This is a genomic window from Clostridium sp. AF32-12BH (assembly GCF_003477935.1).
Lineage (GTDB): Bacteria > Bacillota > Clostridia > Lachnospirales > Lachnospiraceae > Brotaphodocola.
Map to the genome: position 1 here is coordinate 1 of NZ_QUEH01000017.1, position 57,671 is coordinate 57,671.

The window sequence follows — 57,671 nt, forward strand, 5'->3', positions numbered from 1 at the left end:
AAAAGAATTGACAGGGGATAATCATTCATGCGTTTGTCGTGGGATACAGCCGATTGGATATTTCGACGGGTCCACGTTATAATAGCATCATCAAGATTGTTAAAGAAATCGCAACATAAAACAAAAATACAACAATCAAAATGATCAACGCAAATAAGGAGGATATCACATGAGCAAGTTAACAAAGGAAGAGTTCTCCAGAGGACCGGGTGGAATGAGAATGCATCTGCACTATGCAATGGACTTAAACTGGAGAATCCTGGATGATTACGGCAGTCTGGAACTGAAGGCAGAGTATATGTCAAAATTCCAGAATAAGGAAGCATTTACCTGCTTCGCACTGACAGAGGCAACCGGCGGTACCGGAGCTGATTTACATACCATGGCAGTGAAGGATGGCGACAGCTATGTATTAAACGGTGAGAAGACCCTGATCTCCCACACGGACTGCTGCGAATTCGCATATGTCATTGCTGTAACCAATCCGGATTCTGATAAGGACGACAGACTTTCCGCCTTCTTCGTACCAATGGATGCACCGGGATTTGAAGTCATCAACATGCCGCATATGATGGGCTGCCGTGGTGCAGGTCATGGAGAACTGAAATTCACCAACTGTCGCATCGACAAGAAATATCTGTTAGGACGTGAGGGACAGGGACTTGAGATTGCAGTCAGCCTGCGTACCGGTCTGACTGCTATAAAAACTGGTTTCTGAATCAGGCGTCAGGCAGTGCTGGCTGGAGATTCCGGAGGCAGATTTAAGCAGCGCGCAACCATGAAGTTTGCAAAAGCCTCCACGGCTGCAGTGATGAAATTTTTCTTGCTGTACACCATGTAAAGCAGGCGGGTGTCTTTGGGAACATCCGTTAAGTGGATCTTTTTCAGATTGTCAAACTGTTTTAAAAACGGAGTATCTGCCACAATGGCAGCTTTGGAAGAGCGGTTGATCTGCCCGGCAATGGAGATCTCGTCGTCATAACAGTAGGAGGCTTCCATGTCTTTCCTGTTCAGAATTTTCCGGATGGTTTTTCCGATGGGAATGGTGTCACGGTAAGTGAAAAGTGTGTACTTTTTTAAAGCGGTCAGTTCGATCGAATCAAAGGAAGCCAGGGGGGCATTTCGGACGATCATAATCAGTTCCTGATAGGTGATGGGAACAAAAACAAGGTCGTCCCGGTTCTCTACCATAGAGCAGAAGCCAACATCGATGGTTCCGGTTACAGAATCGGATTTTTCTTTTATGATGGCAATGCCGTGTTCCAGGATTCCCAGTGCCTGGTTCACGTACTGATAAAATTCCTGCCCGTATTTGGTAAGCTGGATTCCGCGCCCTTTTTTCTGGAACAAAGAAACAGAAAACTCGTGTTCCAGGGAAGCAATGGAATCACTGAGGCTTGGCTGTGTGATATAAAGTGCTTTGGCTGCTTCTGTGTAATGCTGGACTTCAGCCAGTTTTCGAAAGTAATATAGCTGTTGTAAATTCATAACCGTTCTCCTTTGTAATCATAGTTTTATTATAAAGAATGAGAGAAAAAAAGCCAGAAAAATACGCTTGAAATGTTAAAAAAATATCAGAAAGAGGGCGGTGAGGATTTGACAATTTTAACGAAATTCTCTACAATAATAGATAAGCGTCAGGACACAGGAGGGATATCATGAGAGAAATTAAAAAGAACATTTTTCTCGAAACCATTCCATACGAGGATCACCACAGAAGTCCGCGGAATCTTTACATCATCCGTGGGGAGGAACGCAGTCTGATGGTCGATACCTCCAACAATACTGAGCGGGACTGGACGATTTTAAAAGGCATGGTCGATGCGCTCGGAATTGATTATAAAAAGCTGGACATCTTCATCACCCATGAGCATCCGGATCATACGGGGCTTGTCCCGAAGCTGCAGGAGCTTGGTGCCAGGGCATTTATGAATCCGGACGAGACAAGAAAACGGGTCGACCTTTTACACAGCTACCTGGCAGATGAACAGGCCCGGATCGAAAATCTCCGGATCGTAGGAGTCACGAAAGAAGAAACTCCCGAAGTATATGATACTTTTATGGAATATACAACAAAAGCGTATGCATCAGTCAAAGCACCGCTGGAACTTTCGTTTCTCCCGATTCACCCGGGAGAGACGCTTTCTTATGGAGGCTACTGCTTTGAAGTCGTGCTGTTAAAAGGACATACCTTTGGGCAGTGCGGACTTTATGAACCTGAGAAAAAGCTGATGTTCGTAGGGGACCAGATCATGACGACCATTGTTCCGATCGTGGGGACCCAGGAGACGGATCTGGGCATGTTAAAATGCTATATGGATTCTCTTGGTGAGTTGAAACACAAGTACAAAGACTGTTACTTCCTTCCCTGTCATTACGGCGAGATTAAGGATGTTGAGAAGGAAGTGAACCGCATTATCTTTGGCTATTTGGACAAGTGTGAGATCATGAAGCATGTTCTGGAAGAGGCGGGGAAACCACTGACAACCCGTGATATCGGGGTGCGGACTTATGGAAGAAGCCAGGGACCGCCGGATTATGCGCACTTTGCTTCCTGTACCCAGATCTGGGCAAAGACATTCTCCTGTATGGAGTATATGATGGGAGAAGGCTTCATCGAACGGTCGGAGCGCGACGGCATCCTGTACTGGAAAGCAATCTGACTGCCTGGGACCATGATATGACTGAAAAAACGCCAGGCAAAGAAGCGGCATGATCAGGACTGGAGCTCTTTCCATACCTGATTGAAATAGCCGGAAAATTCTGGCGCGTTCCTGCGTTTTAAGGGACTGTCATACTGAGGATCAAAGGACAAAGAAATCTCTGCTTTGATTCTCCCGGGGCGTTCGGAAAGAACCAGCACACGGTCTGCAGTGCTGATGGCTTCTGCCAGATCATGGGTGATCAGAATGGCGGTTTTGTGCGTTTCTCTTATAATAGAAGCAATGTCATCGCATACGGCAAGTCTTGTCTGGTAGTCTAAGGCAGAGAACGGCTCATCTAAAAGCAGCAGGTCTGGTTTTAAGATCAGGGTGCGGATGAGGGCAGCGCGCTGACGCATGCCGCCGGAAAGTTCAGAAGGCTTTGCGTGCGCAAACGAGGCAAGCCCATAGCTTTCCAGCATTTCATCCAGTTCCCGGAGCGTTTCCTGATTTTTCTGATGGCGGATCTCAAGCCCAAGTGCGGCATTTTCCCGCACGCTCCGCCATTCAAACAGATGATCTCGCTGGAGCATATATCCGATGCCGGCACGTGCTTCTTTCAGAGGCGTATTTTCTATATAAATAGAACCTTCTTCCGGGGTAAGCAGACCGGAAAGAAGAGAAAGCAGCGTCGACTTGCCGCAGCCGGACGGGCCGACGATCGCGAGAAATTCGCCGGAACTTACGGTAAAAGAAATGTTGGACAGGGCGGGAGTGGCTCCTTTTGGGGAATGGTAGGAATAGCTGATTCCGCAGGCTTTTAAAATGGGTTCCATAGCCGGTCCTCCTTATGCTTATAGTTTATAATATGAAGAAAATAGATTACGGTTCCTGGAAGATTCGCAGGGATACAGGAATGAACTCCGGATGATTTTTGGATAATATTTTCCATAACATCGGTACAAACCCCTTGCATTTCCGAAAAACAGGTGCTATAATATCGATGATAACATGATAATCTGACAGTCTGAGAGTGGGCATACGTCCACTCTCAATTTTTTGCCAGAGCGCGACGTGGAGTGGTGTTACTGTACACGTGCGCGTATACAGTAACGAAGAGAGGTGACAATCATGACAAGAAGAGAAGAATACGAATCCAAAACAGAAGCATTTCTGCTTCCGGTTCTTGCAGAGCACAACTTTGAACTCTGGGATGTGGAATATGTAAAAGAGGCCGGTACCTGGTACCTGCGCGCCTACATTGACAAAGAGGGCGGCATTGCGGTAGATGACTGTGAGGTCATCAGCCGTATTTTGAGTGACTGGCTTGACCAGACCGATTTCATCGAGGACAGCTACATTCTGGAGGTCAGCTCCCCGGGACTTGGTCGTCCGCTGAAGAAGGAGCGTGACTTTGAGCGCAGCCTTGGCGAGGAAGTAGAAATCCGTCTTTATAAGGCCCAGAATAAGCAGAAAGAATTTACCGGGATCTTAAAAGCATACGATAAAGAAACTGTGACGATCGAAACGGCAGAGGGCGAACTGGTATTTGAGCGTCCGGACATTGCGCTGATCCGGCTGGCGTTTGATTTTTAAACAGAAGGATTTTAGGAGGATAAAACCATGAATAAGGAATTAATCGAGGCATTAAACCTGCTGGAAAAGGAAAAAAATATCAGCAAGGCTACCCTGCTTGAAGCAATCGAGAACTCTCTGCTGACTGCCTGCAAGAACCATTTCGGCAAAGCAGATAACATCAAAGTAAACATTAACCCGGAGACCGGTGACTTCTCTGTATACGCAGAGAAAGAGGTTGTGGAAGAGGTAGAGGATCCGTTAACCCAGATCAGCTACGCAGAAGCAAGACTGAAAAACCCGAAGTTCTTCTTGGGCGATATCATCAACTGCCCGATCGAGTCTAAGTCTTTCGGCCGTATCGCTACCCAGAACGCAAAGAACGTAATCCTGCAGAAGATCCGCGAGGAAGAGCGCAGCATGCAGTTCAACGAGTGGTACCAGAAAGAAAAAGATGTGGTAACCGGTATCGTGCAGCGTTACCTTGGTAAGAACGTCAGCATCAACTTAGGTAAGGTTGACGCAATCTTAAATGAGGCTGAGCAGGTAAAGGGCGAGGTATTTAAGCCGACCGAGCGTATTAAAGTGTATGTCCTGGAAGTTAAGGACACCCCGAAGGGACCACGTATCTCCGTATCCCGTACTCATCCGGACCTGGTAAAGCGTTTGTTCGAGGAAGAGGTTACCGAGGTAAAAGACGGCACCGTTGAGATCAAGGCCATCGCCCGTGAGGCAGGTTCCAGAACCAAGATCGCGGTATGCTCCAATGACCCGAACGTAGATCCGGTTGGCGCATGTGTCGGCATGAATGGTGCCCGTGTCAACTCCATCGTAAACGAGCTGCGCGGTGAGAAAATCGATATCATCACCTGGGATGAGAACCCGGCATTCATGATCGAGAATGCACTTAGCCCGGCAAAGGTCATCTGCGTCGTTGCAGACGAAGAGAGCAAAGAGGCACAGGTTATTGTTCCGGATTACCAGCTTTCCCTGGCAATCGGTAAAGAGGGACAGAACGCAAGACTGGCAGCACGTCTGACCGGTTACAAGATCGATATCAAGAGCGAGACTCAGGCAAGAGAGCTGGGCCTGTTCGAGGAAATGGGAATCGACTATCAGGAAGAGGGTGTCTATGACAACCTGGATGCTGATTTCGAAGTATCCGCTACCGATGATTATTCAGAGAACAAAGAAGAGTTCTAAACGCAAAAACAGACTGGGCGTGTAACGGAAAGTTACCGGACAGTTACCTGTAAGACTGGAACAAGATTGGAATAGGAAGTGAGCAATTGGTGAATGCGAAGAAATTTCCGCAGAGACAGTGTATCGGCTGCGGCGAAATGAAAAACAAAAAAGAAATGATCCGTATACTGAAGACACCGGAAGGGGAATTCGTAGTCGATGCGACCGGACGAAAAAACGGGCGCGGCGCTTACATCTGCCCGTCTATGGACTGCTTCAAAAAAGCAGTAAAGGGAAAAGGGCTGGAGCGTTCTTTCAAGATGGCAATTCCAAAAGAGGTGTACGAGACACTGGAAAAGGAGATGGAACAGCTTGGATAACAGACAGAAAATCCTGAACCTGATCGGACTGGCAACCAAGGCCGGAAAGACTGCAAGCGGAGAATTCTCTACGGAGAAAGCCGTAAAGAGCGGAAAAGCCCACCTGGTCATTGTATCAGAGGAGGCTTCCGACAACACGAAAAAAATGTTTACCAATATGTGTACTTACTATAAAGTTCCCATCTTATTTTTAGGCGGAAAAGAGGAACTTGGGCATTCCATGGGCAAGCAGATGCGTGCATCGCTGGCTGTTGTGGATGCAGGACTGGCAAAGGCAATCGTGAAACAAATGAATACAATCGGAGGTAGTGAGTATGAGAGTAAGTGAACTGGCAAAAGAGCTGGGAAAAACCAGCAAAGATGTATTAGATGTGTTACAGAAGAATCATCAGGATGTAACATCCCATTCATCCAATGTAAGTGATGCACAGGTTGGAATGGTAAAGAAAGCTCTGGGCGCTTCTGAGCAGAAAGCAGCAGAAGGCGCAGCACCGAAGAAAAAGCTGGCAGCGGTATATCGTCCGCAGAATTCCCAGCAGAGACCGGCGCAGCCAAAGCAGGCAGCACGCCCGCAGGCACAGAGCGCATCTGCACCGGCGCAGCAGGCATCTGCTCCGCAGACAAACAGACCAGCAGAGACAGCAGCGCAGCAGGCAAGACCGGCACAGACCGCAGAAAACCGCGATAACAACCGTCAGGGCGGCTTTAACGGAAACCGTGATAACAACCGTCAGGGCGGCTTTAATGGAAACCGCGACAACAACCGTCAGGGCGGCTTTAACGGAAACCGTGACAACAACCGTCAGGGAGGTTTTAGCGGAAACCGCGACAACAACCGTCAGGGCGGCTTTAACGGAAACCGTGATAATAACCGTCAGGGCGGCTTTAACGGAAATCGCGACAACAACCGCCAGGGTGGATTTGGCGGAAACCGTGACAACAACCGCCAGGGTGGATTCAACCGTGATAACAACCGTCAGGGAGGTTTCGGCGGCAACCGTGAAGGCGGCGCAGGCCGTGATAACAACCGCCAGGGCGGCTTTAACGGAAACCGCGAAGGTGGCTTTAACCGTGATAATAACCGTCAGGGCGGCGGCTTCGGCGGAAACAGAGATAATCGTCAGGGCGGAGGCTTTGGAGGCAACAGAGATAACCGTCAGGGCGGCGGCTTTAGTGGAAACCGCGACAACCGCCAGGGCGGCGGCTTTGGCGGAAACCGTCAGGGCGGCGCAGGCAGACCGGGTCAGAGAGACGGCGGCTCTAAGAGCTACGATACCCCGATCCAGACCAAGCCGACCAACAACCGTCAGCAGACCAACAATGCGCATAAGAAAGATAAATACGATAAGACCAGAATGATGGAAGACGGACCAAGAAGCAAGAATGGCAAGGTTTCCAAGCATCCGTTCATCATGCCGCAGAAGCCGGTTGAGGAGAAGGTAGAGGAGACCGTAAAGGTAATCACCATTCCGGAGGTTCTGACCATCAAGGAACTGGCTGACAAGATGAAACTGCAGCCGTCCGCAATCGTTAAGAAGCTGTTCTTACAGGGCAAGATCGTAACCTTAAACTCCGAGATCGATTTCGAGCAGGCTGAGGAGATCGCAGTAGAGTACGATGTTCTCTGCGAGAAAGAGGAGAAGGTAGACGTGATCGCCGAGCTCTTAAAAGAGGACGAGGAGAACGAGGAAGACATGGTTTCCAGACCGCCGGTAGTCTGCGTTATGGGACACGTTGACCATGGTAAAACTTCCCTGCTTGATGCGATCCGTCAGACCAACGTTACCTCCCGCGAGGCAGGCGGTATCACCCAGCACATCGGTGCTTACACGGTAGATGTACGTGGACAGCAGATCACCTTCCTGGATACCCCGGGACATGAAGCATTCACCGCAATGCGTATGCGTGGTGCTCAGTCTACCGATATCGCGATCCTGGTTGTAGCAGCAGACGATGGCGTTATGCCGCAGACCGTTGAGGCAATCAACCATGCAAAAGCTGCAGGCGTTGACATCATTGTTGCGATCAACAAGATCGATAAACCGTCTGCAAACGTAGACCGCGTAAAGCAGGAGCTGGCTGAGTATGAGCTGATTCCGGAGGACTGGGGCGGAAATACCGTATTCGTACCGGTATCTGCACATACCAAGGAAGGTATTCCGGAACTTCTGGAGATGATCCTTCTGACTGCAGAGGTAAAAGAGTTAAAGGCAAACCCGAACCGCCGCGCAAGAGGTCTTGTCATCGAGGCTGAGCTGGATAAGGGCAAAGGACCGGTTGCTACCATTCTGGTACAGAAAGGTACCCTGCGTGTGGGCGATAACGTAACTGCAGGTCCGTGCTATGGTAAAGTCCGTGCAATGATGGACGATAAGGGCCGCAGAGTCAAAGAAGCTGGTCCGTCCATGCCGGTTGAGATCCTCGGCTTAAATGATGTTCCGGGTGCAGGCGACGTGCTGATGGCAACCGAGAACGAGAAAGAGGCAAGAAGCTACGCAGAGACCTTCATCTCTGAGAGCAAGAATAAATTACTGGCAGACACCAAGGCTAAGATTTCCCTGGATGATCTGTTCAGCCAGATCAAGGCTGGTAATGTGAAGGAACTGCCGATCATCGTAAAAGCAGATGTACAGGGTTCCGTAGAGGCAGTAAAACAGAGTCTTGTAAAACTGTCCAACGAGGAAGTTGTGGTCAAAGTCATCCATGGCGGCGTTGGTGCGATCAACGAGTCCGATGTATCCCTGGCATCCGCTTCCAACGCGATCATCATCGGATTTAACGTACGTCCGGATGCTACCGCGAAGTCCATTGCAGACCGCGAGAAGGTAGACCTGCGTCTGTACCGCGTCATCTACCAGGCAATCGAGGATGTCGAGGCCGCTATGAAGGGTATGCTTGATCCGGTATACGAGGAGCAGGTCATCGGTCACGCAGTTGTCCGCCAGACCTTCAAGGCATCCGGCGTTGGTACCATTGCAGGTGCTTATGTCATGGATGGTAAGTTCCAGAGAGGATGCTCCTGCCGCATTACCCGTGACGGCGAGCAGATCTTCGACGGTGCGCTTGCTTCCTTAAAGCGTTTCAAGGATGATGTCAAGGAAGTTGCAACCGGTTACGAGTGCGGTCTTGTATTCGAGAAGTTCAACGATATCAAGGAAGACGATATGGTAGAAGCTTACATGATGGTAGAGGTACCGCGCTAGGATTTTAGGATTTGAAAATTTCGTGGCTGTAGTGATATGTCAGGCAGTCATGGATCCCCGAAACTTAAGGAAGGAAGCACTGGCAGTTTTGCCCGGTGCTTCCTTTAAGAGTATTTAGAGAGGAAGAAAAATAATGCGTAAAAACAGCATCAAAAATACAAGAATCAACATGGAAGTGCAGAGAGAACTCAGTGAGATCATCCGCACCGAGATCAAAGATCCGCGTGTAAATGGTGCCATGACTTCTGTTGTGGCAGTAGAGGTTACGCCGGATTTAAAATATTGCAAGGCGTACATCAGCGTACTTGGCGACGAGGAGCGCGCGAAGGATGCCCTGACTGGCTTAAAGAGTGCGGTCGGCTACATCCGCAGAGAGCTGGCACACCGTGTCAACTTAAGAAATACCCCGGAGATCACTTTTGTTCTGGACCAGTCCATCGAGTATGGCGTGAACATGTCCAGACTGATCGACGAGGTCACCAAAGATTTAAAAGACTGAAAGGGGAGACAGTAAATGCAGGAACGCAAACTGATGGAAATGGTGGAAGCCGCAGGCACGATCGCCATTGTCGGTCATGTGAGACCGGACGGAGACTGTGTGGGCTCCTGCCTTGCTGTGTGCAACTATATTACAGAGCAGTATCCGGAAAAAACGGTGGATGTTTATCTGGAGACGCCTCCGGCGAAATTCTCTTATTTAAAACAGTTCGAGCGGATCAGTTCCGATTCCAATACCGGGAAACAGTATGAGCTTTGCATCTGCTTAGACAGCGGAGACCGGGAACGTCTCGGAAACAATGTGGTGTATCTGGATACCGCAAAGACCAGCATCTGCCTGGATCACCATATCACCAACAAAGGCTATGCGGCAAAGAACTTTGTAAATGCCAATGCCAGTGCCACCTGCGAATTTTTGTATGATTTTCTGGATGAAGAAAAGATCAGCAAAGAAGTGGCAGAGTGTATCTATACCGGCATCATCCACGATACCAACGTGTTTAAAAACAGCAATACCACCGCAAAGACCATGGAAGTAGCCGGAGCGATGATGGAAAAAGGCATTAACTTCTCCCAGATCATCGACGGCAGCTTTTATAAAAAGACCTATGTGCAGAACCAGATCATGGGACGCGCTGTGCTGGAGAGTGTACTGTTTTTGGACGGCAAATGTATTTTCAGTGTTGTGCGCAAGCAGGACATGGACTTCTACGGCGTGGAAGCATCGGACCTGGATGGCATTGTGGACCAGCTTCGTGTAACGGACGGTGTGGAAGTGGCAATCTTCCTTCATGAGACGGAGAACCATGTATACAAGGTAAGCATGCGTTCCAACAATTTCGTGAACGTCAGCAAGGTGGCTTCCTTCTTTGGAGGCGGCGGACATGTCCGCGCAGCTGGCTGCACCATGAGCGGAAGCGTGCACGATGTCATCAACAATCTTTCCGCACGGATTGAGAAGCAGATAAAGGAGCATGACGCCTAGTGGACGGAATCATCAATGTATACAAGGAAAAAGGCTTTACCTCCCACGATGTGGTAGCGAAGCTTCGCGGCATCCTGCGCATGAAAAAGATTGGGCACACTGGTACTTTGGACCCGGCAGCGGAAGGGGTACTTCCGGTCTGTTTAGGCAAGGGCACCAGACTTTGCGATATGCTGACCGATAAGACCAAGACCTACCGCGCTGTGCTGCTTCTGGGACAGGAGACCGATACCCAGGACACCACAGGAACCGTTCTGGCAGAGTATCCGGTCGAGGTAACTGAAGAAGCCGTGCGGGAGGCGATCCTTAGCTTTCTCGGTGACTATATGCAGATCCCGCCGATGTACTCTGCCTTAAAGGTCAACGGAAAAAAACTTTACGAGCTGGCTCGTCAGGGCAAAGAAGTAGAGCGTCAGCCAAGACCGGTACAGATTCTGGATATCCAGATCGAGCAGGTGGATCTGCCGCGTGTGACATTTTCCGTGACCTGTTCCAAAGGAACCTACATCCGTACCCTGTGCTATGACATTGGAAGAAAACTGGGCTGTGGCGGCTGCATGGAATCTTTGCTCCGCACCCGCGTGGACCGCTTTAGGCTGGAAGATAGCCTGACCCTGTCCCAGATTGAGAAACTTCGGGATGAAGGACGCGTAGAAGAATACGTGGTTCCGGTAGAAGGTGTATTCCTGGGACTTCCGGCGCTGGTGACAAAAGCAGGAGAAGGGGACAAGCTGGTACATAATGGGAATCCGTTTACGGAGGAGGTAGCAGAAGTGGAAAATGAGGCAGGGCAGAAACAGACGGAACTGCTCTCTGCTTCCCAAAACCGGACTGCATTGCCGAAAACAGAAGCTGCTCTGCCAGAAAACGAAGTGGTGCAGAACAGTATGGCCGCAGAATTATCTGGAAGATCTGAAAACGAACGTGATTTGGCTTCATCTATTGCAGACCGCTTTGACGGCGTCCGCGTCTATGACAGCGAGCACCATTTTATCGGCATCTACCGTTACAGCGAAGAAAAACGGCGTTATCAGCCACAGAAAATATTTCTTGGGGGAAACTAGTTATGAAGGTAATTACCGGGACCAGGGAGTTTTGTATCGAGGAACCAACCGTGGTAACCATTGGAAAATTTGACGGGCGGCATCAGGGACACCAGAAGCTGTTAAAAGAGATGCTGCGCTTAAAAGCAAGCCGCGGATGGAAAACAGCAGTTTTTACCTTTGACATGGCACCGCTTGGTGTTGTGGAAGGAAAGCGGGCGACGGTTATTACCACCAACGAGGAACGCCGCAACAACATGCAGGCCATGGGTATGGACTATCTGGTGGAGTATCCCTTTAACCGGGAAGTGGCAGCCATGTCACCGGAACGCTTTGTCACGGATGTGCTGGTTGGACAGATGCACGCAAAGGCAGTGGTTGCCGGACCAGACTGCAGTTTTGGCTATAAAGGAGCCGGAAACGCGGAGCTCCTTCGCAAGATGGGACCAGAATACGGGTTTGAGACGATCATCATCGAGAAAAAGCAGGACGAGCACCGTGACATCAGCAGTACCTATGTCCGGGAAGAACTGGACCGCGGCAACATCGAAAAAGCCAATGAGCTTTTGGGCGAGCCCTATGCGATCCACGGAACCGTGGTACATGGTAACCATATCGGCGGCGATGTCCTGGGATTTCCGACCGCAAACATCCTTCCGCCGCCAGAGAAGCATCTGCCGCCGTTTGGCGTGTATGTTTCCCGCGTGCTGATCGATGGAACGTTTTATGGCGGAGTCAGCAACATCGGCAGAAAACCTACGATCCAGGGCGAAAATCCGGTCGGGGTGGAAACCTATGTCATGGGACTGGATGAAAATCTGTACGGAAAAAAGATTCAGGTCCAGCTTTTGAGTTTTGAGCGGCCGGAGCAGAAGTTTGATTCTCTGGAGGCACTCAAAGAACGGATCGGGAAAGATAAAGAGTATGCAGCTGCGTATGTGGCTGCGCATCCGGAACTGTTTGGAATAAAAGCATAATAGAGCGAAAAAGGAGGCATCCCTGTTTTGGGAATGCCTCCTTTTTCGTAAGGTAATGGTCAATCAAAAATTAATGATACAGCCGGTTGTTTTCGTAAATTGGCTCAGAAGTGAGGTTCAGACCCAGCTTCTTGAAGGTATTGGTATCAACAGAGGAAAGCATAACAGAGGTGTGAAGCTCGCATCCTCTTAATTTCGGAAGCTGCTCTAACGCAAGTTTTGCGTTCGGATCGGTTGCAGCGCACATGGAGAGGGCGATCAGCACCTCGTCGGTGTGCAGGCGCGGGTTTTTGCTTCCAAGGTATCCGGTCTTTAATCCCTGGATCGGCTCAATGAAGGTCGGGGAGATTAAGTGGATATCGTCGGAAATGCCGCCAAGCTCTTTGACTGCGTTTAACAGGACTGCTGCGGATGCTCCAAGCAGGGCAGTGGTTTTTCCGGTTACGATCTTTCCGTCCGGAAGTTCCATGGCTGCAGTCGGTGCGTTGGTCTCTTTGGCGAGGTTCACAGCAACCGGAACAACACTTCTCATGTCGGTCGTGATCTTGGCCTGCTTCATAAGAAGCTCGATCTTGTAAACCTCATCCTTGCTGCCCTTGTCTTTTGCCACACGGTTTAACGCCTGGTAGTAACGGCGGATGATCTCCTGACGGGATGCTTCCTGGCACGCTTCGTCATCGATGATGCAGTTTCCGGCCATGTTGACGCCCATGTCGGTCGGGGATTTGTACGGGCAATAGCCGTAGATGCCCTCGAACATGGCAGCCAGAACCGGGTAGATCTCGACGTCACGGTTGTAGTTCACGGTAGTCACGCCGTAAGCCTCTAAGTGGAACGGGTCGATCATGTTGACATCGTTTAAGTCAGCGGTAGCGGCCTCATATGCTAGGTTGACCGGATGCTTTAACGGGATGTTCCAGATCGGGAAGGTCTCGAATTTTGCGTAGCCAGCCTTGATGCCGCGCTTGTTCTCATGGTAGAGCTGGGAGAGGCAGGTAGCCATTTTTCCGCTTCCAGGTCCCGGTGCGGTGATGATGACAAGCGGCTTGGTGGTTTCGATATAGTCGTTCTTTCCATAGCCCTCGTCGCTTACGATGTGGGCGATGTTGTTCGGGTATCCGTCGATCGGATAATGACGGTATACTTTGATGCCAAGATGCTCAAGCTTTGTCTTAAAGACATCTGCGGAAGGCTGTCCGGTGTAGCGGGTGATAACAACACTGCCGACATACAGACCCTTGTCGCGGTATTCCTGGATCAGACGGAGAACATCTGCATCGTAGGTGATGCCAAGGTCGTGGCGAATCTTGTTTTTCTCAATATCTGCGGCATTGATCGCGATGACGATCTCGGCCTGGTCCGCTAACTGCAGAAGCATTTTCAGCTTACTGTCCGGCGCAAAGCCCGGCAGGACGCGGGAAGCATGGTAGTCGTCAAACAGCTTGCCGCCAAACTCCAGATATAACTTGTCTCCGAACTGGCTGATCCGCTCGCGGATGTGTTCGGACTGCATCTTTAAGTACTTTTGATTGTCAAATCCAATTTTCATAGTAATAATACCCCTTTCCATGCGAGCTATTGTATCACATAAAATTCAGTTTTGCACCTGGATTTGTCAAAAAAATAGAATGTGTGATATAATCGGCTTATACTGTGGGTTTACGTTACTGTACGCGATAGAAATTTCCTGAATCAGTGGGCGCGCCGCTGGCGTCGCACTCATATCCAATGAAAATGAAAATTCCGTACAGAATTAGAATGCAGGAGAGGAATTAAGCGCATGAAAGGAAAACGAAGATGGCTTCTGGCCGGTCTGTTACTGTTTGTGTTTGCAATCACGGGATGCAGTTTTCTCCACAATGCTGAGAAAATTGCCACGGCACCTGATCCGATCGTGGTGGGGAACGATGCGCAGGATCAGACGGAAGCGGATACAGCAGCAGACAGAGCAGGGCAGAATGCAGAAGCCGAAGAACAAAAATTAATATCAGAAATTGAAATTGAATCCAGACCGCACCGGGATGCTATAAAGGCAAAGGGCATTTATATTTCCGCTTATGTGGCAGGAACTCCGGCCATGGTGGATAACCTCCTTCAGGAATTTGACAAGACCGAGGCCAACGCGCTGGTCATTGACTTTAAAGATGACTTTGGCCGTGTGGTGTGTGAGACGGAGTCTCCGCTCATAAACCAGCTTGGTTCGACGAAAGTTTATATTGAAGATATGGCTGGTCTGATGCAGAAACTGAAGGAACACCATATTTATACCATTGCGCGGATCCCGGCTTTCCGTGATGCGTGGCTTTCGGAGGCACAGCCAGACTGGTGCGTAAAAAAGTCCGATGGAAGCGTGTTTAAAGACCGTGATGATCATGCCTGGGTTAATCCTTACAAACAGGAAGCCTGGGATTATCTGACGGAGATTGCCCTGGAAGCGAAAAAACTGGGATTTGATGAGATCCAGTTCGATTATGTGCGTTTCTGTACGGAAAAAGGCATGCAGGACGCAGTCTTTGATGAGGAAGATACGAAGGGGCGCAGCCGGACAGATATCATTCTGGAGTTTATGGAATACGAGTACGAGAAGCTGAGCGCTGAGGGGCTGTTTGTGTCGGCAGATGTGTTTGGCGCGATCATCAACAGTGATGTCAATGCAGACTCCGTGGGACAGATTTACGGAGAGATGGCGAAACATCTGGACTATATCAGCCCCATGATCTATCCGTCGCATTATTCGGATGGAAACTATGGAATCGATCATCCGGATATGCGTCCGTACGATACCATCTGTGCGGCACTGACAGAGTCCAGAAAGGAATTGTACTTTGCCGGACTAAATGGAGACCATGTGGCAGAGGTCCGTCCGTGGCTTCAGGATTTTACGGCGAGCTGGCTGAAAAACCATATTCCGTACGGCGGGGAACAGGTGCGTGACCAGATCCGGGCAGTCTATGACTGCGGCTACAATGAGTGGCTTTTGTGGGATGCAGCATGCACTTACAACTGGGATGGACTCTTGACACCGGAAGCGGCAGAAGAGGAGCAGAAAACAATCGAAGCCTCCAGGGCTGAGCTCCCGGAAACAACCTATGCACCGGAAGAGACCGGACACGATGCCCTGACGGTGCCGACCGGGGCTGGTGTGCAAAGTGGAGAGGAAGCACAAGGTAGAAATCCTGCTTCGGATGGAAAAACCAGTGCAGCTGGGGGTGCTTCTTCTGGCAAAAAAGGAGAAAAGCTGGCTATCGGGGATTTCCCGGCGGCCCAGGCGCTTTCGGAAGCGTTGGAAACCGCAGAGGAGCCGGGAACTCCGCCGGAGACCGGCACGACACTTCCGCCGACCGTGTAACGGAAAAATGACAAAGGTTCACAGAATGTGATTTTCCAGACTAAAAAGTAAACAGATAGAAAATTCAGAAAAGTGAATGTGGAAAATAGTTGCCGGATGTAGGAATAACAAAAACAGAAGACAAAAAACAAAAGGCAGAAAAAAGAAGACAGAAAAAACAGGCAGGAATGAACGATGACAGAGCGAATTGTAAGACCGGGCGAATTTTACCGGCATTTTAAAAATAAACTGTACCAGATCGTGGCAGTGGCAAAACACTCAGAAACCGGTGAGCGCATGGTGGTTTACCAGGCGCTTTACGGGGACTTTGGGGTGTATGTGCGTCCCTACGACATGTTTACCAGTGAAGTGGATCATGAAAAGTACCCGCAAGTAAGCCAGAAGTGGCGGTTTGAGCGGGTAGAATTTGGTGTGCCGGAGAAACAAAACGCAGAAGCGTGCGAAACAGAGCAGAGTTTTGGAACCTGCGCGGAGCAGCGGGCGGCTCAGGCTTTCGGACAGAAATCCGCCGGATGGAATGCAGTGTTGCCAGAAACGCAGAAAAATACAGTGATGTCGGAAACAGATCAGAAAATTACGCAGCACTATGCTGACCGCACCCCGGATCCGGTATTCCTCCAGTTTCTGGATACGGAAGATTTTGACCTTCGCATGGAATGCTTAAAGCAGCTGGAAAACCGCATTACTCAGCAGGAATTAGACAGCATGTATCTGGTTCTGGATATGAAACCGGAGCGGGGATCCCTGCAGGAGCAGCTTTACGCGGTACGCCGCTTCCTCACCATGCAGAAGCGCTATGACGGCAGCAGACTGCGCTAAAATTTTTCGCAGGCACTGTTGACGTTTCAGCAGTCCCATGAAAATTTTGGCAGACAGTGCACGAGGAAGGACAGATAGAAAACCATGTTATTTGATATCGAAGAAGAATTGAAAAAGCTTCCGTCCCAGCCGGGTGTTTACATCATGCACGATGCGAAGGATGAGATCATCTATGTGGGTAAGGCCATCAGCTTAAAGAACCGGGTGCGCCAGTATTTCCAGAGCAGCCGGGGAAAAACGGCGAAGATCCAGCAGATGGTATCCCGCATTGCCCGGTTTGAATACATTGTGACGGATTCAGAGTTAGAGGCTCTGGTGCTGGAATGCAACCTGATCAAGGAGCATCAGCCCCGCTACAATACGATGCTAAAGGATGATAAGGCATATCCATACATCCGTGTGACGGTGGGGGAAGATTTTCCGCGGGTGCAGTTTGCGCGGACCATGAAAAAGGACAAGAGCCGGTACTTTGGCCCTTATACCAGTGCCGGAGCGGTAAAAGATACGATCGATCTGATCCACAAGCTTTATAAGGTGCGTACCTGCAATCGTTTTTTGCCGCGTGACATCGGCAAAGACCGACCCTGCTTAAATTATCACATCAAACAGTGCGATGCACCGTGCCAGGGGTATATCAGCAAAGAGGCGTATGCAGAGCATATCCGGCAGGTTCTGGAATTCTTAAATGGACATTATGACAATCTCTTAAAGCAGCTGGAACATCAGATGATGGATGCGGCTGAAAAGATGGAATACGAAAAGGCAGCAGAATACCGGGATCTCTTAGCCAGTGTCAAAAAGGTGGCACAGAAGCAGAAGATTACCAGCAGCAGTATGGAGGACCGGGACATCATCGCGCTGGCGATGAACGACACCGACGCAGTGGTTCAGGTATTCTTTGTGCGGGAAGGCAAGCTGATTGGCCGGGAACATTTTGGCATCCGCATCGGAGCGGAAAAGGAAAGCCGGCAGATTCTGACCAGCTTTGTGAAGCAGTTTTATGCCGGAACCCCGTTTTTACCGAAAGAACTCTGGGTGCAGCAGGAACTGGAAGACACGGAGGTGATCGAGCAGTGGCTCAGCACCAGAAAAGGACAGAAGGTTCACATTGTGGTGCCGAAGAAGGGAGAGAAGGAACGGTTGGTCGAACTGGCCCGGAAAAATGCTTCCATGGTACTGCGGCAGGATTTTGAGCGGAATCAGCGGGAGGAGATGCGCACCACGGGAGCCATGAACGAGGTGGCTTCCTGGCTTGGCCTTTCCGGTGTGCGCCGGATGGAGGCATTCGATATTTCCAATATTTCCGGCTACGAATCGGTTGGTTCCATGGTTGTGTATGAGGACGGCAAGCCAAAACGAAGCGATTACCGCAAATTCCGCATTAAAACCGTCATCGGGCCAAACGATTACGCTTCCATGCGGGAGGTGCTGATGCGGCGCTTTACCCATGGACTTGAGGAATTATCCCAGTTAAAGAAACGCGGCGTGGAGAAACAGTTCGGAAGCTTTACCCGTTTCCCGGACCTTCTGATGATGGATGGCGGCCGGGGCCAGGTCAATATTGCGGAAGAAGTGCTTGCGGAACTCGGACTTTCCATTCCAGTCTGCGGCATGGTAAAGGACGACAACCACCGCACCCGCGGACTCTATTACCAGAATGTGGAGATTCCGATTGACCGTCATTCGGAAGGATTCCGGCTCATCACCCGTATCCAGGATGAGGCACACCGCTTTGCCATTGAGTATCACCGCAGTCTGCGCAGCAAGAGTCAGGTGCGTTCGATCCTGGATGATATTCCGGGAATCGGCGATACCAGGCGTAAGGCACTGATGAAGCATTTCCAGTCTATTGAGGCGGTCCAGGCTGCCAGTGAGGAAGAACTCGCCCAGGTGCCCGGCATGAACCGGGCTGCGGCAGAGAGTGTTTACCGTTTCTTCCGGAAAAAGAAGGAGGATGTGCCGGTAGAGGTTCTAGAGGAGACTGGCAATACGTGACCGGTAATGACAAGTTACGGAAAATATGGTATGATAAAGCTATTCTGAAAAAGAAGAAAAACAGTGATAGACTGTGCCTGTTCGTCTGCGTGCGGACAGAAATACTAAGATAAAGGAGCGGGGCAATATGTACGGTGTAACGATTACAGAATTAATTGAAAAAATGAAAATGAGAAACGTACTTCCGGAGATTGATACAGACAAGGTGGTTTTAAGCCATCCAGATGTGAACCGTCCGGCACTGCAGCTGACCGGCTTTTTTGATCATTTTGACCGGGAACGTGTCCAGATCATCGGGTATGTGGAGCAGGCCTATATCAATACCCTGCCAAGAGAAGTAAGGGTAGAGCGATACGATAAACTTCTTTCCAGTGAAATTCCGTGTGTCGTCTACAGCCGTGGACAGGAACCGGACGAAGACATGCAGGATCTCTGCCTGCATTATCAGGTGCCGCTTATGGTATCGGATAAGAGTACTTCCGATCTTATGGCAGAAGTAATCCGCTGGCTGAAAGTAAAGCTGGCTCCGTGCATCAGTATTCACGGTGTTCTGGTCGATGTATTCGGCGAAGGCGTCCTGATCATGGGCGAAAGCGGCATCGGCAAGAGCGAGGCAGCGCTGGAACTGATCAAGCGCGGACACCGTCTGGTATCCGACGATGTGGTTGAGATCCGGAAAGTCAGCGATGCGACTCTGGTCGGCAGTGCACCGGATATCACCAAGCATTTCATTGAACTGCGCGGTATCGGAATCATCGATGTAAAATCCCTGTATGGTGTTGAAAGTGTTAAAGATACCCAGAACATTGATATGGTCATCAAGCTGGAAGACTGGGATAAAGATAAAGAATACGACCGGCTGGGACTGGAAGACCGTTATACCGAGTTTCTGGGCAATCAGGTGGTATGCCACAATATTCCGATCCGTCCGGGCAGAAATCTGGCGATCATCGTGGAGTCTGCTGCGGTTAACTACCGTCAGAAGAAGATGGGCTACAATGCAGCTCAGGAGCTTTACAACCGGGTGCAGGCAAATCTTGGCAACAAGTAAAAATAAAGATATATCATTCTGGGCTGCCGGAGACGCTTGCGAAAACAGCAGCCCTTGCGAGCATGAAACAGCAATCAAAAAATAAAGGCAGAAGGAACAACATGAAACAGGCAGCAGAAAGATTGAAACAGGCAGTAACGGCGGGAACATGTTTAACGAATGAGCCTATGAGCCGTCATACAACCTTCCGCACCGGAGGTCCGGCAGATATTTACATCGAACCGGCCAGTGCAGAAGAATTAAAACAGGTGCTTGCCATCTGTAAGGAAGAAAAGCTATCGTATTCCATTCTCGGAAACGGCAGCAACCTGCTGGTGGGCGATCTGGGCTACCGCGGGGTGCTGGTTTCCTTTGGAAAGCCATTTGGGCAGGTCACGGTGGAAGAAAATTTTGTGCGGGCAGGTGCCGGCGCACTGCTTTCTTATGTGGCAAAGCAGGCGTTGTCAGCTTCGCTAACCGGTTTTGAGTTTGCAGCCGGGATTCCGGGAACCATTGGCGGTGCCGTAGTTATGAATGCAGGTGCCTACGGTGGGGAACTGTGCCAGGTATTGAAAGAGGTGACCGTGCTGACGCCGGAAGGAGACGTTGTAACGCTTCCGGCAGAAAAACTGGAGCTCGGGTACCGCACCAGCTGCATCCAGAAAAAGGGTTACATTGTGCTGGAGGCAGTGCTCATGCTGCAGCCGGGAGATCCCGATGAGATCCGTGCCGTCATGGATGATCTGGCAGCGAAACGCCGGGAAAAACAGCCATTGGAATATCCAAGTGCGGGAAGTACTTTTAAGCGCCCGGAAGGCTATTTTGCAGGAAAACTGATCCAGGATGCCGGCCTTCGCGGATTTACGGTGGGTGGTGCCCAGGTATCGGAAAAGCACTGCGGTTTTGTCATTAACCGGGATCATGCCACATCTGCGGATATTCTTTCTCTTTGCAGACAGGTGCAGGAGAAGGTAAAAGAGCAGTTCGGGGTGGAACTGGAGCTGGAAGTGAAATTGCTTGGAGAATTTTAAGGGAGAGTACAGATGAGACTGGTAATCGTGACGGGAATGTCGGGAGCCGGGAAAACATCGGCTTTAAAAATGCTGGAGGATCTGGGATTCTACTGTGTAGATAATCTGCCGATCCCCCTGATGGAAGCGTTCGTGGAGCTTGTCATGCAAAAACCGGCGGCTCACGAGATGGTGGCGCTTGGTATTGATATCCGCAGCGGCGAAGAACTGCCGCAGCTGGAACAGGTTCTGGAAAACTGGAAACAGCAGCAGGTCCCGTATGAGATCCTGTTTCTGGACAGCAGTGATGCAACCCTGGTGAAGCGCTATAAAGAAACCAGAAGATCCCATCCGCTTGCGGGAAAGGGACGGGTAGACAGCGGAATCCGTCTGGAACGGGAAAAACTGGATTTTATAAAGCGCCAGGCGGATGTGATTTTAGATACCAGCAGTCTTTTGACCAGGGAGCTGCGCAAGGAACTGGAAAAAATATTTGTGCAGGATCGCAGATACCAGAATCTGTTTATCACGGTCTTGTCATTTGGATTTAAATATGGAATCCCAAGTGATGCGGACCTGGTATTCGATGTGCGCTTCCTTCCAAATCCGTATTATGTGGAGGCGCTGCGCAGCCATACCGGTCAGGAGGCAGAGGTACAGGCCTACGTGCGTCAGGGCGGCACGGCAGACCGATTCCTCTCCATGCTCTATGAAATGCTGGATTTCTTAATTCCGAATTACGTGCAGGAAGGCAAAAACCAGCTGGTCATTGCCATTGGCTGTACTGGAGGAAAGCACCGGTCGGTTACGGTTGCCAATGCCCTGTACCAGCATTTGAGCGGATTTGAGGAATACGGGCTGAAGATCGAACACCGGGACATCGAAAAGTAGCAATACCGGAGTACAAAGCAAACGATAGGAGCAGAACATGTCATTTTCTTCAAAGGTGAAGGAAGAACTTTCCCGTCAGCTGTCACCGGCAAGGCATTGTCAGATTGCGGAGATCGCGGCGATCTTAAGCCTTTGCGGCCGCATTCAGATCTCAGAAAACAACCGCTACCGGGTCAAAATCCATACGGAAAATGTGGCAGTTGCAAGAAAGTACTTTACATTATTGAAAAAAACATTTAATATAAGAATTGATGTCTCCATACGGCAGAGCATCGGAAACCACAAAAACAGGACCTGTACCGTAGCGGTTACCCATCATGAGGATGCCATGCGGGTACTTCAGGCAGTGAAACTGATCGACCCATACGGGGAGATTGAGGAAAATCTGTCACTGGCCCAGAATGTGGTACTGATGCAGAACTGCTGCAAGCGCGCGTTTATCCGAGGAGCGTTTCTGGCAGCAGGTTCTATCAGCGATCCGGAAAAATTCTATCATTTTGAGATTGCCTGTGCGACCGAAGCAAAGGCAAAGCAGATCCAGGGACTCATCCTTTCTATGGGAATCGAAGCCCGGATCGTACTGCGGAAAAAATATTTCGTGGTATACATCAAAGAGGGAAGTCAGATCGTTGATCTCTTAAATATTATGGAAGCACCGGTTGCGCTTATGGAGCTGGAGAACATCCGTATTCTCAAGGAGATGCGCGGAAGTGTGAACCGGCAGGTAAACTGTGAGACAGCCAATATCAACAAAACGGTATCGGCGGCAGTCAAACAGATGGAAGATATCATCTACATCAGGGATACGGCGGGGTTTGACAGTCTGCCGGAAAACTTAAGGGAAATCGCAGAGTTAAGGCTGACCAGACCGGAGGCCACGTTAAAAGAGCTGGGAGAGGCTCTGGATCCGCCGGTCGGGAAATCAGGTGTGAACCATCGTCTCAGAAAACTGGGAAATATGGCAGAAGTTCTAAGACAGGAACGGCCAGACACAGGGGCATAACAAGCAGTTTTGATTGTGCCCGAAAACGAGGAGGATAATTATGTTAAAGAAAACGATCACCATTGGACTTTCATCCGGACTTGAGGCAAGACCAGTTGCAATGCTGGTACAGATCGCAAGCCAGTTTGACAGTCAGATCTATGTAGAGAACAATAATGCCCGTGTAAACGCAAAGAGCATTATGGGTATGATGACCCTTGGCATGGGTGCTGGTGAGGAGATTACCGTTTCTGCGGACGGAGAAGATGAAAAAGAAGCACTCGACAACATTGAAAAGTACTTAAAGGGAGAGAAATAAGATCAAAGCGGTCATTCCCCCAAAGAGATAATGGATACAACAAATGCTGAAATGGCAGGGCGGAAATGGAATCATTTCCGCCCTGTTTTTCGGTAAGAGTCTGAAGGTAAAAAGGAGAAAAACGTGGCATTTACACATTTACACGTCCATACAGAATACAGTCTTCTGGATGGATCCTGTAAGATCAAAGAACTGGCGGCGCGGGCAAAAGAACTGGGCATGGACAGCATGGCGATCACAGACCATGGTGTCATGTATGGTGTCATTGATTTTTACCGTGCGGCAAGAGAAGTTGGAATTAAGCCGATCATTGGCTGTGAGGTTTATGTGGCACCGGGATCCCGATTTGACCGGGAAAATACAAATGGGGAGGATCGTTATTACCATCTGGTCCTTCTGGCGGAGAACGATACCGGATACCATAACCTGATGAAAATTGTCTCCAAAGGATTTGTAGACGGTTTCTATTATAAACCACGTGTGGATTATGAAGTACTGGAAACGTATCACGAAGGTGTGATTGCCTTAAGCGCCTGTCTCGCAGGCGAGGTACAGCGTTATCTGGCCCGCGGCATGTACGAGGAAGCCTGCCGCTCTGCCAGACATTATGAGGAGATTTTCGGAAAGGAAAATTTCTTCCTGGAACTGCAGGATCACGGCATCCCCACACAGAAAACGGTGAATCAGGGGCTTATGCGCATGAGCCGCGAACTGTCCATGGATCTGGTAGCAACCAACGATATCCACTATATCCTGGCAGAAGATGCGGCAGCGCACGATATCCTTTTGTGTATCCAGACCGGAAAAAAGGTATCCGATGAAAACCGCATGCGCTATGAAGGCGGTCAGTATTATGTGAAATCGGAAGAGGAAATGCGGGCACTGTTTCCTTATGCACAGGAAGCCATCGACAATACCCATAAGATTGCCGAGCGCTGTAACGTGGAGATTGAATTTGGTGTGACAAAACTGCCGAAGTATGAAGTGCCGGAGGGCTATGATTCCTGGAGTTACTTGAATAAGCTGTGCCAGGATGGTATGGCAAAGCGTTATCCGGACGACGACGGAACCCTGCAGGAACGGCTTGCCTATGAGCTTGGAGTCATCCACAATATGGGTTACGTTGATTATTTCCTGATCGTCTGGGACTTCATTCATTTTGCGCGGTCGCATGATATCATGGTAGGACCCGGACGAGGGTCTGCGGCGGGCAGTATTGTTTCCTATTGTCTGGAGATCACAAACATCGATCCGGTGCGCTATGACCTGCTCTTTGAGCGTTTCCTGAATCCGGAGCGTGTGTCCATGCCGGATATCGATATTGACTTTTGTTTCGAACGGCGTCAGGAAGTCATTGACTATGTTGTGGAAAAATACGGAAAAGACCAGGTAGTGCAGATCGTTACCTTTGGTACCCTGGCGGCAAAGGGTGTCGTGCGGGATGTGGGACGTGTCCTAGATCTTCCATATGCGCGCTGTGATGCCATTGCGAAGATGATTCCGGGCGACCTTGGCATGACACTTGACAAGGCGTTAAAACAGAGCCCGGATCTGCGGGAAGCATACCAGAATGATGATGAGGTACACCATCTCATTGACATGGCAAAGCGTCTGGAGGGACTTCCGAGACATACTTCCATGCATGCGGCCGGTGTTGTGATCGGTCAGCGTGCGATGGACGAATTTGTACCGCTTTCCCGTGCGTCCGACGGAACCATCACCACGCAGTTTACGATGACGACCCTGGAAGAACTTGGGCTGTTGAAAATGGATTTCCTGGGTCTTCGTACCCTGACTGTCATTCAGAATGCGGTCCGCCAGGCGGAGGAAAACTATGGCGTCCATCTGGAGATGGAAAAGATCGATTACAACGATAAACAGGTCCTGGCTTCCATTGGCACCGGAAAGTGCGATGGCATTTTCCAGCTGGAAAGTTCCGGGATGAAGAGTTTCATGAAGGAACTGCGTCCGGAGAACCTGGAAGATATCATCGCAGGAATTTCCCTGTACCGCCCGGGTCCTATGGACTTTATTCCGCGTTATTTAAAAGGAAAGAACGACAAAGATTCCATCACGTACGATTGTCCGCAGCTGGAGCATATTCTGGGACCGACGTACGGCTGTATCGTTTACCAGGAGCAGGTTATGCAGATCGTCCGGGACCTGGCTGGCTATACCATGGGCCGAAGTGACCTGGTGCGCCGTGCCATGTCCAAAAAGAAGACTGCAGTCATGGAAAAGGAGCGTCAGAACTTTGTTTACGGCAATCCGGAGGAAAATGTAAAGGGGTGTATCGCAAACGGCATCGATGAGAAGACAGCGAACCACATTTACGATGAGATGATCGACTTCGCCAAGTACGCCTTTAACAAGTCGCACGCTGCCTGCTATGCGGTGGTGGCATACCAGACAGCCTATCTGAAATATTACTATCCGAAGGAGTTTTTTGCGGCGCTGATGACCTCGGTCATGGATAATGTCACGAAGGTTTCCGAGTACATCCTGACCTGCCGTCAGCTGGGAATCCGCATTCTGCCGCCGGACATCAATGAGGGACAGAGCGGTTTCTCTGTTTCCGGAGATGCCATCCGCTATGGTCTGTCGGCCATCAAGAGCATTGGACGCAACGTGGTGGATGAGATCATAAAAGAACGCAAAAACAACGGACTGTTCACCTCCATCGATGATTTTGTGGAGCGCATGGGCGGACGCGAGGTAAACAAGAGAACCCTGGAGAACTTTATCAAATCCGGAGCTATGGATTCGCTTCCTGGAAACCGCAGGCAGAAAACCATGATCGCACCGGAACTTCTTGACCAGAAAACCAAAGACCGTAAAAACGTGCTGGAAGGACAGCTGAGTCTCTTCGATTTTGCGGCAGAAGAAGAAAAACAGCAGTATCAGATCACCATGCCGGATGTGCCGGAGTTTCCGAAAGAAGAACTTCTTGCATCTGAGAAGGAAATCCTCGGCATTTACATCAGCGGTCATCCGATGGATGAATATCTGGAAACCTGGAAAAATAGTATTACAGCGAAGACAACCGATTTTATGGTCGATGAAGAGAGTGGAAGAGCTGTGGTGGAAGACGGAGTCCGCGTCACGATTGGCGGCATGATCACCGCAAAGACGGTGAAGCTGACCAAGAATGGTCAGCAGATGGCATTTGTGACACTCGAGGACATGGTCGGTTCTGTGGAGGTGATCGTGTTCCCGCGTGATTACGAGAGTAAGCGGAACCTTCTGAATGAAGACGCGAAGGTCTTCATCAGCGGCAGAACTTCCATTGGAGATGATCCGGTGGGACGGCTGATCTGCGAACAGGTGATTCCATTTGACCAGGTGCCAAAGGATCTGTGGCTGAAATTTACAGATAAGCCCCAGTATGACATGTTGTGGCCGACGATCAGCAAAGTTCTGCGCGGCTCAGATGGAAATGATACCGTGATCATTTATCTGGAAAAAGAGCGGGCGAAAAAAATCCTTCCAGCCAACTGGCATGTGGCTGCATCAGACGCCATTCTTTCGGAACTTGTGAAAAATCTTGGTGAAAAGAATATCAAAGTTGTGGAAAAGGGATTGAAAAGATAGGAAAAATGATTTAGAATACACGTTGTATGAAAAAAAGTGCATTTGAATTCGAGAGAAAATGGAATGGAGAGGTTCTGCTGTCGGGTAAAGCGTAAAAGGCGGCAGTGCTAAAACTGAAGGGTAACAGGAGGAGACAACTATGGCAAAGCAAGTAAAGACAATCGGTGTCCTGACAAGCGGAGGAGATGCTCCGGGTATGAACGCGGCCATCCGTGCGGTGGTACGTACTGCAATCAGCAAGGGCATGAAAGTAAAGGGTATCATGCGAGGCTATGCGGGACTTTTGCAGGAAGAAATCGTCGACATGAGCAGTACCGATGTGTCCAATATCATTTTCCGTGGAGGTACCATCCTGTATACAGCAAGATGCATGGAGTTTGTAACTGCGGAAGGTCAGCAGGCTGGAGCGGAGATCTGCCGCAAGCACGGCATTGACGGAATCGTGGTCATCGGTGGCGACGGTTCTTTCCGCGGAGCAGGAAAGCTGGCAGCACTCGGAGTAAACACCATCGGTGTTCCGGGTACCATCGATCTGGACATTGCCTGCACAGACTACACCATCGGTTTCGATACTGCAGTCAACACCGCGATGGAGGCAATCGATAAGGTACGTGATACCTCGACATCCCATGAGCGCTGCAGTATCATTGAGGTTATGGGACGTAACGCAGGTTATATCGCACTGTGGTGTGGCATTGCAAACGGTGCAGAGGACATTTTGCTGCCGGAGCGTTACGATGGCAACGAGCAGGCGCTCATCGACCGCATCATCGAGAACCGCAAGCGCGGCAAAAAGCACAACATCATCATCAATGCAGAGGGCATCGGACATTCCACGTCCATGGCACGCCGCATCGAGGCAGCTACCGGTATTGAGACCCGTGCGACCATTCTGGGCCACATGCAGCGAGGCGGCACCCCGACCTGTAAGGACCGTGTTTATGCGTCTATTATGGGTGCAAGGGCAGCAGAGCTTCTGTGCGAAGGAAAGAGCAACCGCCTGGTTGCTTATAAGCATGGCGAGTTCGTGGATTTCGATATTCAGGAAGCACTCCAGATGAAGAAAGACATCTCCGAGGAGCAGTTCGAGATCGCGAAGATGCTGGCAAAATAAAAATCCGCTGCGCAGACCGTTATCCGACGAGGAATGGGAAACACCATGAATCGGTTTCAAATGGGAAATGCGCATCAGACAACAAGAATAGACAGTTCCGCCCGGCGGCATCATGCGCCGGGCGTGTTTCATGTTTACGGATATGAAATTTTTTTGACAATCTGCAGCAAAATCGTGTTCACAGACATGCATGCGCAGGGTCAGTGACTGAAACATGCGGCAGCAAAACAGATTCAGGAGGAAAACAGCAGATGACAGGACAGGACGGAAATATCGTTCTTTGTGGTTCTAACAGCTACGAAAAAAAATATTATTTTAATGAAGAATTTGACAGCCTCCCGGAGGCAGTCAAGAAACAGCTTCATGTAATGTGTGTATGGTTTACCGAGGAATGCGGCGGCATTTTAACCATGGAATTCGAGCCGGACGGTACCCTGGAGTTTAAGCATACCATTTCTGAGTACGACGGCTACTGCGACGAGATCGGAGCCGATTTAAAGATCAAGCAGTACCGCCAGGAGGGACAGGAATTTTTAAAGGCTTTGGAGCTTTACTTTAAGGTGTTTTATCTCGGGGAAGATGCAGAGGAAGTGGCGGAAAGCTATGGAATTGATACAGGTGAGGGCCCGGAAACATGAAGCTGCGCATTGGAAATGTAGAACTGGAAAACAACCTGATCCTGGCACCGATGGCCGGCGTGACCGACATGTCATTCCGCCAGCTTTGCAGAGAGCAGGGCTGCGGCCTTCTGGTGACGGAGATGGTCAGTGCAAAAGCCATTCTCTATAAGAATCGGAACACGAAAGACCTGATGGCAATCGGAGAGGGAGAGCGGCCGGTATCCATCCAGCTGTTTGGCTCCGATCCGGAGATCGTCAGCGATATTGCGCATCAGATCGAGGACGGGCCTTACGATATCATCGACTTAAACATGGGCTGCCCGGTGCCGAAGATCGTCGGAAATGGCGAAGGCTCCGCACTCATGAAAAATCCAAAGCTGGTGGAAGAACTGCTGTCTGCTCTGGTGAAAAAGGTACACAAGCCGGTTACCGTCAAGTTCCGCAAGGGCTTTGACGATGACCATGTCAATGCCGTGGAGATTGCGAAGATCGCGGAAAGCTGCGGCGTCTCTGCCGTGGCCGTACACGGAAGAACAAGGGAACAGTACTATTCCGGCAAGGCAGACTGGGACATCATCCGTCAAGTAAAAGAAGCCGTGAAGATCCCGGTCATCGGAAACGGTGATATCTTCGAGCCGCAGGATGCAAAGCGGATGTTAGACGAAACCGGCTGCGACGGCCTTATGGTCGGTCGCGGCGCAAGGGGAAACCCATGGATCTTTCACCGGATCAATCATTACCTCGAAACCGGCGAAGTGCTTCCCGCTCCGGGACCGGTGGAAGTCGGCGAGATGATCCTGCGCCACACCCGCATGCATGTCGCGCTGAAAGGCGAGTACATCGGCATGAAGGAGATGCGCAAGCACATCGCCTGGTACACAGCCGGGCTTCCGCATTCCGCAACGATCCGCCGGGAGTGCAACATGCTGGAAACCGAAGAGCAGCTGGTGGAACTGCTGGGGCGGTACGGAATGCTGGGATAACGATTTCGAGCCGAAATTGTTTTGAACCAGTGGGGCGTTCGTACCATTTTTTTCGATATGCAGCGCAACAAAAATCTGGCAAAATTCCGCGAAATCCGGCGTGATACCGTGCTTGACAAGAAAAGTGCTTTCAAGTATAATATTCAGAATGTATGACTAAAGAAAAATCCTGTTACTGCAGGCGGAAATGGAAAGAAAATCGGCTGCTGTTTGCGCGATGCGTGATCAGTAACGATGGCGAAGATACAAGACCGCGCTGACAGAACGCAGTAATGATTTGAGGGGATTTTATTTTGTTGCCAGTAGGTTACCGGCAACGTAAAAAGGAAGGAAATGAGCAACATGGCAGATGCTAAGAAACACATTTTAACCTATGCGGGTTTAAAAAAGTATGAAGATGAGTTACAGGACTTAAAGATCAACCGCAGACAGGAGATCGCCCAGAAGATCAAAGAGGCAAGAGAGCAGGGCGACTTATCCGAGAACGCTGAGTACGATGCAGCAAAAGACGAGCAGAGAGACATCGAGCTGCGTATCGAAGAGCTGGAGAAGCTGTTAAAGAACGCAGAGGTTGTAGATGAGGACGAGATCGACTTAGACAAAGTAAGCGTTGGATGCAAAGTAAAAGTATACGATGTAGACTTTGATGAGGAGATGGAATTCAAGATCGTAGGTTCCACCGAGGCAAACAGCCTTCAGAACAAGATCTCCAACGAGTCTCCAGTAGGCGCAGCCCTGATCGGCAAGAGCGTTGGTGACGTGGTAGACGTAGAGACCCAGGCTGGCGTACTTCAGTACAAGGTTCTGGAGATCCAGAGAGTATCCTAATCATACCATAGGGGCAAACGCTTTTTTGCCCAACATCATTTATTTATAGAAGAAACAAAGGAGTAAGGGAAAAGATGGCAGAGCAGCAGAACGCAAAGCAGCAGAATGCAAAAGAGCCGGATACCAACCAGCTTTTGAAAGTTCGCCGTGAGAAACTGGCAGACCTTCAGGCAGCAGGCAAGGATCCGTTCCAGATCACAAAGTACAACCAGACGCATCATTCTGTTGAAGTGAAAAAGCTTTACGATGAGCACGAAGCGAAGATCTTGGCTGGAAGAGCACCGTTCAGCGCAGAAGGAATGGACGAAGCACAGGCAAAAGAAGCATTAAATGCAGATTATAATGAAAGAAGAGCAATCATGGACGCACAGCCGATCCATGTATCCATTGCCGGACGTATGATGTTCAAACGTGTCATGGGTAAAGCTTCTTTCTGCAACATCCGCGATTTACAGGGAACCATTCAGGTATACGTGGCAAAAGATGCCATTGGTGAAGAATCCTATGCAGATTTCAAGAAATCCGATATCGGCGATATTTTCGGTGTAGAAGGCTATGCATTCCGCACCAAGACCGGTGAGATTTCCATTCACGCAGAGAAGATGACTCTGTTAAGCAAGAGCCTGCAGATCCTTCCGGAGAAATACCACGGAATCACCGATACCGATATGCGTTACCGCCAGAGATACGTAGACCTGATCATGAACGAGGACGTGAAGAATACCTTCATCAAACGTTCCCAGATCATCAAAGAGATCCGTAACTTCCTTGCAGGAAGAGACTTCATGGAAGTTGAGACCCCGACTCTGGTATCCAATGCCGGTGGTGCAGCAGCACGTCCGTTTGAGACTCATTACAATGCCCTCAACGAGGATGTCAAACTTCGTATTTCCCTGGAACTGTACTTAAAGAGACTGATCGTAGGTGGCCTTGAGAGAGTCTTCGAGATTGGTCGTGTATACCGCAACGAGGGTGTAGACACTCGTCATAATCCGGAATTCACCCTGATGGAGCTGTATCAGGCATATACTGACTATGAAGGCATGATGGAGCTGACCGAGAGCATGTTCCGTTATCTGGCTGAGAAGGTTTGCGGAAGCACCAAGTTCACCTACAACGGAACCGAGATCGATTTCGGCAAGCCATTTGCACGCCTGACCATGAACGATGCGATCAAGAAATATGCAGGCATCGACTTTGACGCAGTTGAGACCGATGAGGAAGCAAAGAGACTGGCAGACGAGCATCACATTGAATACGAGGCACGTCACACCAAGGGCGATATCATCAACCTGTTCTTCGAGGAGTACTGCGAGAAAGAACTGATCCAGCCGACCTTCATCATGGATCACCCGCTGGCAATCTCTCCGCTCACCAAGAAGAAACCGTCTGATCCGAACAAGGTAGAGCGTTTCGAGCTGTTCATCAACACCTGGGAGATGTGTAACGCGTACTCCGAGCTGAACGATCCGATCGACCAGAGAGAGCGTTTTGCACAGCAGGATGCAAATGCGGCAGCAGGCGATGACGAAGCACAGCACACTGATGAAGATTTCCTGAATGCACTGGAGATCGGTATGCCTCCGACAGGTGGTATCGGATATGGTATCGACCGTCTGGTTATGCTTCTGACCGACAGCCCGGCCATCCGTGACGTATTATTATTCCCGACCATGAAGAGCCTGGATGCAGATAAGAAAGCTTCCAAAGCAGATAACAGCACTTCTGAAGCAGCAGAGGGCGAGACCAAGTCTGCAGGTGACAACAACGGCTTCTTCACCCCGAACGAGAAAATTGACTTCTCCAACGTAACGGTAGAGCCGCTGTTCGAGGAGCACGTAGACTTCGAGACCTTCTCCAAGTCCGACTTCCGCGCAGTGAAGGTAAAAGCATGCGAAGCAGTCAAGAAATCCAAAAAGCTTCTGCAGTTCACCCTGGACGATGGAACCGGTACCGACCGCACCATCCTTTCCGGTATTCATGCATACTATGAGCCGGAAGAGCTGGTAGGCAAGACCCTCATCGCCATCACCAACCTCCCGCCGAGAGCTATGATGGGCATCGAGTCCAACGGTATGCTGCTTAGCGCAGTATGCGAGGAGAACGGCGAAGAGAAGCTGAACCTGCTGATGGTAGACAACCACATTCCGGCAGGCGCAAAGCTGTACTAAAATTAAATATAAAATGAAGTAAGAGCACTTCTTAGAGTTGATCTAAGAGGTGCTTTTTTATAGCAAAAAGAAAATGTTGCGTATGAAACAGGCGAGGTCTATTTATAGGACACCTAAGGTGCTAGAATACGAATCAGAAAGAGCAATGAAATAATCGAACGGTTTTATTGACAAGGAGGCTGATTTGTATGAAAAAGAATTTGTTTAACAAGATGTTGGTAGTGCTTTTTGCAGCAGTAGGAATTTCGCTTTTTTCTGCTGTCATTGCAATGGCAGGCGAATCCAGGTGTATTAGAAGCGGGTGCAACAACAGGCAATCAAGTGGAAGCAGCTATTGTTATCTGCATAAACCATACACGGGAAGCAGTTTAGCGCAGAAAAATTCTTCCTATAGCAGCAAAAAAATATGGGGATCAAGCACATCAGACTTTTTAAAGAATGAGCCGAATGGCTTTACAAAGAATACTAGTTTCATATAAAATATAAAAAAGATAAGGAAGAAGCGAATCTTTGGCAACAATAAAGTAAGTGAGGTGAATGTGATGCCTTTAACAAAGATAGAAGCAGATAATTTTACGGTATTTGAAAATATAGTGATACCTTTTAATAAAGGATTAAATGTGTTGGTTGGAGAAAATGGTATGGGAAAAACCCATATCATGAAATTAGCTTATGCAGCCTGTCAGGCTTCAAAGCATGATGTATCTTTTTCACAGAAAACTACAATGTTATTCCGACCGGATCAGTCAAGTATTGGTCGGTTGGTGAACAGAAATAAAAATGGAAACAATACTGCAAAGGTTTCTATAGAATCAGATACTGCAAAGATTGCGATGTTATTCTCAACCAAAACAAAGAAATGGGATGCAGAAATCCGGTCAGAAGAAAAATGGGAAAAGCAGATGTCTGATCTTACCAGTGTGTTTATCCCGGCCAAAGAAATATTGTCGAATGCATGGAATTTGGATGCAGCTGTAAAAATGGGAAATGTAGAATTTGATGATACGTATCTGGATATAATTGCAGCTGCAAAGATTGACATATCAAGAGGTGTAGATTCTGCTGCAAGGAAAAAATATCTTGACATTTTACAGAGAATCAGTTCCGGTAAGGTGACTTTGCATGAAGACCGTTTTTATTTAAAGCCTGGAACACAGGCAAAATTAGAGTTTAATCTGGTAGCAGAGGGGTTGCGAAAAATTGCTCTTTTATGGCAGTTGATTAAGAATGGAACATTGGAGAATGGTTCCGTATTATTCTGGGATGAACCAGAAGCAAACATCAATCCAAAATACATTCCTGTTTTGGCAGAACTATTGCTTATGCTGGAAAGAGAAGGGGTGCAGATTTTTGTTTCCACGCACGATTATTTTCTGTCTAAATATATTGAGGTAAAGCGTAATCAAAACAGTAATATACAATATATATCATTGTATAAAGATGAAGCAGAGAAGGTTCAGTGTGAGACGGCTGAAAAATTTGAATTACTGGAACATAACTCAATCATGGATACCTTTCGACAGTTGTACAGAGAGGAAGTCGGGGTGGTATTACGGTGAAGGTAATAACCGAATCGGAAATGAATTTTGGAAAATTCGATGAAGCGGAGTTATTTCATATTGAGAACTCTAAAATTTATAAAGAACTTGGTTCTGGAATTAAGACGGTGGAATTTATCCTGCAGTATGATAAGAACAATATTTTATTTCTGGAAGCCAAGAAAAGCTGTCCCAATGCAGCAAACCGACATGAATCCTCCAAAAAAGAAGAAAAGTTTGAAGAATATTATGCATCCATAACAGAGAAATTTGTTGCATCATTGCAGATATATTTAGCAGCAATTTTGGACAAGTTCCAGGATACATCGGAAGTGGGAGAGAAACTTAGATCCGTAGGTAGTTTGAAAAACTTGCAGTTAAAATTCGTTCTAGTTGTAAAAAATGCGGAAGATATTACATGGCTGGCTGGTCCGATGGCAGAATTGAAAGCCAGATTGCTTCAAATAAGGAAAATATGGGGCGTGGAAATAGCAGTGCTGAATGAAGAACTTGCGAAAGAATACAAATTAATATGTCAGGATGTTTGGTAATGCAATTGTAGGAGTGCTTTAACAGTAGAGAGGAAAAAATGAAAATATCAAAAGCGAACAGAAAACTTTTTCGCGAGTGCATTGGCGAGGTAATGATATGAAATTTAAGGCTGCTCGACAACAGGTCTACGGGTTCCTGCTCTCTTGACAGGAGCATCTTTTGTGGTTATATTCAAAAGAAAGGGCCGAAAGAAAATATCAGCCCGGAAAGAGAGAATGGGATCATGTCAGAAACATTAAAAGTACTGGAAACAAGAAGAAGCTGCCGTGCGTTCAAGCCGGAGCTGATCGAAGAAGAAAAACTGCAGGCAATTATCAAAGCCGGAACTTACGCCGCAACCGGTATGGGAAAACAGTCCCCGATTATTATCGCGGTTACGAATAAAGAATTGCGGGATAAGCTTTCTGCCATGAATGCAAAATTTATGGGAAAGGATGAAAGTTTCGATCCGTTTTACGGAGCGCAGGAACTGCTTATTGTGCTGGCCAACAAGGCAATGCCAACCTATCTCTATGATGGAACCCTGGTAATGGGAAATCTCATGAACGCTGCTGCAGATCTTGGTGTGGACAGCTGCTGGATCCATCGTGCAAAAGAGGAATTTGAGACACCGGAAGGAAAAGAACTTTTAGCGAGTCTTGGAATCGAAGGAGATTACGAAGGAATCGGTCATCTGGTACTTGGTTATGCTGCGGTTCCGGCTAAAGAAGCAGCGCCGAGAAAAGCCGATTACGTTTACTATATCCGATAATGAGGAAGAGACTATGTTTTTTAAAGAAGACAACTCCTACAACGATATCCGCGAAAAATCCCTGAATCAGTGGCTGGATGAAATGTCACAGCATGAAGATGTGGCAGTACGCGGCGGTGTAAAGCTTGCCAGGGAATATATGCAGTATCTGAATGATCAGATTAAAAAATTAAAAGAAGAGAATCAGCTGAAGAATACATATTTGAAGAAAATGAGTGGGAAATAGAAAATTTATAAAAGTTCCTCCCTTAAAATGATTTCATCAAAATTATTTTAGGGGAGGATTTTTGCAGCTGTTTTTATACCCCACCTGTGCTATACTTGCTTTATATCATACGAAAGGGGACAGGACGCATGCCAAAAGGAAGCAATCAAAAGTTCAAACTTTACCGGCTTGCCCAGATCATGCAGGAGCAGACAGACGAGGATCACTATATTACCATGTCGGAAATTATGTTAGGGCTGGCGGAATATGAGGTGACGGCAGATCGGAAAAGCATTTATAATGATTTGCGGGATTTAAGTGTTTTTGGCATTGAGGTGGAGGGGGAAGCGGTTGGCAACCGTTATCATTATCATGTCGTAAACCGGCCGTTTGAACTTCCAGAATTAAAACTTTTGGTAGACGCGATCCAGTCTTCCAAATTCATTACAGAAAAGAAATCGAATGCATTGATCAAAAAACTGGAAACGCTGGTCAGCAAGTACGATGCGCAGAAACTGCAGCGTCAGGTATACGTTTCCGGCAGAATAAAGACGATGAATGAAAGTATCTACTATACGGTGGATGCGATTCATCATGCAATTTCTGAAAATAAGAAGATCCGGTTCCAGTATTTTCAGTGGAATGTGAAAAAAGAAATGGAACTTAAGCATAATGGAGCCTGGTATTGCATCAGCCCCTGGGGACTGTCCTGGGATGACGAAAATTATTATATGATCGGATATGACTCGGACGCAGGAATGATCAAGCATTATCGGGTAGACAAGATGCTGCATATCAAAATATCTGAAGAATCCAGAGAAGGAAAAGAACACTTTAAAAAGCTGGATATGGCAGATTATGCGAAGAAGAGTTTCGGAATGTTTGGCGGAAAAGAGCAAACGGTGAAGCTTTTGGTGAATAACAATCTGGCAGGGGTAATCATTGACCGGTTTGGAAAAAATGTGATGATGATTCCGGCGGATGAAGCGCATGTTACCGTGAATGTGGACGTACACGTCAGCAGACAGTTTTTGGGCTGGATATTCTCACTGGGCGAGGATATTCAGATAGTTGGACCGGATGAAGTCGTGGAGCAGATGAGGGCAGAAGCAGAACGGCTGGTGCAGCAGTACAGGCTCGAAGAAAAATAAACATTCCGGAAAATCCGGGCAATGAAATTTTGAGACGATGATTTCGAAAGCAAAAATGCATATGAGAGGAAACATGGAGTTACAATGAGTAAAAATTCGAATACAAAGGATGGATACCTGGATGATCCATCCTGGGACAGCTTGTTTGAGATGGCTGATGGATATGAGGAGCAGTATGACGATCGATATGCAGACCAATATGCCGATCAATACGCTGCCCCATTCGGTGAATATGATCCGGTGGATGGGATGGTTGGTGATCCTGCGGATTTTTATGAAAATCATCCACAGCAGAGCGAACCATATCATACACCGGAAGAAGCCTTGAAAGTGCTGTTTGGATACGATTCTTTCCGACCGGGACAGAAGTCTGTCATCGACAGCATTTTATCTGGTAGAGACGCGTTTGCGGTCATGCCGACCGGAGCTGGAAAGTCAGTGTGCTACCAGATTCCGGCAGTATTACTTCCTGGAATCACACTGGTTATTTCACCGCTGATCTCGCTGATGCAGGATCAGGTGAAGGCATTGAACCAGGCGGGCGTTTCAGCGGCATTTATCAACAGTGCGCTCTCGGAAAAAGCTTTTTTTGAGACGGTAAAGAAAGCAAGGCAGGGCTTATATAAGATCATTTATGTAGCGCCGGAGCGTTTGCTTACAGACGGATTTTTAAATCTTGCAAAAGAAGTGCAGATTTCCATGGTGACGGTCGACGAAGCGCACTGCATTTCACAGTGGGGACAGGATTTCAGACCCAGTTACATGAAAATCGTGGAGTTCGTCCAGTGTTTAAGCAAGCGTCCGGTCATGAGTGCCTTTACGGCAACTGCGACGGAACGTGTGCGGGAAGATATTGTATGTACCCTGGGTCTGGTCGATCCGTATACGCTGTTAACCGGTTTTGACAGGGAAAATTTATTCTTCCAGGTGGATAAGCCGAAAAATAAAGATCAGTATATTGTGGATTATATCGAAAAGCATCATGGGGACAGCGGAATCATTTACTGCGCTACGAGAAAAAACGTAGATAATCTGTATGAACTCTTACAGGGCAGAGGCATATCGGTTGCAAAATATCATGCCGGAATGGGCGCTGCCCAGAGAAAACAGATGCAGGATGACTTCGTGTTTGATTATACCAGCATTGTGGTTGCAACGAATGCATTTGGCATGGGAATCGATAAGTCGAATGTCCGGTTTGTCATTCATTACAATATGCCGCAGAGCATGGAAAATTATTACCAAGAAGCGGGCAGAGCCGGGCGGGATGGACTGGATTCCAAATGTATTCTGCTGTTTTCGCCGCAGGATATTGCGATCAACCGCTTTTTGCTGGACCATAAAGATCTGTCTGATCTCGATTTTGCAGACCGGGAAACGGTAAAGGAGCGGGATACAAAGCGGCTTCAGGTTATGGAGCGCTACTGCTATACGACGGAATGCCTGCGCAATTACATCTTAAAATATTTTGGAGAAAACCCGGAGAACCCCTGTGGGGATTGCGGAAACTGTCTGCGGGAATTTGAAACATTGGATATGACACAGGCGGCCAAACAGATCATAAACTGTGTCTATGAGGCAAAAGGCCGGTATGGAAAGACGATCATCATCGATACGGTAGCAGGAGCAAAGACCACAAGATTGGCAGAAATCGGGGCAACCTCATATAAGTCCTATGGTGTTTTGGCTTCTGTCAAAAGAAATCTGCTGCGCCGCCTGATGGATCAGCTGGTATTGGATGGCTATTTACAGGTTGGCGATTATCAGGTGATCCGGCTGGGGGATATCAGCGCCCTGAAAAATCTGGATACCAAAGTACTGGTTAAGATCACCGATGAGGACAAGCTCCCTGAAAAAACGGCAAAACCGAAGAAAACAGCAAAAGGAACGGAGGCACTTACCTCAGCTGGCTTTAAACTGTTTGACAAGCTGCGGGCACTCCGAATGGAAATTGCCCGGGAAGAACATGTACCTCCGTATATTATTTTCAGTGATAAGACACTGATCGATATGGCTGCGAAAGCACCTGCTTCCAGGGAGGAAATGTTGAATGTATCCGGAGTTGGAGAACATAAATATGCAAAATACGGAACGCGATTTCTTTCTGTTATAGAGGAATGAAAATAGAAATAACGATAGGAGCGGCAGAAGCGTATATGGAACGATTGATTTTTCATGTGGATGTAAACAGTGCATTTTTGTCATGGGAAGCAGCGAAGCGCGTCCGGGAAGGTCTGCCGGATCTTCGCGAGATTCCATCCTGCATTGGAGGAGACCCGAAATCGCGGCGCGGCATTGTCGTGGCAAAATCGATTCCGGCGAAAAAGTACGGAGTGACTACGGGAGAACCGGTGTCCATGGCACTGCAAAAATGTCCGGAACTTGTCTGTGTGCCGGGGGATTTTGCTTTGTATGAAAGGTGCTCCCGTGCGTTTAAGGCGATCTGTGCTTCCTATGCACCGGTTATGGAGTCTTTTTCCATTGACGAAGTCTTCCTGGATATGAGCGGTACGCATCTGATCTATCCAGATCCGGTTGCCCTGGCTCAGGAAATCAAGGACAAAATCCGGGATGAACTTGGTTTTACTGTCAACATTGGAATTGGAACCAATAAACTCCTGGCGAAGATGGCATCGGATTTTGAAAAACCAGACAAGGTTCATACCCTGTTTCCTTCTGAAATCCCGGCAAAGATGTGGCCGCTTCCGGTGCGGGATCTGTTATTCCTGGGAAAAGCATCGGAGCAGAAGCTTGTGCAGTCTGGAATCAGAACGATTGGGGAGATGGCGCATTATCCGGAAGAGGGAATCAAACGTATGCTGGGCGAAAAAGCCGGGCATCAGCTGTATCAATATGCAAATGGAATCGATGATTCGCCGGTCTGTGCAGAACGAGAGGAAGCAAAAGGTTACAGTGCGGAAACAACAACCGAGGAGGATATTGTGACCTACGAGCAGGCTTTTTCCATATTGCTGGCGCAGTGCGATGTGGTTTCTGCCAGAATGCGGCGCGATGGGAAAAAGTGCAGCTGTGTAAGTGTCACTTACCGGACGCTGGATTTTAAGACGAGATCGCATCAGAGAAAGTTCACAAATCCCACAGATGTAACAGAAGAGATCTTTGCACAGGTAAAGATATTGCTGTACGAGTGCTGGAAATGCCAGCCCCTGCGTCTGATCGGTCTTGCATTAACAGATCTGACGTCTGACGATTTCTGGCAAATGTCAATGTTCGAGGACACCCAAAATCATGAGAAACAACAAAAACTGGATGGAGCGGTCGACGACATCCGCAAGCGCTTTGGAAATGGCATGATCGTACGCGGCAGCACGATGAAGACGGCCGGTCAGGTTGCGCGCAAGGCGAAGGCACAGATGGATCACTGTGCAAAGGTGCAAAAGGACCATAATGGATAATATCAGAGAATCTATTTTTGAGAAATAGAGGGATTTTGTAAGACACAGAAGTGAGAAAGAAGGAAAACAGCAATGGCAGATGTAAGAAAACGCATTATTTTCCGGGGACAGGTCCAGGGAGTTGGATTCCGCTATACAGCAAAATATCTTGCCCAGTCACTGGGCCTGACCGGCTGGGTCCGCAATGAATACGATGGAACCGTACTTTTGGAGATTCAGGGAAGCGAGTATATGATCAATAAGCTTCTGGTGGGACTCAACCATAATCAGTTTATCACGATCGACTGGATGGATACGGAACAGATTCCACTGGAGGATGAGAGCAGCTTTACAGTGCGCTGAGTCTGCAGCATAACATCAAAATGTTCGAATCCACGTTTTCCGGTTTCTGGCAGAAGATTCCATGCTTTCGCAAGTCTGTCAAATTAAGATTTATCCATAGAGTTTAAAAACTGAAGAAGTGCAGTCCGCTGTTCCGGGCTCATCTGGTAGATCCGGGTGAGCAGAGGATCCTGCTGAAAGTGAAATTCAAGGGAATCATCGAAAAAATCTTTTAAAGAAAGATCCAAAGCTCCGCACACGTAAGAAAGAACCTCGACCGTGGGGTTCTTTTTTCCTAATTCTACATCTCTTAAATAACTCTGAGAGATACCGGCCATAGTTGCGAGCCGGTTTACGCTATATTGTTTCGCATTCCTAAAATAACTGATTCTTTTTCCAATATCCATGCCTGCTGCTCCCTTAAACTATAGAGATAGGATACCAAATTTATGGTGAAAAAATTACATCTATAACGATTGAATATTATATCTATAGATGCTATAATGGTTGAAGATATCACAGTAAAATAAGACTGTTATTTTTATCGGGAAAAGAACGTACAGGGAGAGTAATGTCATGGGGCGAGATCTGTATACGGATCAGTCTGAACAATTAAGAATGACCGATACAAAAAGCGCATGCATGGAACTGCTTGCGTTGTCAAAGAATTACCGGCAGGTTATGCCGCAGGTGTTAGAATTGATAAGAGAGTACTACGCTGCGGATAAGACCTGCTTTTTTGAGTATGAAAAAGACAGAAATGCAGAAAAAAATGCGGAAACCACCGCAGAAAATATAAGCGTATACATTGATCGAAAGAATCTTTCGGACTGTATCGAACCCCAAAGGCTGATCCATCAGTACAGGAACTATATCGATCCGCAGTCTGGTTCTGTATCACAGACAGGAGTCAGTGGACTGTTCACGGTTCCTGTATTTTATGACAAAAGACAGAATGGTGTCTTGCTGGTAGAAAAAGGAAACGCTGGACGGGGAGAAAACGGTCAGGAAGAGAAACAGCTTTTGTCAGATATCGCAAGTGTACTGGCAGCAGAAATCCAAAAATGCAGATATCAGGAATATTTGCTGCGTCTGAGCTTCTCGGATCAGCTGACGGGGGTAAAAAATCACACCTCTTATATCAGCATGCGGAAAAGAATTCAGAAGCACCCGGTACCGTGTGGTGTTGGTTTTGCGGATCTGAACGGTTTGAAATACGTGAACGATACGTTTGGACACGAATATGGAGATAAAGTGTTAGTGCGTCTTGCAGAGGTAATGAAACAGTATTTTCCGGAAGATCAGATTTATCGGATCAGCGGAGATGAATTCATCGTATTATGTCTGGAGATAGAGCAGGAAATGTTTCTGAATCTTGCGGAGACGTTAAACAATCGGTTAAAACAGGAAGAAAACGGTCTTGCGGCATTTGGATATGTATGGGATGATGGAAAAAAAGACATTGCGGAACTTCTCCGCCTGGCGGAACAGAACATGTACGATGAAAAATATCTGTATTATCAACATACGGAACGGCGTGAAACAGCCCGCCCTCTGTATGCAGATGAATTGTTGTCTGTCTGCCGGTAGACGCCTTGCCATATCGAAAAATTGGTACGGCATAACGGACAAAATTCCGTTACTGGGCACGTTTACGCGAACAGGAACGGAAAAATGCTGAAAACAGGAGAAGAAGTGCTCTTATGGTTGCCGAAATTTTAAATTGTGATATAATGGGCGAAAGTGAGCCAGAAAGCTGCTTGCAGATTTCTGTCGAACGGCGAAATGTCTGAGTGATGAAAATCATCTGTTAAAAACAATGTAATGGGAAATGAGGGGAATGAGTTGGAAACGCTGAAGGTGCGAATGCTTGGATGCTTTTCCATGAGTTATGGAACAAAAGCAATTTCACTGAAACGTATGGAACAGTCAAAAGCAGCTAAATTGCTGCAGATGCTGCTTCTTGCAGGGGAAAATGGAATTTCAAAACGGGAACTTTTAGATTATTTGTATGAGTCAGGTGTGGAAGCTGCAGGAAACGACCGCAACCGTAATCTGAATAACGTGATCTATCGTTTAAAAAAACAGTTACGGGCTGCCGGACTGCCAGATGAAGACTGCATCCAGATCCAGGATGGAATCTGTACGTTCAAAGTTTCCTGTCCTCTGGAACTGGATACGGAATATTTCCGGAATCTTGTTTTAGAAGCAAGAAGGAAAAAAGGACAGGAACGGCAGGAATGCTATCTGAAAGCCAATGAAAGCTATCATGGTGCATTGCTTCCGGGAAACGAATCGGATATGTGGTTTCACGAGAAAAGCCTGGAACTGAAAATGTTGTATGAAGAAACCATTCATGAACTGGATGCTGCCTACAGTCAGGATGGGAAGTACCGGGAACTTCTTCCGGTATATGAACGGGCAGTGGCAATCTATCCATTCGATGACTGGCAGGTTTGGCAGGTCCGGTATTACCTGGAATTGTATTGTTACGAGGAAGCAGCAAAAATTTATAATGAAACACTGGAACTGTATAAGCGGGAACTTGGCAGGCAGCCCGTAGAAGAATTACGGAAACAGTTCGATGACCTGTACATGGATGAAAAAAATCATATGGCGGGAAAAAAGAAATCTGCGGATGGAAATTATACGTCCATTGATTACTTATTTCAGACACAGGAAGGAGATGTGGCAAAGTCTTTATTTGACAAAGGAAAGCAGGACGGCGCATATTATTGTTCCTATCCGAGCTTTGTAGATTATTGCAGGCTCCTGGTACGTGGACGCTCCTGTGTGGAAAATAAAGTAATTTTGATGTTTTTAACCCTTACTTATAATGAAAAAAAGGAAATTATGACACAAAACCAGTTTTCAGATCAGATGATGAATCTGCGTAAAGCAATTCAGACATCCCTGCGGAGCAATGATGCATTTACCCGCTATGGAAACCGTCATTTTATCCTGGCACTTACCCATCTGGAAAAAACAGACTGCAGCAAGATCTTTACACGGATCGAAGCTGCATTTCACAGATTTCCACAGAATGGCTGCGAGGTATGGTATCATGCGTCTATGACGCAGGAACTGAAAAACCTGGCGGAGAATATTGAAGTAAGGTAAATATCGGTTATATAAAAAGTTTTGCAGTGTGTAAAAGAGTATGTTCTTTCCAGACAGGTGCAGTCATGCTGCTTGGAAAGAAGCGTGAAGAAGATTAATAGAATGATGAATCTGCAAAAAGGACATTTCTTAGGAAATGTCCTTTTTGTATATATAAAATAAAATTTTGTGACAATATATTTAGAAAAAACAAGAAAAATATAAAAATATTTTGAAATAATACTTGACAAATTGTACTTTATGAAGTACAATGAAGACAACAAAAAACAAGAGAGGAAAAAATCAAAAAGAACACAAGAAGAGAAAAACAAAAATCTTCAGAACATGGAGGGCGGTCCAATGGGTTACTAAACTTTACCAGTAGAAAATCTCTTAACGAGTTTACATAGATGTAATCGAAGGAGGGAGATTCCAATGAAAGGCAGAGGTCCATAGCAATTTAAAAATGAAATAAAAAACTAAATAATAGAAAGAGAGGTTATTAAGTGAAACTTCGGGATATTTCGTAAAAGAGCTATCTGATGACGAGAAAGTCAGATAGCTCTTATTTTGTGTGCATTCCATCGGATGTGGCATTTACAGCACTTCATAGTTTTATGAAATTGTTTGCGGCTGTTATGTTTTTTCACAGATTGTTTTCTTTCAGAAAATACAGGATCTTGCCCAGACAGGTCTGTTCCTGTGAAAACAGTACGTTATGTGTCCCGCCAGTAAGCAGGCATAACTGACTATGCGGAATCTGTTCTGCCATCCATTGCGTATGGGAGGTTTTGATGAGATCACGGGTTCCGGCTATAAGAAGGACCGGAGCCTGGATTTTTTGCAGGCGGTCCGGGGAAAGCTTTGGAGAGTCTGTTAAAAGCGTGTTCATCTGCAGCTGGCTGCCGAGCTGTTGATGGAGTTTTCCGCTTGGAAGGACCCTCTGAGCCAGTGTGAGAACGCTGCCAAGCATCAGCGTTCCAAGCCGCACCGGAAATATCAGACCATGCGGCAGGGCATTGCCGCTGGCGGAGATCACTGCAAGCGTACGTTCTGGATAAAGGCTTGCAAATTCCAGGGCAATGTTGGCTCCGTCGCTGAATCCGAACAGGATGACTTTGGAAATACCAAGATGCACCAACAAGCTGGCGGCGTCGTGGGCCATGTCCTGAATGGTAAAGAATTCCTCTTTGTGTGATGCAGTGTGTCCTGCTTTGCTGCAGAGCAACTGTGAATGCCCATGTCCCCGGCTGTCCATTAGAATGACCTGATAGGATTTCTGAAGCTTGGAAGCATAGGAATGAAACACATGGTGCGACTGCTTGTTGCCATGAAGCAGCAGTATGGGAAGCCCTGCGCCGGATATTTCATAATAAAGACGTACTTCGCCTGCTTCAAAATAGCCCCGGTCGGAACGGGAATTTCGGTGTTTTCCAGATAGCAGCCCAGCAGATCCGGGTATTTGTTGGGCTGACCGCAAAATATCAGTTGTTTTTTCTTTGATCTTCCCGCTGTTTGTGCGGATCGTTTCTTGGATGTTCCTCATGATGTAATTTCCCTTTTAAAAAAGACTGCAAACCTTCACGGATTCCGTTCGGGTTCTGGATTTTTACGACTGCGTAAAACATATCCGGGGTCGGGTGCTTGGGCAGATAAATGTAGTAAGCCGGAATCCACTCTGTCGGGCTGTATTTTTCTTTGGCACGGTACAGATCCTTAAATCCGTAACAGTCATTTAGATTGTTGTAGACAAAACGCAGCAGCCGTTCAACCAGGCTCGCTTTTTCATCATCGAGTCCGGCGAGGGGAGCAACGCCAAGACTTCCGTAGTGGATGCCTTCTGAGCGGAAGGTCTGGAATGCTTCATAGATGATGGTTTCCATGACACCGCTTGGCGCATCGTTTCCGTGACGGGTGACATCAGCCATGTAGCCGTCTTTGCCAAGAAATGGGACAAAGGCAATGAAGGCAACAATTTTTCTGTCCGCATCCGTGGCGTAGAAATAGCGCTTATCCATAGGGTTATCCAGACCGGCTTTTCCCATGGTAAAAGCAAGAAGCGAGCTTTTTTTCTGACCGAGCCATTCGTTTGTCACACGTTCAAAGGCGTTTTCAATTTCCTGGTTCCGTTGTTCGAGCGGGCGGTATTCCAAAACGGTTACACCAGCCTTTTTTGCGTGGTTGATGTTCATGCGCATTTTGGCACCCTTTTTACCGCTGATCTCATAATCAGCCAGGGAAAATCGTGCTTCTTCGCCGCATTTTACATAGCCAAAGCCCTGACGCTTATATTCTTCCAGAAAGTGATCGGTAACACTTAGGAAGAAAAGCTTGTGAGCGCTTTTTTCACAGAACTCTTTAAACTCGGCAAGCAGAACCGGAAAATCCAAATCGGCGCAGACAGGATCTCCATTGACGATGATGGTATCACCGACAACTCCGTAGGGAATGACCCCGTCTACATTGCGTCCAAAGTAAAGTTGTTTGTCATCCTCTAAAGCGAGATAAGAGCAGCTGTTCTGGCTGTAGAGATTAAGCAATGTGCGGGCGTGCTGCAGATCCGATTCACGCCGGGTGGATGGGGTGAGCCATGGACGGACTGCGTAAAGCAGGGCAGCAAGAATGCAGGCCCAGCTGAACCAGAACATGACAAGCTCCAGCATGTGGGCACCATGGGAAACCGGAATGGACGCACCGTTGCCGAGAAGAATGTCGAGACTTTCTTCGAAGCTGTCGAGCAGTGTGTGCTGCCCACCGCCAAGAATCGGCGTTAAATAGTGGTAGCTGATGACTGCGTTGGCGGTGACTCCGACCAGGCTGAGCAGCAGAATCAGGAATCCGCGTTTTCGGTTGGTTTTGGAAGCCGGGCAGCAGAAGTCGGAGCGGAACCAGAAAAAGACCAGAAACAGGATCACATCGGACCCCATGCATGCAAGGGAAAACAGGTCTGAAACGTGGGGAATGTTACTCACAAAATCCAATAACAGAAGTGCCTGGGTAATGACCCGTGCGGCATGCTTCCGTTTCCAGAGCTGCATACAGAGGCAGAGCAGTACGACAGAAGAGGCACGCTGGACCATCCAGTCCATTTCCGTGGAAACTAGCAGTGCTGCTTCTGCCGGGAGATGGTGGAAAAAGCTTAAGGCGAACATTCCGAGTGACAAAAAACCCAAGATCAGAATACAAATATTTTCCACCCGGATGCGAAATGATTGTGTCATGGAGATCCTTCCTTCCTTTCTTTCATCAAAAACGGATTACTGTTGTTTCAGATATTTGCCCGTTGTCATGCATTCGGTATGGAGCGGGGCAAAGTAAGAAACGATTTTTTCTGCCTCTTTCTTGGAATCTTTGGTGAGTCCGGCAACGGCATCGGTCAGGTAGATGACTTTACATCCGGCATCGATGGCAGCGAACACGGTAGAAAGCACGCAGCATTCAGCGACTACACCGGAAATGACAATCCGGTCGGCTTTTTTGGCAGCAGCCACAACTTCCGGGATGGCAAAAGAAGAATAAACGTTCTTGCTGTAAACTGGACAGGTTTTGGTCCAGGGAAGAAATTCCGGCATCATTTCATTCAGCCATGGGTCCGCATTGACGGCGGCATTGACCTGGTTGTATTCGGCCCATACGCCTTCCGGGTGATCTGCTGCCAGATACTGGGTAAAGATGATTTTTTGTGGAGCATTGCTTTTTAAAATGCGCTGAATGGAAGCGGAAGCGGTTTCTATGCCTTCGCATGCCCACTCCTGTCCAGCGGTGTAAACATTTTGCATATCAATGACCAGAAAGAGGTCCTGGTTCTTCGATTCGGATTGCTTCATATGAGATTTCCTCCTGCTATGCGATGTTCCTTCTGCTGACCATACCGCCAGAGGAAGCTGACGGTATGGTTGGCAGAGGCATTGTTCTATAAATATAAAACACAGTATAGTTTTATCACGAAAAAAATACAAGCCCAACAGTTGTTATTTAATTAACAAACAAGCCTGTGATTACGCACTTTTCATTGACTTTACCTAAAGTTAATGCTATCTTTATCATAAATTGTTGTTAAATTCGCAATTGGGTATACATTTTGGTCATTGTTCATGGGTGAAAATTTTCTGAACTGTGACGATACATGGAAGGGAGGGTATAACATTGGAAGAAAATCAAGAAGCGCATTCCAGTGAATTACTGGATGTTCCGACTGCGAAGATGCCGCATATCCAGCTTCCGGAAAATCTGGGAATCCACTATGCCGTGCTTCCGGGTGATCCGGCAAGGGCTGAGCGGGCAGCAGGGTATCTGAAGGATGCAAAGCTGCTTGCATGGAACCGGGAGTACAAAAGTTACAGCGGTTTCTGGAATGGGGTTCCGATTCTGATCATGTCTACCGGCATGGGAGGACCTTCCATGGCGATCGCGGTGGAAGAACTGCGAAAGATTGGGGTGACGGCAGCAATCCGTATTGGAAGTTGTGGTGCACTTCAGCCAGAAGCAGGAGTCGGTGACCTGGTTATGGTCGAAGCCGCTGTGCGCGATGAGGGAACATCCCTTGGCTATGCGCCGCTCAGTTATCCGGCTGTTGCTGACCACAGGCTTTTGACTGCCTGTGAGGAAAGCGCAAGCGAGGCTGGTTACCGGTTCCACACGGGAATTGCCAGAAGTCACGACTGTTTGTATCGCGATGACAATCCGGCCATCTATGCGGACTGGGCGAAAAAAGGAGTCATGGCATCGGACATGGAGACGGCAGCACTTTTTGTAGTCGGCCGGATCCGTGGCATGAAGACGGCTTCTATTCTAAATGTCGTGGCAGCCTGCAAGGGCAATGTGGCAGAAAACATTGGCCGCTATGTGGACGGCGAGACATTGACGGCACAGGGCGAGGAGCATGAGATCCTGACGGCATTTGCGGCATTGGCAAAGCTGGACGCCTGACAGGAAACGTAACTGGAAAAATGAATTCCGGATTATCCGGTGGGCAATATGCCAAAACGGAATCCCGGATGATCCAACTGGCAATGCAACAGAACATATCGTTCCGGAAAACGGAACAAAGAAGGGAAAGGGTGTGTGAGTTATGAACAATTTATTTAAAACAAAATTTGACGCGGCAGTGATCGTGCTGATCCCGGCCTGCATCGGTATCAACTATCTTGGAAAACTGTTTGCAAGTGTGTTAAAGCTTCCGCTGTGGCTGGATTCCATCGGAACCTGCATCGGCGGCTGCCTGGGAGGTCCGATCATCGGCGCGATCTGCGGAGCAGCCAACAACCTGATCTACGGCTTTTCCGCAGGCGATAACATTACCTTAATTTATGCGCTGACCAGCCTTGGCATTGGCGCAGCCGTCGGTATTATGGCGCGTCTGGGATTTATGAAGTCCTTCCCGAAGGCAATCTTAACAGCGTGCGTAGCCGGACTTACCGCAGTTGTGATCTCCACCCCGTTAAATGTTTTATTCTGGGGCGGCACCACCGGAAATGTATGGGGCGATGCGGTATTTGCAGCAACCCAGGCAGCATCCATGCCGGTATTTTTAGGCTCCCTGTTAGATGAGGTTGTGGTTGACGTGCCGGATAAGCTCATCACCCTGATCGTGGTCTTCTTTATCTTAAAGGGACTGCCAAACAAGCTGACCACACTGTATGAGGCAAACTCCGAGATTGAAACCCTGGATTAAGTGCGAAACCGTTTTATTGAACTTAGGTGACTGGGAAGGTACTGAAACAGTTACGAGTTACGAACTTAGAAAAGGAAATGCTTCTGCCTTAAGACAGGGCAGAGGCTGGGAAATAAAACATGAAAAGTATCAGTCTTTTTGTAGATAACGGGACCTACCTGACAAAGGTGCATCCCTTCACCAAATTGATGTACATTGCCGCGGCGATCAGCATTCCGCTGATTTCCGGGTGGCTGTGGATGTTCGGCGTGTTTATCGCCGTAAGTCTTTTGGTGCTGGCGAGTGGAAAAATCTTAAAAAAGACCGTTCCGCTGATCGCGTTTTCCTTTACGATCCTGCTGACCATTTTCCTGATCCACGGATTGTTTAACCAGAAAAATGAAAACGTCTTGTTTCAGATCGGCGGTTTGAAGTTTTACCGGGAGGGCATGTTGTATGCCCTCCGTATTGGTCTTAATATCTTAAACATGCTGCTTTCCTTCGCGGTATTCGTTCTTTCCACCAAACCGTCCGAATTTGTGGATGAACTGGAAAAGCGCGGATTTTCCCCGCGGTTTGGCTATATCGTTACTTCGGTATTCCAGATCATCCCGCAGATGATGGGAACCATGAACACGATCATGGATGCACAGCGGAGCCGCGGACTCGAGACCGAAGGAAACTTAAGAACCCGTGCCAGGGCATTTCTTCCGCTGATCTCTCCGGTGGTCATGAGCTCCCTGATCAATACCAGAGAGCGTGCCATTGCCCTGGAGGTGCGCGGATTTGGCGCTGGTAAGAAGAAAACCTGGCTGGCAGAGCGGACCCCGCATAAGGGTGACCGTGCGGTCACAATTTTGCTCGGACTCTGCATTCTGGCGGCTGTGGTATGGAGGATCGTAGGATGTCTGTGATAACCGTTGAAAAATTACGTTACCGTTATCCCCACACAAAGGAACTGGCGCTCGATGGCATTGATTTTTCGGTGGAAAAGGGCGAGTTCATCGGCATCATCGGGGAAAACGGAGCCGGAAAAAGTACACTGAGCCAGGCGATTATGGGGCTGGTTCCGCAGTTTTATAAGGGCGCCTACGGCGGTAAGGTCATGGTGGACGGGCTCGAAGCTGGGAAAACTCCGGTGGCACAGCTTTGCGGCCATGTGGGACTGGTATTCCAGAACCCGTTTAACCAGCTGTCCGGCGCGAAAGACAATGTTTACGAAGAAGTGGCATTCGGTATGCAGAACCTTGGCGTTCCGGCCGAAGAAATGAAAAAGCGGGTCGAGGAGGCCTTAAAGCTTCTGGATATCTGGCAGTACCGGGACCGCAATCCGTTTGATCTGTCCGGCGGTCAGATGCAGCGTGTCGCCATCGCCAGTGTGCTGGTTATGCGGCCGGATGTCATGATCTTAGATGAGCCGACGTCGCAGCTGGACCCGCAGGGAAGCGATGAGGTCTTCCAGGCAGTCGAAAAGCTGACGAACTCCGGCATCACCATTTTGATGATCGAGCAGAAAATCGAAAAAATGGCAGCTTACTGTGACCGGATCTTACTGCTTCACAAGGGAAAGCAGATTGCATTTGACACGCCGCAGAAAGTATTCTCCCTGAAAAACCTGGAAGAGTACGGAATCCTGGCACCGGCATTTACCCGTATCTGTAAGGCAGAGCAGGTGACACTGCCGGGTGGAACCTATCCGGTGACGGTGGAAGAGGCTGCCGGGGTGCTGAAAGCGAAGCACGGAAGCGTAGGGAATGCCGGGAATGCGGAAGATGGAAAAAGCGTGGAAAAAGCCGGAAATGTGGAAACAGAGCAGTTTTGTATCGAAAACCTCGATTTCGCCTACCTGGCCGACGTTCCGGTCATCAAAGCACTGAATATGAAACTGGACAAGCGTCCGACTGCCATCATCGGTCAGAACGGCGCCGGAAAAACCACACTGGTGAAACTTTTAAAGGGCTTGTTAAAGCCGGTCTCCGGAAGCATTTATTTCCATGGGGAAGATATTTCTGGCAAGACCGTGGCTATGCTGGCTGGCAATGTCGGATATGTCTTCCAGAACCCGGATGACCAGATTTTTAAATACAACGTGATGGATGAGATCCTGTTTGGCCCGTTAAATATCGGCATGGACCCGGAGCGTGCGAAAAAAGAAGCAGAGCGGGCACTGGAACTGACCGGACTAAAAGGAAAAGAGAAGGAGAACCCGTATGATCTGGAACTTTACGAGCGGAAGATGACGGCGATTGCCTCCGTCCTCGCCATGGATACCGATGTGCTGATCTTAGATGAGCCGACCATCGCCCAGGACTGGAAGGGCAGACAGATCATCGGCGGCATCATCCGGAGCCTGGCAGAACGCGGAAAGCTGGTCATCGCCATTCTCCATGACATGGATTTTGTGGCAGAAAACTTCGAGCGCGTCATCATCATGGCACACGGACAGGTGCTGGCCGATGGAACCGCAAAAGAGGTGTTTGCCCAGGAAGAAGCACTTCAGAAGGCCCGTTTGCAAAAGCCGTATGTGATGCAGCTTTGCGAGGCGCTTGGATATGAGAAGAGTTACTTGACTGTGGAAGAAATCCTAAAGGACCAGAAATAATCCTTCTTTAACAAATGAGCATTTAAGAAATGAAAGCGATATTTTCAAAACCCCTGCTTGATGCAGGGGTTTTCTTGTGGTATAATTTCCAAATATCCGCTTATAGTTTATTAATTAAAGGAGTTTATTATCTTATGAGCAAAAAACATACGAAGCGAAGCAGCTTCTCCGGAAAGCTCGGTTTCGTGCTTTCTGCGGCAGGCGCTTCGGTAGGACTGGGAAACATCTGGCGTTTCCCGTATCTGGCAGCAAAATATGGCGGCGGCATCTTTCTGCTGATCTACATTCTGCTGGCATTAACCTTTGGCTACACCATGATCGTGGCAGAGACATCCATCGGCCGCATGACGAAAAAGAGTCCGGTTGGTGCATACCATACGTTCGGAAAGTCTGGCTGGTTTTCCTTTGGCGGCTGGATCAATGCGGTGATCCCGATTCTGATCGTTCCTTATTATTCCGTGATCGGTGGCTGGGTTATCCGGTATTTGTTTGGATATCTGACCGGGCAGGGGGCGCAGCTTGCGGAGAATGGCAATTTTTCCGCATTTATTTCGAATGGGGCAGCAACGGAAATCTGTTTTATTGCATTTGCATTTTTCACCCTGTTTATTATCTATGCGGGTGTGAGAAACGGAATTGAACGTGTATCTAAGTTTATGATGCCGATCCTGATCGTGCTGTCCGTTATCATTGCAGGTTATTCCATGACCAGACCGGGGGCAGGCGCAGGAATCAAATATTTCCTGGTGCCGAATGTAGAAAACTTTTCCTGGATGACCGTGGTGACAGCCATGGGACAGATGTTCTATTCCCTGTCCATTGCCATGGGAATCCTGATCACGTTTGGTTCTTATATGAAGCGCGATGTTTCGATTGAAGCATCCACCGGAAATGTAGAGGTATTTGATACCGCGATTGCCATTATGGCAGGACTGATGATCATTCCGGCGGTGTTCGCATTTACCGGCGGTGATCCGGATACTCTGCAGGCAGGACCGGCGCTGATGTTCATCACCATTCCGAAAGTATTCGCAAGCATGGGCTTTGGAAGTATTGCAGGCGTCTTATTCTTCCTGTTGGTACTCTTTGCGGCAGTTACCAGTTCTATCGCGCTGACGGAGAGTGCAGTGTCTACTTTTGAGGACGAGCTTGGCTGGAGCCGGAAAAAGGCTACGGTCATGATCGGCGGCATTATGCTGGTACTTGGAACACTTTCCTGCCTGGGATACGGTCCGTTAGCAAATGTAACCATCATAGGTATGCAGTTTCTGGATTTCTTTGATTTCCTGACCAACTCGGTCATGATGCCGATCGCAGCAATCGCAACCTGTCTTCTGGTGTCCAGAGTCATTGGAATCAAACGGATCGAAGAAGAGGTGCTCCATGGGGAAGGCAAATTCCACAGAAAGCAGGTCTTCAACATCATGGTGCAGTACCTGTGCCCGGTATTTGCAGTCATTATCCTGATCAGCTCTGTGGCCAATGCGTTTGGGTGGATCTCGATGTAATTTCTATGTAATTGAATTTAGAATCCCCGTTGCTGTGTGCGCGTGCATGCATGGCAACGGGGATTTTTTTCATTGCATTGCATATTGGAGAGGTGCAGGTGGCGTGTCTGCTGATTCTGTCTGGAAATTGCAGAAAAGTTAGGAAAACGCAAAAGAAAATTGCGGGGTTATAAAGAAACTGTTATCAAGTCATACAGAACCCGTTAAGGGTCATGAAAACCTATTCCCATTTGTCTCATCTCTGAATAAAATACCAGAGGAGACAAAAAAGAAAGGGGATATGGGAATGTTCACATTATTGATCCTGATTATTTATGCAATCATCGGAGGCGTATCGACACTGGCTATGGTCATTGGAATTCCGGGTGTACTCGGCTGGAAAATTTACCGGAAGGTGAAGTACCATATTCCGATCATGAAATAAATGTGAATAAGAAAAATATAAAGCTGGCAGCATGTTTCGATTTTCGGGGGAACATGTCGCCGGCTTTTAAAATACTTGAATGTTAATGCGTCAGCCCTGTTTATTACTTAAAATTCCGATTTCAGCATTTCGGCAAATTCTTCGATGTAGTATCCGGAATTGTCTTTCTTCCAAAAGGCGCAGTAGGTTTTTGTAACAGGTTCCTGGTTTCACTTATCTGATTGAAAAGATCAGAAGAACTATAGTAGAAGCACAACAAGCTTACGCAACGTGAAAGCAGGAAACGAAAATTATGAGGAGGAAGTTACAATGAGCAAAAATCTTATTATCTACTATTTACGCAAGGGTGAAAATTACGTGAACGGCCGCATTGTCAAGCTAGCAAAAGGAAATACCGAGATCTGCGCAGAATATATTCAGAAGGCAGTAGGTGGTGACCTGTTTGAGGTAAGCACGACAGAAGCTTGCAGCGATGATTATAACGAATGCATTGAACAGGCCAAGCAGGAACTTAAGCGTCATGCCAGACCAGAGTTAGCAGCATATCTGGATGATATCTCCGGCTATGATCATGTGTTTGTACTGGGACCATGCTGGTGGGGAACTTACCCGATGGCGGTCTTTTCCTTGCATGTCGGAGAGGAGTAAGCGTGAAGATGAAAGAGGTAATGATTTTAACCTGGGCATGTCAGATTGGCATGGCGATTGCCCGGAGAATGGGATATGGAAAGAAAATCATCGTTGGTGATAAGAACCTGGAGCATGCGCAGAACATTTCTAAAATTTTGAATGATGCCGGATTCGATGCAAGAGTCTGTTTGGATGGATTTATCGTCGCGGACATCTATTTTGCAGATGATCGAAACAGCACGGCAGTATGGCGAAATTTCCATGCTGGTCAATGTAATGGGTGTTTCCCCAAGCCAGGCATCCATCGAAACGATTCTAAAGGTGGATCTGTATGGTACCGCAGTACTTTTAGAAGAAGTCGGAAAGGTAATTCGAAAAGGCGGCGTAGGTGTTACTATTTCCAGCCAGTTTGGCTGGAGAATGCCAGCACTTACTCCAGAGGAAGATGAGCTGCTTGCGACCACACCGGCAGAAGAATTACTGGCACTGCCGATGCTTCAGGTGGGGCAGATCAAGGACACTCTGCATGCGTACCAGCTGGCGAAGCGCTGTAATGAAAAGCGTACCATGGCAGAGTCTGTAAAATGGGGAGAGCGTGGTGCGCGGATCAATGCAATCGCACCGGGCATTATCGTAACACCGCTTGCAATCGATGAGTTCAACGGCCCCGTGCGGCGATTTTTACAAAAACATGTTTGCGAAATGTCCGGCAGGCCGTCCGGGAACATCAGATGAAGTAGCCAATGTCGCAGAACTCCTGATGAGTGAGAAAGGTGCATTCATTACGGGTTCCACGTTTCTGATTGACGGTGGGCAACATCCAGTTATTATTACGGGCTGTTGAAGCCGGGACGATAGTTTTTATTGTTTTACTTGGAAATAGAAAATGATTGATCTATAATGTGGGAAGAAAAGACGTAAGATAATACGGAAGTAAAATGCAAAGTATTATGACAAAGTACATTAAGGATGATAACAGCCATGACTATGACAGGAGCGCAAGCGAAACTGTTTACCAAACTTAGGACGCTGGATCCCGGTGTGATTGAGGATGGTTTGCCAAATGAGACCGAATATTTATCGGCCGCTACCCGTATCATGTATGTGCTAAAAGAGGTAAATGGCGGATCCGGCTGGAGCCTCTGCGAGCATTTGCGACATGGCGGAAGACAGCAGGAACACGATGCCACATGGGATAATATCGCAAGGTGGACGCAGGGAATTTTCAGTCTTCCAAAGGAACTTTCGTGGGAACAGTTAGAGCATGATTGCAGAACACGGAGAGAGCAGATGCTTCCTAAAATCTGTGCAGTGAATGTAAAGAAAACATCTGGAAGCTATGTGTCGAATGGGAAAGAGGTCTATACGGAAGCTTTAAATAATGCCGGTATTCTGAAACAGCAGCTGGATCTTTACCAGCCGGATTTTGTGATCTGCTGCGGGACAGAGCATGCTTTTGTGGATGCGTGTTTTCCGGGTGAGTCCATTGAATGGAAGATGACGACACGGGGAATCGGGTATTTTGTAGATGATAAAAGGCTGGTTATTTCCTTTTCGCATCCAGCGGCCCGTGTGAAAGACTGCTATTTGTATTATGCGCTGCTGGATGCGGTGCGGGAAATTCTACATCTGTCTGTACGTTAAATGTTTCGTATGTAGTTGGTGGAATTACGGTAATCACGGTACTTTCCACCATGATGGACGGATTTGTGATCAATATGCTGTAGAGTTATGAATGACCCTGACGAGAGAGAAAAATCTCTGGTCAGGGTCATTTTTATTTTTGATTCCAAAGGGAAAAGGGGTGGCGGCGATTCGAATATACGTTTATAATGAAATCAGGATAAATATACTTAGGATTCTTGCAAGAAATAATGATGTATAGGAGATGGTTTATGTTTATGGAGAGACCGGAAGATTCAAGAGTAAAGATTCCGGCACTTGTACATTTTACAAGGCTTGGATATACTTATATGTCAATTAAAGATAAAGAATGTAATGTGGACTATGACGGAGATACAAATATTTTTTACGGGAAATTTTTATCTGCCATAAATAGAATTAATCAGGCTGATTTTACCCTTGATGATGCTAAGAAAATTATTGATGAAATAAAGATAAAACTGGATAATGAGGATTTAGGCAAATCATTTTTTAATATTCTGCAGTCAGGAATAAACGATATAAAGTTAATTGATTTTGATGATGAGAGTGGATTACAGAATGACTACACAGTAGTAACGGAACTTCCATACGAGAATGGTGATGATAATTTCAGACCTGATATTACTGTATTAATAAATGGAATGCCGTTATCATTTATCGAGGTAAAGCGTCAGAATAATAGAGAAGGCATTCTTACGGAGCGTAACCGCATGGAAAGACGCTTTGGTAATAAAATCTATCGTAAATTTGTGGGAATCACGCAGTTTACTGTGTTTTCTAATAATAATGAGTATGATGATTCTGATATCGAACCGATACAGGGGGCATTTTATGCTTCCAGCAGCTATACCAGAATGTTTTTTAGTAAATTTAGGGAGCAGAGAGTAGAAGAGCTGAGGGCGAAAATGAAAGCTATAGATACTGATGATGAAGCTTTTATTTTGTCAGATACGAATCTTATTGCAATTAAAGGAACACCTGAATATACATCTTCTATAAATGAGGATTCGCCGACAAATCGTATTATTACATCTTTATATACAAAAGGCAGACTATTATTTTTATTGAAATATGGGATCTGTTATAAGACCACTACGAATAAAGATGGAATTACGCAGATAGAGAAACATATTATGCGTTACCCTCAGATGTTTGCAACTATGGCAATACGTGATAAGTTACGTGAAGGCATCAGAAAGGGTGTTATCTGGCATACACAGGGCAGCGGAAAAACAGCATTGGCATACTCTAATGTAAGATATTTGACCGATTATTTCAGCAAAGAAGAAGGAAAAATTGCAAAGTTTTATTTTATAGTAGACAGATTGGATCTGGCAGAACAGGCAAAAAGTGAATTTGAAGCCAGAGGTCTTAACGTCAAGATGATAAAGGACAAGAAACAGTTTGTAAATGATATAATCAATCCGGGAGAGTCAAATACAAGTGGTAAAACTACGATGACTGTGCTTAATATACAGAAGTTCTCGAAAGAATCAGTGACAAAGCCTGCTGATTATAATGTCAATGTACAGAGAATTTATTTTTTGGATGAGGCACATCGTAGCTATAATCCAACAGGTTCATTTCTCGCTAACCTGATGTCATCGGATAGAAATGCGGTAATGATAGCGTTGACAGGAACGCCATTGATCGGAGAAGGCTATAATACAAAAGATGTGTTTGGAAATTATATTCATAAATATTATTATAATCAGTCCATTGCAGATGGTTATACGTTAAAACTGATTCGGGAAGAGATAGAAACTACATATAAGAACCAGATGAACGATACGCTGGATCAGATTGTAAGACAGGGAAGTATTGTAAAGAAAGAGTTGTATGCTCATCCTAAATTTGTTGAGAAGATGGTTGAATATATTGTACATGATTTTGGAGAAGGCAGAAATGCACTGGATTCTTCTATCGGTGCAATGATTGTATGTGATTCTTCTGAGCAGGCAAGAGAAGT

General features: G+C 47.6%; 52 protein-coding genes and 1 pseudogene (1 of these 53 running past the window's edge). 46 read left to right on the forward strand and 7 right to left on the reverse strand.

What is annotated here, in order from left to right; translation table 11 throughout:
* Window positions 1-169: 169 nt before the first annotated feature.
* Complete coding sequence (locus DWZ40_RS15360) at window positions 170-718, forward strand: acyl-CoA dehydrogenase (protein WP_243035356.1); 549 nt, start codon at window positions 170-172, stop codon at window positions 716-718.
* 8 nt (window positions 719-726) lie between these two features.
* Here the strand turns inward: DWZ40_RS15360 and DWZ40_RS15365 are convergent, their stop codons facing one another.
* Window positions 727-1,488, reverse strand: a complete 762-nt coding sequence (locus DWZ40_RS15365) for a LysR family transcriptional regulator (protein WP_118543774.1) — start codon at window positions 1,486-1,488, stop codon at window positions 727-729.
* Window positions 1,489-1,658: 170 nt separating this feature from the next.
* Here DWZ40_RS15365 and DWZ40_RS15370 point away from each other — a divergent pair, with 170 nt between their 5' ends.
* Window positions 1,659-2,663, forward strand: coding sequence for an MBL fold metallo-hydrolase (locus tag DWZ40_RS15370; protein ID WP_118543775.1), 1,005 nt, complete (start codon window positions 1,659-1,661; stop codon window positions 2,661-2,663).
* A 53-nt stretch (window positions 2,664-2,716) separates the two neighbouring features.
* On the opposite strand, the gene DWZ40_RS15375 is transcribed toward DWZ40_RS15370, so the two are convergent.
* Window positions 2,717-3,478: an ATP-binding cassette domain-containing protein gene (locus DWZ40_RS15375; protein ID WP_118543776.1), complete on the reverse strand. Its 762-nt coding sequence runs from the start codon at window positions 3,476-3,478 to the stop codon at window positions 2,717-2,719.
* 295 nt (window positions 3,479-3,773) lie between these two features.
* Between DWZ40_RS15375 and rimP the strand changes: the two genes are divergently transcribed.
* The 9 genes from rimP to DWZ40_RS15420 all read left to right on the forward strand — a co-directional run bounded on the left by rimP (window position 3,774) and on the right by DWZ40_RS15420 (window position 12,485).
* Window positions 3,774-4,238 carry a ribosome maturation factor RimP gene (rimP, locus tag DWZ40_RS15380; protein ID WP_118543777.1) on the forward strand — a complete coding sequence of 155 codons (465 nt, stop codon included), beginning with the start codon at window positions 3,774-3,776 and terminating at the stop codon, window positions 4,236-4,238.
* A 27-nt stretch (window positions 4,239-4,265) separates the two neighbouring features.
* Entirely contained in the window at window positions 4,266-5,420 is a 1,155-nt protein-coding gene (gene nusA, locus DWZ40_RS15385; RefSeq protein ID WP_118543778.1) for a transcription termination factor NusA, read from the forward strand.
* Window positions 5,421-5,509: 89 nt separating this feature from the next.
* Window positions 5,510-5,779, forward strand: a complete 270-nt coding sequence (locus DWZ40_RS15390) for a YlxR family protein (protein WP_118531989.1) — start codon at window positions 5,510-5,512, stop codon at window positions 5,777-5,779.
* Complete coding sequence (locus tag DWZ40_RS15395; protein WP_118543779.1) at window positions 5,772-6,107, forward strand: ribosomal L7Ae/L30e/S12e/Gadd45 family protein; 336 nt, start codon at window positions 5,772-5,774, stop codon at window positions 6,105-6,107. Before DWZ40_RS15390 ends, DWZ40_RS15395 begins: the two co-directional genes overlap by 8 nt.
* Entirely contained in the window at window positions 6,094-8,982 is a 2,889-nt protein-coding gene (gene infB / locus DWZ40_RS15400; RefSeq protein ID WP_118543780.1) for a translation initiation factor IF-2, read from the forward strand. The genes DWZ40_RS15395 and infB overlap by 14 nt, the downstream gene beginning before the upstream one ends.
* Window positions 8,983-9,115: 133 nt before the next feature.
* Window positions 9,116-9,481: a 30S ribosome-binding factor RbfA gene (rbfA, locus tag DWZ40_RS15405; RefSeq protein ID WP_118531946.1), complete on the forward strand. Its 366-nt coding sequence runs from the start codon at window positions 9,116-9,118 to the stop codon at window positions 9,479-9,481.
* Window positions 9,482-9,496: 15 nt separating this feature from the next.
* Window positions 9,497-10,465, forward strand: coding sequence for a bifunctional oligoribonuclease/PAP phosphatase NrnA (locus tag DWZ40_RS15410; protein WP_118543781.1), 969 nt, complete (start codon window positions 9,497-9,499; stop codon window positions 10,463-10,465).
* Window positions 10,465-11,529, forward strand: a complete 1,065-nt coding sequence (truB, locus tag DWZ40_RS15415) for a tRNA pseudouridine(55) synthase TruB (protein WP_118543782.1) — start codon at window positions 10,465-10,467, stop codon at window positions 11,527-11,529. Before DWZ40_RS15410 ends, truB begins: the two co-directional genes overlap by 1 nt.
* A gap of 2 nt (window positions 11,530-11,531) precedes the next feature.
* The gene (locus tag DWZ40_RS15420; RefSeq protein WP_118543783.1) at window positions 11,532-12,485 is read left to right on the forward strand and encodes a bifunctional riboflavin kinase/FAD synthetase; all 954 of its coding nucleotides are present in this window, start codon (window positions 11,532-11,534) and stop codon (window positions 12,483-12,485) included.
* 70 nt (window positions 12,486-12,555) lie between these two features.
* On the opposite strand, the gene DWZ40_RS15425 is transcribed toward DWZ40_RS15420, so the two are convergent.
* Window positions 12,556-14,034: a DUF1846 domain-containing protein gene (locus tag DWZ40_RS15425; RefSeq protein WP_118543784.1), complete on the reverse strand. Its 1,479-nt coding sequence runs from the start codon at window positions 14,032-14,034 to the stop codon at window positions 12,556-12,558.
* Between the two features lie 231 nt (window positions 14,035-14,265).
* Here DWZ40_RS15425 and DWZ40_RS15430 point away from each other — a divergent pair, with 231 nt between their 5' ends.
* From DWZ40_RS15430 to DWZ40_RS15540, 23 genes are all read left to right on the forward strand, one after another.
* Complete coding sequence (locus DWZ40_RS15430) at window positions 14,266-15,834, forward strand: putative glycoside hydrolase (protein ID WP_118543785.1); 1,569 nt, start codon at window positions 14,266-14,268, stop codon at window positions 15,832-15,834.
* A gap of 174 nt (window positions 15,835-16,008) precedes the next feature.
* Window positions 16,009-16,653, forward strand: coding sequence for a DUF1653 domain-containing protein (locus tag DWZ40_RS20145; protein ID WP_243035357.1), 645 nt, complete (start codon window positions 16,009-16,011; stop codon window positions 16,651-16,653).
* Window positions 16,654-16,737: 84 nt separating this feature from the next.
* Complete coding sequence (uvrC, locus tag DWZ40_RS15440; protein WP_118543786.1) at window positions 16,738-18,648, forward strand: excinuclease ABC subunit UvrC; 1,911 nt, start codon at window positions 16,738-16,740, stop codon at window positions 18,646-18,648.
* Window positions 18,649-18,775: 127 nt separating this feature from the next.
* Window positions 18,776-19,699, forward strand: coding sequence for an HPr(Ser) kinase/phosphatase (gene hprK, locus DWZ40_RS15445; RefSeq protein WP_118543787.1), 924 nt, complete (start codon window positions 18,776-18,778; stop codon window positions 19,697-19,699).
* 101 nt (window positions 19,700-19,800) lie between these two features.
* Window positions 19,801-20,709: a UDP-N-acetylmuramate dehydrogenase gene (gene murB / locus DWZ40_RS15450; protein WP_118543788.1), complete on the forward strand. Its 909-nt coding sequence runs from the start codon at window positions 19,801-19,803 to the stop codon at window positions 20,707-20,709.
* Between the two features lie 12 nt (window positions 20,710-20,721).
* The gene (gene rapZ, locus DWZ40_RS15455; protein WP_118543789.1) at window positions 20,722-21,579 is read left to right on the forward strand and encodes an RNase adapter RapZ; all 858 of its coding nucleotides are present in this window, start codon (window positions 20,722-20,724) and stop codon (window positions 21,577-21,579) included.
* A 37-nt stretch (window positions 21,580-21,616) separates the two neighbouring features.
* Window positions 21,617-22,582, forward strand: a complete 966-nt coding sequence (whiA, locus tag DWZ40_RS15460) for a DNA-binding protein WhiA (protein ID WP_118543790.1) — start codon at window positions 21,617-21,619, stop codon at window positions 22,580-22,582.
* A gap of 40 nt (window positions 22,583-22,622) precedes the next feature.
* The gene (locus DWZ40_RS15465) at window positions 22,623-22,880 is read left to right on the forward strand and encodes an HPr family phosphocarrier protein (protein WP_118543791.1); all 258 of its coding nucleotides are present in this window, start codon (window positions 22,623-22,625) and stop codon (window positions 22,878-22,880) included.
* 123 nt (window positions 22,881-23,003) lie between these two features.
* A complete protein-coding gene (locus DWZ40_RS15470) occupies window positions 23,004-26,471 on the forward strand; it encodes a DNA polymerase III subunit alpha (RefSeq protein WP_118543792.1) in 3,468 nt (1,155 codons plus the stop codon).
* A gap of 139 nt (window positions 26,472-26,610) precedes the next feature.
* Window positions 26,611-27,585, forward strand: a complete 975-nt coding sequence (gene pfkA, locus DWZ40_RS15475) for a 6-phosphofructokinase (protein ID WP_118543793.1) — start codon at window positions 26,611-26,613, stop codon at window positions 27,583-27,585.
* Between the two features lie 251 nt (window positions 27,586-27,836).
* Window positions 27,837-28,223 (forward strand): DUF6145 family protein, encoded by a 387-nt coding sequence (locus DWZ40_RS15480; RefSeq protein WP_118543794.1) that lies wholly within the window; start codon window positions 27,837-27,839, stop codon window positions 28,221-28,223.
* Window positions 28,220-29,188: a tRNA dihydrouridine synthase DusB gene (dusB, locus tag DWZ40_RS15485; RefSeq protein ID WP_118543795.1), complete on the forward strand. Its 969-nt coding sequence runs from the start codon at window positions 28,220-28,222 to the stop codon at window positions 29,186-29,188. The genes DWZ40_RS15480 and dusB overlap by 4 nt, the downstream gene beginning before the upstream one ends.
* A gap of 342 nt (window positions 29,189-29,530) precedes the next feature.
* On the forward strand, window positions 29,531-30,016 hold the full coding sequence (greA, locus tag DWZ40_RS15490; protein WP_118543796.1) for a transcription elongation factor GreA: 486 nt from the start codon (window positions 29,531-29,533) through the stop codon (window positions 30,014-30,016).
* A 74-nt stretch (window positions 30,017-30,090) separates the two neighbouring features.
* Window positions 30,091-32,187, forward strand: coding sequence for a lysine--tRNA ligase (gene lysS / locus DWZ40_RS15495; protein ID WP_118543797.1), 2,097 nt, complete (start codon window positions 30,091-30,093; stop codon window positions 32,185-32,187).
* Between the two features lie 188 nt (window positions 32,188-32,375).
* The gene (locus tag DWZ40_RS15500; RefSeq protein ID WP_118543798.1) at window positions 32,376-32,666 is read left to right on the forward strand and encodes a hypothetical protein; all 291 of its coding nucleotides are present in this window, start codon (window positions 32,376-32,378) and stop codon (window positions 32,664-32,666) included.
* 63 nt (window positions 32,667-32,729) lie between these two features.
* Window positions 32,730-33,746, forward strand: coding sequence for an AAA family ATPase (locus tag DWZ40_RS15505; RefSeq protein ID WP_118543799.1), 1,017 nt, complete (start codon window positions 32,730-32,732; stop codon window positions 33,744-33,746).
* Window positions 33,743-34,276, forward strand: a complete 534-nt coding sequence (locus DWZ40_RS15510; RefSeq protein ID WP_118543800.1) for a hypothetical protein — start codon at window positions 33,743-33,745, stop codon at window positions 34,274-34,276. The genes DWZ40_RS15505 and DWZ40_RS15510 overlap by 4 nt, the downstream gene beginning before the upstream one ends.
* A 224-nt stretch (window positions 34,277-34,500) precedes the next feature.
* Window positions 34,501-35,028: a nitroreductase gene (locus DWZ40_RS15515; RefSeq protein ID WP_118543801.1), complete on the forward strand. Its 528-nt coding sequence runs from the start codon at window positions 34,501-34,503 to the stop codon at window positions 35,026-35,028.
* A gap of 13 nt (window positions 35,029-35,041) precedes the next feature.
* Window positions 35,042-35,254: a hypothetical protein gene (locus DWZ40_RS15520; RefSeq protein WP_118543802.1), complete on the forward strand. Its 213-nt coding sequence runs from the start codon at window positions 35,042-35,044 to the stop codon at window positions 35,252-35,254.
* A gap of 128 nt (window positions 35,255-35,382) precedes the next feature.
* Complete coding sequence (locus tag DWZ40_RS15525) at window positions 35,383-36,384, forward strand: WYL domain-containing protein (protein WP_118543803.1); 1,002 nt, start codon at window positions 35,383-35,385, stop codon at window positions 36,382-36,384.
* 84 nt (window positions 36,385-36,468) lie between these two features.
* Window positions 36,469-38,505 (forward strand): DNA helicase RecQ, encoded by a 2,037-nt coding sequence (gene recQ, locus DWZ40_RS15530; RefSeq protein WP_347560104.1) that lies wholly within the window; start codon window positions 36,469-36,471, stop codon window positions 38,503-38,505.
* Between the two features lie 35 nt (window positions 38,506-38,540).
* Complete coding sequence (locus DWZ40_RS15535) at window positions 38,541-39,800, forward strand: DNA polymerase IV (RefSeq protein ID WP_118543804.1); 1,260 nt, start codon at window positions 38,541-38,543, stop codon at window positions 39,798-39,800.
* 72 nt (window positions 39,801-39,872) lie between these two features.
* Window positions 39,873-40,142, forward strand: a complete 270-nt coding sequence (locus DWZ40_RS15540) for an acylphosphatase (protein ID WP_118543805.1) — start codon at window positions 39,873-39,875, stop codon at window positions 40,140-40,142.
* Between the two features lie 83 nt (window positions 40,143-40,225).
* On the opposite strand, the gene DWZ40_RS15545 is transcribed toward DWZ40_RS15540, so the two are convergent.
* Window positions 40,226-40,528, reverse strand: coding sequence for a helix-turn-helix transcriptional regulator (locus tag DWZ40_RS15545; RefSeq protein ID WP_118543806.1), 303 nt, complete (start codon window positions 40,526-40,528; stop codon window positions 40,226-40,228).
* 169 nt (window positions 40,529-40,697) lie between these two features.
* On the opposite strand from DWZ40_RS15545, the gene DWZ40_RS15550 reads away from it, so the two are divergent.
* Together DWZ40_RS15550 and DWZ40_RS15555 are read left to right on the forward strand one after the other, a co-directional pair.
* Complete coding sequence (locus DWZ40_RS15550) at window positions 40,698-41,711, forward strand: GGDEF domain-containing protein (protein ID WP_118543807.1); 1,014 nt, start codon at window positions 40,698-40,700, stop codon at window positions 41,709-41,711.
* A gap of 294 nt (window positions 41,712-42,005) precedes the next feature.
* Window positions 42,006-43,241 (forward strand): BTAD domain-containing putative transcriptional regulator, encoded by a 1,236-nt coding sequence (locus DWZ40_RS15555; RefSeq protein ID WP_182431766.1) that lies wholly within the window; start codon window positions 42,006-42,008, stop codon window positions 43,239-43,241.
* 625 nt (window positions 43,242-43,866) lie between these two features.
* On the opposite strand, the gene DWZ40_RS15560 is transcribed toward DWZ40_RS15555, so the two are convergent.
* Genes DWZ40_RS15560 through DWZ40_RS15570 form a run of 3 tightly spaced genes read right to left on the reverse strand, consistent with a single transcriptional unit; the run spans window position 43,867 to window position 47,047 of the window.
* Complete coding sequence (locus DWZ40_RS15560; RefSeq protein ID WP_118543809.1) at window positions 43,867-44,766, reverse strand: alpha/beta hydrolase; 900 nt, start codon at window positions 44,764-44,766, stop codon at window positions 43,867-43,869.
* Window positions 44,705-46,441 carry a DUF2156 domain-containing protein gene (locus tag DWZ40_RS15565; RefSeq protein ID WP_118543810.1) on the reverse strand — a complete coding sequence of 579 codons (1,737 nt, stop codon included), beginning with the start codon at window positions 46,439-46,441 and terminating at the stop codon, window positions 44,705-44,707. The genes DWZ40_RS15560 and DWZ40_RS15565 overlap by 62 nt, the downstream gene beginning before the upstream one ends.
* A gap of 36 nt (window positions 46,442-46,477) precedes the next feature.
* Window positions 46,478-47,047: an isochorismatase family cysteine hydrolase gene (locus DWZ40_RS15570; protein WP_118543811.1), complete on the reverse strand. Its 570-nt coding sequence runs from the start codon at window positions 47,045-47,047 to the stop codon at window positions 46,478-46,480.
* A gap of 319 nt (window positions 47,048-47,366) precedes the next feature.
* On the opposite strand from DWZ40_RS15570, the gene DWZ40_RS15575 reads away from it, so the two are divergent.
* The 10 genes and pseudogenes from DWZ40_RS15575 to DWZ40_RS15615 form a co-directional block, all read left to right on the forward strand.
* Window positions 47,367-48,149 carry a nucleoside phosphorylase gene (locus DWZ40_RS15575; protein WP_347560105.1) on the forward strand — a complete coding sequence of 261 codons (783 nt, stop codon included), beginning with the start codon at window positions 47,367-47,369 and terminating at the stop codon, window positions 48,147-48,149.
* 142 nt (window positions 48,150-48,291) lie between these two features.
* Window positions 48,292-48,894, forward strand: a complete 603-nt coding sequence (locus tag DWZ40_RS15580; protein WP_118543812.1) for an ECF transporter S component — start codon at window positions 48,292-48,294, stop codon at window positions 48,892-48,894.
* A gap of 119 nt (window positions 48,895-49,013) precedes the next feature.
* A complete protein-coding gene (locus DWZ40_RS15585; protein ID WP_118543813.1) occupies window positions 49,014-49,787 on the forward strand; it encodes an energy-coupling factor transporter transmembrane component T in 774 nt (257 codons plus the stop codon).
* Complete coding sequence (locus tag DWZ40_RS15590; RefSeq protein ID WP_243035358.1) at window positions 49,763-51,475, forward strand: ABC transporter ATP-binding protein; 1,713 nt, start codon at window positions 49,763-49,765, stop codon at window positions 51,473-51,475. Before DWZ40_RS15585 ends, DWZ40_RS15590 begins: the two co-directional genes overlap by 25 nt.
* Window positions 51,476-51,609: 134 nt before the next feature.
* Complete coding sequence (locus DWZ40_RS15595; RefSeq protein WP_118543815.1) at window positions 51,610-52,983, forward strand: sodium-dependent transporter; 1,374 nt, start codon at window positions 51,610-51,612, stop codon at window positions 52,981-52,983.
* A 286-nt stretch (window positions 52,984-53,269) separates the two neighbouring features.
* Window positions 53,270-53,407 (forward strand): hypothetical protein, encoded by a 138-nt coding sequence (locus DWZ40_RS19665; protein WP_182430507.1) that lies wholly within the window; start codon window positions 53,270-53,272, stop codon window positions 53,405-53,407.
* A gap of 309 nt (window positions 53,408-53,716) precedes the next feature.
* On the forward strand, window positions 53,717-54,055 hold the full coding sequence (locus DWZ40_RS15600) for a hypothetical protein (protein WP_118543816.1): 339 nt from the start codon (window positions 53,717-53,719) through the stop codon (window positions 54,053-54,055).
* Between the two features lie 8 nt (window positions 54,056-54,063).
* Window positions 54,064-54,895, forward strand: a pseudogene (locus tag DWZ40_RS15605) (SDR family oxidoreductase).
* A 123-nt stretch (window positions 54,896-55,018) separates the two neighbouring features.
* Window positions 55,019-55,681: a hypothetical protein gene (locus DWZ40_RS15610; RefSeq protein ID WP_118543817.1), complete on the forward strand. Its 663-nt coding sequence runs from the start codon at window positions 55,019-55,021 to the stop codon at window positions 55,679-55,681.
* 251 nt (window positions 55,682-55,932) lie between these two features.
* Window positions 55,933-57,671 carry the 5' portion of a DEAD/DEAH box helicase family protein gene (locus tag DWZ40_RS15615; protein WP_243035359.1) on the forward strand. The gene runs 1,282 nt beyond the window's last position, so only the first 1,739 of its 3,021 coding nucleotides appear in the window; it begins with the start codon at window positions 55,933-55,935; the stop codon falls past the right edge of the window.

Excerpts from the sequence above, each read along its gene's own strand:
- DWZ40_RS15360 (WP_243035356.1), top strand. The coding sequence starts at position 170 with ATGAGCAAGTTAACAAAGGAAGAGTTCTCCAGAGGACCGGGTGGAATG.
- DWZ40_RS15365 (WP_118543774.1), bottom strand. The coding sequence starts at position 1,488 with ATGAATTTACAACAGCTATATTACTTTCGAAAACTGGCTGAAGTCCAG.
- DWZ40_RS15370 (WP_118543775.1), top strand. The coding sequence starts at position 1,659 with ATGAGAGAAATTAAAAAGAACATTTTTCTCGAAACCATTCCATACGAG.
- DWZ40_RS15375 (WP_118543776.1), bottom strand. The coding sequence starts at position 3,478 with ATGGAACCCATTTTAAAAGCCTGCGGAATCAGCTATTCCTACCATTCC.
- rimP (WP_118543777.1), top strand. The coding sequence starts at position 3,774 with ATGACAAGAAGAGAAGAATACGAATCCAAAACAGAAGCATTTCTGCTT.
- nusA (WP_118543778.1), top strand. The coding sequence starts at position 4,266 with ATGAATAAGGAATTAATCGAGGCATTAAACCTGCTGGAAAAGGAAAAA.
- infB (WP_118543780.1), top strand. The coding sequence starts at position 6,094 with ATGAGAGTAAGTGAACTGGCAAAAGAGCTGGGAAAAACCAGCAAAGAT.
- rbfA (WP_118531946.1), top strand. The coding sequence starts at position 9,116 with ATGCGTAAAAACAGCATCAAAAATACAAGAATCAACATGGAAGTGCAG.
- DWZ40_RS15410 (WP_118543781.1), top strand. The coding sequence starts at position 9,497 with ATGCAGGAACGCAAACTGATGGAAATGGTGGAAGCCGCAGGCACGATC.
- DWZ40_RS15420 (WP_118543783.1), top strand. The coding sequence starts at position 11,532 with ATGAAGGTAATTACCGGGACCAGGGAGTTTTGTATCGAGGAACCAACC.
- DWZ40_RS15425 (WP_118543784.1), bottom strand. The coding sequence starts at position 14,034 with ATGAAAATTGGATTTGACAATCAAAAGTACTTAAAGATGCAGTCCGAA.
- DWZ40_RS15430 (WP_118543785.1), top strand. The coding sequence starts at position 14,266 with ATGAAAGGAAAACGAAGATGGCTTCTGGCCGGTCTGTTACTGTTTGTG.
- DWZ40_RS20145 (WP_243035357.1), top strand. The coding sequence starts at position 16,009 with ATGACAGAGCGAATTGTAAGACCGGGCGAATTTTACCGGCATTTTAAA.
- uvrC (WP_118543786.1), top strand. The coding sequence starts at position 16,738 with ATGTTATTTGATATCGAAGAAGAATTGAAAAAGCTTCCGTCCCAGCCG.
- hprK (WP_118543787.1), top strand. The coding sequence starts at position 18,776 with ATGTACGGTGTAACGATTACAGAATTAATTGAAAAAATGAAAATGAGA.
- murB (WP_118543788.1), top strand. The coding sequence starts at position 19,801 with ATGAAACAGGCAGCAGAAAGATTGAAACAGGCAGTAACGGCGGGAACA.
- rapZ (WP_118543789.1), top strand. The coding sequence starts at position 20,722 with ATGAGACTGGTAATCGTGACGGGAATGTCGGGAGCCGGGAAAACATCG.
- whiA (WP_118543790.1), top strand. The coding sequence starts at position 21,617 with ATGTCATTTTCTTCAAAGGTGAAGGAAGAACTTTCCCGTCAGCTGTCA.
- DWZ40_RS15465 (WP_118543791.1), top strand. The coding sequence starts at position 22,623 with ATGTTAAAGAAAACGATCACCATTGGACTTTCATCCGGACTTGAGGCA.
- pfkA (WP_118543793.1), top strand. The coding sequence starts at position 26,611 with ATGGCAAAGCAAGTAAAGACAATCGGTGTCCTGACAAGCGGAGGAGAT.
- DWZ40_RS15480 (WP_118543794.1), top strand. The coding sequence starts at position 27,837 with ATGACAGGACAGGACGGAAATATCGTTCTTTGTGGTTCTAACAGCTAC.
- dusB (WP_118543795.1), top strand. The coding sequence starts at position 28,220 with ATGAAGCTGCGCATTGGAAATGTAGAACTGGAAAACAACCTGATCCTG.
- greA (WP_118543796.1), top strand. The coding sequence starts at position 29,531 with ATGGCAGATGCTAAGAAACACATTTTAACCTATGCGGGTTTAAAAAAG.
- lysS (WP_118543797.1), top strand. The coding sequence starts at position 30,091 with ATGGCAGAGCAGCAGAACGCAAAGCAGCAGAATGCAAAAGAGCCGGAT.
- DWZ40_RS15500 (WP_118543798.1), top strand. The coding sequence starts at position 32,376 with ATGAAAAAGAATTTGTTTAACAAGATGTTGGTAGTGCTTTTTGCAGCA.
- DWZ40_RS15505 (WP_118543799.1), top strand. The coding sequence starts at position 32,730 with ATGCCTTTAACAAAGATAGAAGCAGATAATTTTACGGTATTTGAAAAT.
- DWZ40_RS15515 (WP_118543801.1), top strand. The coding sequence starts at position 34,501 with ATGTCAGAAACATTAAAAGTACTGGAAACAAGAAGAAGCTGCCGTGCG.
- DWZ40_RS15520 (WP_118543802.1), top strand. The coding sequence starts at position 35,042 with ATGTTTTTTAAAGAAGACAACTCCTACAACGATATCCGCGAAAAATCC.
- DWZ40_RS15525 (WP_118543803.1), top strand. The coding sequence starts at position 35,383 with ATGCCAAAAGGAAGCAATCAAAAGTTCAAACTTTACCGGCTTGCCCAG.
- recQ (WP_347560104.1), top strand. The coding sequence starts at position 36,469 with ATGAGTAAAAATTCGAATACAAAGGATGGATACCTGGATGATCCATCC.
- DWZ40_RS15535 (WP_118543804.1), top strand. The coding sequence starts at position 38,541 with ATGGAACGATTGATTTTTCATGTGGATGTAAACAGTGCATTTTTGTCA.
- DWZ40_RS15540 (WP_118543805.1), top strand. The coding sequence starts at position 39,873 with ATGGCAGATGTAAGAAAACGCATTATTTTCCGGGGACAGGTCCAGGGA.
- DWZ40_RS15545 (WP_118543806.1), bottom strand. The coding sequence starts at position 40,528 with ATGGATATTGGAAAAAGAATCAGTTATTTTAGGAATGCGAAACAATAT.
- DWZ40_RS15550 (WP_118543807.1), top strand. The coding sequence starts at position 40,698 with ATGGGGCGAGATCTGTATACGGATCAGTCTGAACAATTAAGAATGACC.
- DWZ40_RS15555 (WP_182431766.1), top strand. The coding sequence starts at position 42,006 with ATGAGTTATGGAACAAAAGCAATTTCACTGAAACGTATGGAACAGTCA.
- DWZ40_RS15560 (WP_118543809.1), bottom strand. The coding sequence starts at position 44,766 with ATGAGGAACATCCAAGAAACGATCCGCACAAACAGCGGGAAGATCAAA.
- DWZ40_RS15565 (WP_118543810.1), bottom strand. The coding sequence starts at position 46,441 with ATGACACAATCATTTCGCATCCGGGTGGAAAATATTTGTATTCTGATC.
- DWZ40_RS15570 (WP_118543811.1), bottom strand. The coding sequence starts at position 47,047 with ATGAAGCAATCCGAATCGAAGAACCAGGACCTCTTTCTGGTCATTGAT.
- DWZ40_RS15580 (WP_118543812.1), top strand. The coding sequence starts at position 48,292 with ATGAACAATTTATTTAAAACAAAATTTGACGCGGCAGTGATCGTGCTG.
- DWZ40_RS15585 (WP_118543813.1), top strand. The coding sequence starts at position 49,014 with ATGAAAAGTATCAGTCTTTTTGTAGATAACGGGACCTACCTGACAAAG.
- DWZ40_RS15590 (WP_243035358.1), top strand. The coding sequence starts at position 49,763 with ATGGAGGATCGTAGGATGTCTGTGATAACCGTTGAAAAATTACGTTAC.
- DWZ40_RS15595 (WP_118543815.1), top strand. The coding sequence starts at position 51,610 with ATGAGCAAAAAACATACGAAGCGAAGCAGCTTCTCCGGAAAGCTCGGT.
- DWZ40_RS19665 (WP_182430507.1), top strand. The coding sequence starts at position 53,270 with ATGTTCACATTATTGATCCTGATTATTTATGCAATCATCGGAGGCGTA.
- DWZ40_RS15600 (WP_118543816.1), top strand. The coding sequence starts at position 53,717 with ATGAGCAAAAATCTTATTATCTACTATTTACGCAAGGGTGAAAATTAC.
- DWZ40_RS15610 (WP_118543817.1), top strand. The coding sequence starts at position 55,019 with ATGACTATGACAGGAGCGCAAGCGAAACTGTTTACCAAACTTAGGACG.